This is a genomic window from Actinomycetota bacterium (genome assembly GCA_014360645.1).
Lineage (GTDB): Bacteria > Actinomycetota > Geothermincolia > Geothermincolales > RBG-13-55-18 > Solincola_B.
The window spans coordinates 1-57671 of record JACIXD010000011.1; the positions used below are offsets into that span (position 1 = coordinate 1).

Below are 57671 nucleotides of genomic sequence, written 5' to 3' on the forward strand. Positions count from 1 at the left end.
CTACCGTTCTGCCGGCAGGTTGAAACGTTCAAACCCCGGTTTCCTCCTTTCCCCTCGAAGATCCTTGAAGCCACGGGGTGAAAGATGCCCTCCGGAGCGATATCCGAAGATGCTTGACCGCTCAAGGTGGGCTGCATATGCAGTTACCTTTCCTTTTGAGCGGTTTCAGGTCGGAGCTAAGGCCAGAGACCTGATGTGGGCAAGAACCTCGGCGAAGAGAACACCCGAGATAGCCACCTCCGCCATCTGGAATATGGTCCTTCTGGCATGATTTATGACCCTTGCACCGCGAAATCCCAGCCTAAGATGGGCGTCAAAATCAAGCCTCAAACCCGCGTTTTCCGCTTCACCCGCAAGGTTATCCATGTTTATCCCCCCTGTATTGCTGCTGCCGCTGTATTGATGGCTATTTTAGCAATACAAGCGCAGAATCCTTGCTATTTGATACAAGAAATCCGGGTTCATAGGTCTGGACCCCTTTCCATCGGTTGCTTTGTTTGCGCTTAACAACCGATATGGTAGTCCAGACCGCTATCAATTTACAGACAGTATAAGACGTGACCCGCTATTGAGCCGATGGTGCCGAGTAGGTGAGTAATGAGTTATAAGCATAGCAAGGAAGTAGGGAAAACCCTTGACCGCCTCAGGGAGCTATTGGGGCTCGCCGCCTTCTCTTAGTCGTAGAGACGGGCAATCAGCCAGATGACGATGATGAACTGAGCGGGGCTAACTACGAATCCAGGCCAGACAGATTCCCTATAGAGATCATTCAGAGGATAACCGAAGTGTTTGCTGAGGAATGGATTCTTGAGCGAGAAATCCGACTAAGCGATGAGGATATTCTTGCCTTACAAGAGGGAGTGTTAGGAGAAGACTCTTAGTAGAAAAACCAGGCCGGAGAATGTGCCCTCCGACCTGCGGTTTTACTTGGTGGGCCCAGTAGGACTCGAACCTACGCCACGCGGATTATGAGTCCGTTTATTCGGGTTATTACCAAATATTGCATTCTCCCTGCTAGGGGCCTTAATGGGCCTAAAATCCGCATGAATACAGGGAAATTAGGCCTTTCCCTTCATGTACCTACATATCCCTACGTTTTTCTTCATGCGGCTCAATCTTCCGGCGTATTTCCGGCGCGTTATTTGCGTAATGCAAGGTATATTATAGCAGGACCTGGAGGGGTCCACGGGCGTACTCCCGGGCTTGGATGCGCGGGAGGGGCGGTGGATGAAGGATGGGTAGAAAAGGTCGGAGGGGCAGGGGGGTGGTCGGCCAGGTCCTCTATGTTGGGGACGTGCGAGGACGGATGTTCGCCGTGATGGGGACTACCACGCCTGCTGGAGACAAGGCTGCGGAAGATTTGAAAGGGAAAGATCGTGAGAAGGAGGGGAGTTTTTTGGCAGATATGATATTGATGAGGATTTCGAGCGCAAGAGTTTTGGCTACGTGTTGCCCGGGGACCAAGCCCCGGAGAAGCTCGATACTCTTCGACTAAGATAAGAGGTCATCGCCCCCTGTTCTTCGCGAAAGAGATTTTCGCTTGGGTGAAGGGGACCCCCGAGTACGCCTCCGAAATAACCCACTACGGGTCTTGAGGCCTCCGGGAAGCCGGGAGAGGGGTTCGCTCCTCAAAAAGGTTTCCCGGGCCCCGTCTTCCCAGCGGAGCCTTCTGTTGAAAAAGAAAGGCCCACAGCTTCAGTTGAGGATCACAATTATGGGCACTCTAGTTTTGGGATGCAAGGGGTAGGTTTCATTTACGTATAAGCAATCCTATCCGAATCGAATACGTTAAACGGCACGTCACTCGAGTATCTCAGGATACCACCTACGGAAACCGGAGCCGACACTGGCGCACCCAGCACACACATCAGGCCGTGGATATACAGGTTTCTCCGCCCTTGTTGAAAACATCCCTCAACCAGAGGCCCGGAGGTTGAATCTACGAACTTTTAAAGATCCAGGCTCGGTAGCGGATAATCGGCTGATCTCCGCCAATTTTATCCCTCCAGCTTGGCCTCAAGCTCGGATTTGAAGTCCCTGTAAGTGCCGTTTCCTAGCGCCTCGAAGAAGAGGTCAAAGCTTTTAGGGGAGAGGAATTTGAAATAATACCGCTGCTCTTTCTGCAGGTTGTTGACCCTTTTGAAATGTTCTTTAGCATACCGGAGCTTTGCCCTGTTCTCATCGGAGACGTCGTTGTCCATTTTAATTTCCACTACGATAATATCCTTCCCCACCCTGATAAAGAAATCGGGATTGAAACTTCCCTGCTTAGGATGCTCTCCCTTGCGCCAGGAGTATTCAATGCTGTAGAAGCCGACATCTGGGGACTTGATCCAGGCATCTATCACCTTGGCCGTCTGCTCGGCGGTCAACCCCCGGATGAACTTCCTCTCAGGCTCTGAGCTCGCAAAGACCACGTTAAGGGGGGTCTTGAAGTTGTATACGTTCTCAATTTTGATAATGGCTGATCGCGGAAGGCTCTCATCCTCCTCAAGCTCCTTCAGTATCTTTCTATCCGCCACCGCCCCCTGCTTCATGGAATAGTCATCCCAAAATACCGTGCTGTCACGGCGGAGGGATCCCACCCCTAAGGAGTTCTTCTTTATCTCTTTGGTATTTATCTTGATGAGGTTCTTCGGTTCGATCTTTAAACTGAGGCTCTTTGCTCCCTTTCTTTTTATTACGCCGAATGCAGCCAGGGTCTGATTGCGGTTTGTCTCGCTCACCCTTCCGCTCTTGTCTCCGATTTTCTCAAGAGACTTTCTGATGATATCCTCAATTTTTTCTTTGGTGAAGATTTTGCTGTATTCGGTCCCCGCTTCCTGGTCAAAAATCAGTAGGCGGTTGAAGACGTCGTGCGCCACCTCCTCGACGGAATAAAGCTTGAACTCGATCAGTGTCCTTTTTACATCCTGCTCCCCGGTGACGGCCATGGCATAGGTGGTGCTCTTTTCTACTGTTTCAGCCTGGCTCGAGTAGTTGATATAGCCTTTCTTCAGGAGCTGGTAGGGGTCTTCTTGAGGATACTTAACCTCCTCCTCGATTCGCTCGTAGTCAATGTTATAAAGATCGAAGTTGTAATCCTTTTTCTTTGCCACCGGGTAGGAATGTATGCGCTTTTCGATCTCCAATACCTCATCCACCAAGTGCTTGATGTGGCTTGACCATTTGTCATGGTTAAAAACGATTACCACCGGCTGACTGCCTCTGTAGACCTCCGGTATCCGCAAGCCTCTTCCTAGCACCTGGGCGATGAGAAGTTTGGAGTTAAACGCCCTTTCTTCGTGGGGAACGATCTGAAAGACATTTTTCACGTCCCAGCCCTCGGAGAGCATACTGACGGAGGTAATCCATTCAATCGGATTCTCTTTTTCATCCACACGACGCAGGATGGGGATATTGCTCTTATGCTCGTTGGCAGAGGTTACGATCAAGACCTTCTTCGCCGCCTGCTCTTTGCTGATATTTTCCCTTTTAGCGAGGAAATCGATCAGTCTATCGGTGAGACGTTTGCAGGCGGCGATGTCCTTGGTGACCATGATGGTGAGGGGCTTTACCTCGCGATATTTGACTTTCTTATTCTCAATGTGATTGTCGTAAATCTTTTGAAATTTTTCGTCCTCGCTCCCGGAAGAATCCTCCGCCACGTAACGGATGGTTTTCACGTATTTCTCCTCAATGGCGTCACTCAGGGAAAAGCGGTGAATAACATCTGTAAAATAATCATCTCCTATATAGCAGGTGCCGGAAACGTTCACGATGAATTTGAACCCATATCTGGGGTCAAGTAAAAACTCCTTCCATTTTTTGAGAGCCGTATCGGAGGGGCTCATCAGGTGGTGGGCCTCATCGTTCAACACCAGTGTCCGTTCCCCTTTCCCAACAAGGCTGTCCTCGATAGCGGATCTGGTATTGATGTAGGTAGCGTGGATGTTCTCGATGCAGATGTCCCCTTTTTGGATGGTGTTGGAGGCGTTGATTATGCGGGGATTGGCTATCTTGGCATCCGTGGGCAGAAGGTCTTTGAGGGTCCTATCGGCGGAGAGGGCTCGGAACTTCTCCGTCAAACCAACTTCAATGGTGTTAGAGGGACAGAGGACCAGCACCTGATCCACGGCTCCCTCGGCAAGCATTATGCGGGCGATGCCATACATCACAAAGCTTTTGCCGGTGGCCGTGGCGTGGTCCAGGGAACAGGAGAGCTTATCCGGCAGTTGTAGATGACTCGAGAAATCCTCAAAGGAGGAATATTTCTCCTGGAGTTTGGGGTTGTTGCGGTAGTTTTCCTCCGCCAGTTCCTTGAGGCACTGGTATTCCCCGCCCAAAAAGTAACGCACCGTCACCCTGACGGCCTCTTTCTGATACTCCCTGTCCCCACAGAGGGCGTCCAGGAATGCCTCGTATTTATTCGGATCAAACCTCGTGGGGTCGTAGTTGGGGGATACCTTGAGGACCAAATCCTTATTTTGAAAGGTCTGGCGGTCAAGCATAGCTACTTACCCCTCTTCCCTTCGAAATCGGACAGGGTTTTTATCTCCCGCCTCTCGTTTCCAAAGATGTCCATATAAATCACCATCATCTGCCCCTTGACCTTATCTTTACCAAAACGAACTTCGTAGCCATTCTTTTTGAGCTCTTCGGCGTAGAAGACCTCGTCTAGGTCAAAGACCTCCCCGTCGAAATCGTAGTCCAACATGACCATGGAAAGCGTCTCAAGGTTGGCAAACTCAAGGGGCTTCCGGGATATGACCTTGCTTTCGAACTTCTCAATCTTTATGACGCATTCTTTTGTCCCTTCTCCCAACTTCTGCTGCCCCTTCTTGTCGTCAATGAAGTATTTGCACTCCACCGTCGGCACCTGAATGAAGTCAAAGCCTACGGCGTCCACTGTGTCGTTGATATCCATCTCGCTCACAGGTTGTTTGATCTTGGTAAACCCCCGGTTGTGAATCTCCTCGATAATGGAATAGGGGATTCGGAGGATGAAGTATTTCGTGCTTCCCTTCTCGATGTAGTCCTCCAGGAAGCGCACCGAGGCGGCGGGGGCGATTATGAAGAAGCGTCTGCCGATTCTCTCTTCCAGATGCCTGTGTAGATCGTCGATGAAACCTCGGTCCAACATAACATCCTTGTGTTTCTGGTAATTGAAGACCAAAACACCGTCCGCCCCCAAGTAGCCGTCCAGTTCGATCTTGGAAATCTCGTGCTTCTCATCTCGGCATTGAAATAGTTTTAGGGCAAACTCCCGATACTGCTCCCAAGGTAGATTCTTGAGCATTTGGTAATCGTAAAGACCGGCGTTATAAAGGGTAAATGGCCTGCACGGCTTGCCGTATTTCTTTTTTTTCTGGGGATCCCCCAAATTCTTGCTCTCGGCGATGTTCAAGAGGCGCTTCTGTATAGTGTATATAGCAAGCTTCCCACAATCCACACCAATCCATCTACGGCCTAACCTCTCTGCCACGGCAAGCGTGGTGCCTGAGCCAGCAAAGCAGTCCAGGATAATGTCACCAGGGTTGGAGGACATTTGGATTAAACGGTTTAAAAGTTTCTCAGGTTTCTGAGTAGGATAGCCTGTAAGTTCAGATTTCCCAGCCTGGTCTGCTTTATAAGCTCTTGGATCAGCATAAATTTGTTGAATGTCATACCATACAGTGGAGGCAGGCATACCTTTACTATCATCTAAATATTGTTTCTCCCAAATTATATTTCCGTCTTTATCTCTACCACGTTGCCGTTTTCGATATCTCCTGCCCTGCTCATCTTCATACTTGAACCAGTCATTGATATATTTTTCACTGTATGGAAGGTAGACTTGATTATAGACATGTTTTCCATAATGTTTGGCATACCCAATCAATGTTTCATGTGATCGAACAAGTTTACTTCCTCCTACTCTTCCACCTGACGGGCTACCGTAATTCCAGATTATTTCGGTAATGAAATTGTACTCCCCAAATATCTCATCCATCAGCACTTTGATGTAATGAACCTTTTTCCAGTCCAAATGCACATAAATACTTCCATCCTCACTCAACAATTCACGTAGGAAAACCAACCTTTTTCTCAAAAACTCAAGAAAATTTGCTCCAGCAATCTTATCCTGGTAAGCTTTCTGATTCTGGCTTCCCTGAAATTCCTGCCTTGTAGCAAAAGGCGGATCAATATAAACCAGCCTCACCCCCGGTGTTCCATCAGCGCTCTTTAATTTTCCCTCCTGCTTCATCAGTAGGAGGGTTTTGAGGACCTGGAGGTTGTCCCCGAAGATGAGCATATTCGTCCAACCACTACCATCCTCACCGTTGCGAAAGGTCTTGACCGGCTGTAAGGGAACGGCCATTGTATCGGACAGGATGTCTTCTTCCCGCTCCTTGTTGGCATAGGCGAGCTCGTATTCCTTCTTGGCATCAAAGAGGACCGTCTTGTAGTCCTCCGACAAAGGCTTGCCTTCCTTGAGGAGGCTTGCGATCTGCTCAATCTCCTGATCAGAAAGTTTACGCATTGGCGTTACCCTCGCTCTTCCCTCTTTATCGCCCAGTCCTTCCTCTCCTCTCAATCGGCCTCGGAGGATTGAAACGACATGAACGTTCTGGCTCTTTTTTTCTTAATTTCTAAGTCTTTCTCCTTCAGGAATAAACATTTCTCCCAGGTTAACTCAATGGTCGTCTACTTTTTATAAATTTAAACTTATTTTACGATTAGTCCGTTGATTCAGGAAGGGATGGCCAGCCGCAACATGTGCTTACGTCATGGGCTTAAGCACGCCTACATTTGAATTGTTTTTGGAATAAGGACTTAAGGGGACATCTAAAGAGCTTCCCTTCTTGCCCCTGACAGCTTACGCTTCATTGCTTCAGCACCTAGTGCACCCATCGCCGCTGCCTGGAGGGCGACTGGACGACCAGAGTTTTTTTAAACCCCTTACCCGGACGAGTTCGCGCCTTCTGGGGCTACTCAGTGCGTTAGGGCCTATGTCTGCAGGGCTCCATAAACCTAATCGCGGGAATAGTCCTCACACATGAGGGGCTGTAAGTCCAGGACGTGTGGGTACGCGCAATATACCCGTAACCAAAATATGGGTTAACCCTTTATCCGGAAAAGATCGTATCCCTTATGGCAATGCCGGTAGGGGTTAGGTAAGGCCATGAGGGGCGGACTAGGACTACCTTTGATCGGTCGACCCCCCCTATCCAATTTTGCGGTCGCTTAAAGATGACTTGGCCGCGGTACCCGCTTGTAGCTCACAGAAACTGCCCATGCCTATCCCCTCTTGGCCTGTCGACGCATGGTCGATACGGTCCCGGAGGGCACGTAGTATCGCCACCCTCTCATCGCCGGTCCACAGGTCGGGATCACCGTTTATCTCGGCGAGCAGGCGCCCCCACCTCGCCCGCCACGCCACAAGCTCACGGAGATAGGCGATCGCCTCGGCCTTGTTTTGAGGCCCACCGTTCCGCCAGGCGCGCTCATCTACGGCCGCCTTCGCGGCGTAAGCCGCATCCCACGCGCTCAACAGCTCGGGGTCAAGCGGCCTGGGCATGCCTCGCTCGATCTCGTGGCTTGCGCGGCGACACGCCTCCCGTAACCGGCGGATGCGGGCGTGGGGGTCGGGCCGGAGGTCTTCCCGCCTTGAGTGACGGAGGCGCAAGCGGTCTGCCCAGTAGTCTACGGCGCCCTTGGTGTCCGTGTTGAGCATGAGGGCGGACACGTCCAGCACGTCCCCGCCCTTGTTGCACGCGTAACACCACGCCCGCCCCTCACGGCGATACACGGCCAGGGAGGGGGCCCTGTCCTCATGCCAGGGACAGCGGGCCATCACCGGGTCCCTGGAGCGGGAGGGGACGGATAGGCCGAAGTGGGCCAGGGCCTCCTCGATGGTCACACGGGCTTTTATCTCGTCGATGAGGCCATAATTCATGACGCCACCCTCCCGAGCTCCTGCCAAAGGTGCTCCGGGACAAGCGTCCCATGGGGCCTGGTCTCCGCCTCCCCCAGGGCCTCATGGGGGGTCATCCAGCACCGGTCGCCGGAGACGACCACAAGCCTCCACCCGCCCTCATACAAGGCCTCCTGTAAGGGGATGGCGGCCAGGACGGGGTCGCCGAACAGATACTCCCAGGGATAGATGCCCCCGGCGAGCTCGGCCACCAGGGTTTTACATCTTGGCCGTAGCTCTATGCGGTGGGGTTTTTCGACCAGGACGACGACGCCGGAGTCCTCCCCGGAATCCTCAAGCTGGGGTTGAGGGTTTGTAGGGGGAGTTATATTTAAAATAGGTGTTTTAGGTTGCACGGTTGCACACCCTTCGTATTTTCCCTGTTCAGAGGGGGTGTTTTCGTGTGCAACCTTAAAAACAAGAGGTTGCACACCCTCCGAGGTTGCACACTCGCTCTGTGCAACTTCCTCCTCTGTGCAACCTTGAAAATCGAGGTTGCACAAAGGTTGCACACCATCATTTACCTGCGAAAACGCCCCTGTTTGTGCAACTGTGCAACCTTTCTCCGGATAATAACGTGTAATAAACCGGGTTACCCTTTCCGCCTTCCAAATATAACCCGAGTACTGCTTGCCCTCCCGGCGGAAGCGGACGGGCTCAAGGCCTACTGCCCGCCGGAGTAGGTTCCCCGCCCTGGTGGTGTTGCTCCGGTCCTCCGGGTTCCACCCTAGCGCCTCCACCACCTCGGCCACCGATATACGCCCCTCCGCGTCCGGCTCCAGGCCGGCCAGCGCCTCCGCAAGCTCCGCCTCCATACAGTCCCGCTCATCCGCGGTGTAGCGGTGTATCTGCCCGGCCACCGCCTCCCGAAACTCCTGGTCCCTCGAGGGGTCCAAGAGGAGGAGGAGGGAGTGTAAGGAGCTCACCAGTTCGTCCAGCCGACCATTCGCAAGCCGCGGCGCCTCCGGAAGCGACGCGCCGTAATAGGCAAGACGGAGCGCCGTCAATTTCACCCGGAGAGGGCGCCCATCCTCTGGGCACACCCACCGGGAGAGGGGTTGGGTCGTCGTCGCCATCACGCCGGAGAGGGAACGGGTGACCAGGGCGCGGGGGATGGAAAGGTTGGCCTTCCCATCGCCCGCGATGGCCGTGGGCCCAAAGACATTGAAGGCTTGGATCTCAAAACTCTTCGGCTTGCACCTTATCACGGCGACCCCGCGCTTATAACGATTATTCAGTATCGCCTGAAGGTCCGCCTTATCGTTCCCGCTGATACGGGATTCGTCCACAAGGAAGGTGGGCTTCCAGGCCTCCGCGGTGCGGAAGATCGCCGCGGGAGTCAGGACGGTTGTGAAGAGGGGCCGGAAGGCCACCGCCGCCAAGGTCTCAAGGACCCTTGTCTTCCCGGAACCGTAAGGCCCCGAGAGGTAGAGATATGGCAGGACATTAAAGCTTTCCTGCAAATATCCCTGTATGGTCCATAGGGATAATATCAAGGGCGGAAGTTCTTCCGGTAGCTCGGTATGTTGGCCGACAAACTCTTCCAACTCCCGGATGAGCGCGGGAGGGTCCAGCTCACTCCCCAACACCTCCTCCGCCTCTAGGGGCTCACCGAAGAGTTTGGTAAAATCGGTATGAGGGATGCCCGGTCTCCCCTCATACTCCAACTGGCGATAGACTCCCTTATCCGCCATGAGGAAGGCCGGGGCCCCATTGTCTTTCACGATCTCCACCAGGCCGGGGAGATACGTGATGGGCACGGGTTTAATCTTGCCTGAACGGCGGGCAAGGTCCCCCTCCGCCGCCCCCGTGGGGCCGTGGCCGTTGTCGCCCGCGCCCTTCGGGACGTCCAATATGCTGATCTCCCCGTCCAGGACCCGCTCATAGGGGTTCACCCCCTTAAGGGGGGGATTGTCCAGGTTATCGAGGTTCATCGTCCAGGTCCTTTCTCACGGGCTTCCGGAGGGTGGCGATGACCTCCTCCGGTGCAAACCGGTAATACTTGCCAGCTTTAATCACGGGGATTTCCCCACGGCGGGCCATCCTGCAGACCTGGGCATACGGAACCCCCAAGATCGCCCCTAACTCCTTCGCATTTACGAGTGCCCTTTCCATCATTTTCCTCCTTTGTTTCGCTTTTTATCCCCTCCCTCGAGTTCCGGCCACAGGTCCGCTGGCAGGACGCCCAGGGCCTCCGCGATCTCCCGGCGGATCCGCGGATAAGGGCGTATATGGCCAGCCTCGATCATGGCGATAAGGGCGCGGGATACGCCGCATTTCTCCGCGAGATCGGCCTGCGTCATTCCCCGGTTCTTTCTCAGGGAAGTGCTTGTTATTGACATCTTGTCCACCTCCAGTTATCATGTTTTCAAACGCTGTAAATAACATAACATATTAACTTAACTGTACAGTAAGGGTAACATGAATCGGGAAGCGCTCAAGCGGAGAATCGAGGAGGAGCTCACGCAGGAGATCTCCCTGGACCTGCTTGATTACTGCATCGGCCAATTATTCGATGACTCCTGGAAGGAGAAGTTCACGGAGGAAGACCTCGAGAATATCCTTGATTTTATTTATAACGAGCTACCACATCCCGGAGCAGGAGTGCCGCGAAGGATCCGGAAGAGAAAATCAGCCCCCGGCCCGCCGAGCAATAGGGCGCGATATGAGAACGAGCGCAAGGCCCGACAATGGGATAGGGTCATAAGACAGATCCGCGCTGAGTTCTTAGGCCAGGAGGAGCCGCTCACCCGGGAGAAAGCCGATAAGTGGAGGCGCTCCCATCAGGCGGATGAGTTCGCGTATCGTCTCGAGATTATTGTCTCAAAAGAAACCCTGGAGAAGATCCTCAAAATGGAGGACGTCCTCGTCGCCTCCAGGGAGGAAGAAACTTTTTTTGAGCTCGGTATGCAGTCCGGGGACCGCCACCTTTCGCGCTTTAAACTGAGGTGTCAGGCGTTGGCGGATAAGATAGGCTTCCCACTCGAGGATACGATGCGCCTGGTGCTCTTCGGGGAGGTCCCGGAGACCTTGACCTGGATGACGGTATATGCCGCGTCCTACGGGGCCTTCGGCATATCTTCGGCGGGTTTCACCATCAGCGGAGATCTCCGGGAGAAGCCGCACGAGATCGCACGCCTTTACCGGGAGAGGCGCAAGGCGTTTATGGAGGCCTTCGGGGAGAGGATACACCTGCCGCTCCCAAAGGAAAGAAACTTCAAGACCGAGCTCCTTCTCGCGTTCAAGGAAGAGACGCCGTCGATGTCGTGGAGGGAGCGGCTTGAGGCCTGGAATGAGAGGTTCCCGGAATACGCCTATAAGACGGAAGCATCTATGCGGGTCGCTCACTCGAAGGCCAAAAGGAAGGGGGTTTAGGTGGCAACGATGGCAGTGACATACAGCTGTCACCTTTGCGGGATATAATCCCCTTGAGGAGGGAGGAGATGGCCTACATCCGAAGACGCGAGTACCCTTCCGGCAAGGTCAGCTACTACGTCGGCTTCAAGGACCAACACGGACGCTGGAGGGAGAAGGTGGCCGGCCCCAGGCGCAAGGACGCCGAGGCGCTCCTCCGGCGCGTCCTGGAGGAGGTGACACGGGGGACCTTCGGGGAGGAGAGGGAGGACCCCACCTTTGCCGAGTTCGCGGCTCGGTTCCTTGAGGCCAAAAAAGGCGAGATCAAGGCCTCCAACTACGCCGATTACGAGCAGGTCCTGCGAAACCACCTGGTACCCTTCTTCGGCAAGACGAGACTTTCCGCGATAACCCCCGCCAGGGTTCAGGATTTCCTCTCCTGGGAGGGGGAGCGGGGGACCTCCCCCGCCACCACCGGGAAGGTCTATCGCGTCCTCAAGGTCGTTCTCCGCCACGCCCTGGCCTTGGAGCTTATAAACCGGGACCCCACCGTGGCCATAAGGCCGCCGCGGGTCGAAAGGAAAGAGATGGACTACCTGACGCCGGAGGAGGTCGAGGCCCTCCTGGACAATCGTCACCATGGACACCTACGCCCATCTCTTTCCGGGCTCTTACGACCGCGCCCTGAAGCGGATGGAGGCCATGTTCTCCCGAGACCTCAAGGTCGTGGACATCACCGGGAGGAGGAGATGAGGGACGGCCTCGCGGCGCAAACTTCCGGCGTATTTCGGGCGCGCCCACAAGCGACCCCTCCCGTAAAAGGAAACCAGGCCGGAGAATATGCCCTCCGACCTGCGGTTTTACTTGGTGGGCCCAGTAGGACTCGAACCTACGACACGCGGATTATGAGTCCGCTGCTCTGCCGACTGAGCTATGGGCCCTCGCTCGTTTCCAGAGCACTATTATAACCCATGGGGTCCGGCGGACAACAAGGATGACTTAGAAGGGGCGTCCCTTCCTCGCCTCGATGCTCCTTTTCACCGCTCGCCCTCTGGTCCCTCCTCGACGACTTGCATGCCGGGTGCCGTGCCGGGCGGCATCAGGCCTCCCGCCTCATGTGGCATGCCGCCCGTTGGGCCTGATGGACCTGGGGGCGGGGGTACCCGGGTCTGCGGCATGGCGGGCGTGCCGGGGGGCGGCGGGACGTTCAGGGGTGGTTGCGGGGGCGGGGGGTAGAAATACGGCCCGCGCGGAGCGCCGGTGGGCGTGGCCGGAGACCCGGGCAGCCTGCGGTTGACGACCAGCATAGCCACCACCAAGGCCAGGCCCAGCACCAGCATGCCCACCACCACCGTCACCACCAGCCAGGTGAGGTCGGTCTCGGCGCCTGTGGTCTCCTCGCCTTCCTCCAGCGCCCCTTCCGTTATAGCCTCTCCCTCCTCGCCCAGGAAGGAGAGAGTCTTGCGGAAGGGCATCTCCTCCGTTGACTGCGCCAGCCAGGTCCTGTCGCCGTCGATCTTTATGCCGAGGTGGTAGTCCTGGGTCTTCCAGGTCTTCCAGGCCCCTGTCGCCCTGCCCTCCACGGCCTCCTTCCCGAAACGTCCTTTCACGTACTCCAGGTAGGCTGACACGAACTCCTGCGCATCCTTCGCGCTGTCCCATACGTATTCCTGCACCAGCACCTTCGCGCCGGCGTCGTTGCTGTAGTAATGGTAATAATTGCCACCCCATCCTTCCGCAGCGCGCTCGGCGGCGCTCTTGCGCATATAGGGTTTCAGGAGCTCGAAGACGTCGAACTCCCCCAGCACGTTGTCGTAGTCCAGCTTGAACCCCTCACCCAGGATGGGAGAGAGGTCCTCCAGGCTCACCTTCAATGCCCCCTCGCCTCCGAGGTATTTCTCGGGATGGTAGATCTGCTCCGTGGTGGTGGGGGGGTTGGCGAAGGCCGCATCCACCGCTGCGAAACCTCCCCTCTTGTGGATGTAACGCACGAAGTCGGCGCCCTCTGTGTAGGGGAAGAGCAAGCCGTCCCGTATGTATTCGGGGGCGCTGTCCAGCACCTGGCTGGAATAGTCGCCGCTCTCCAGCTGCATCTTCAGCATATCGGAGACGTCGACGTACTCCGTGAGCCAGAACTCGGAGGCGATCATGGCGTCCCCCTCCACCAGGCAGGTGGCCGCGAAGGAGGCGTCGTCGTCGGTCTTGACCTCGGCGTCCTCCGGGTCATGGAAAGGGGGACGCATGAGGTCGAAGTTCGCATCCTGTAGGTAATGCACGAACTCGTGCGACAGGGTGTAGCGGTCCGTGACGCTCATGGATTCCTGCTCCTCGGAGATGAGGTAGAGTCCATCGTCCTCGGGATCGTAAAAGCCCGCTATCTGCTCGGTGAGGAGGGCGATGTAGAACTGCTTGAGGTCGAGGTCCGGGTCTATGAACCCCAGCATCTCCATGATCTCCTCGGCGTCATTCATCTCCTCCTCGGGGTTGTCCTTCTCGAAGTCCTCGAGCATGCGCTCCTCGAGCTGTTCCCGGGAGAGGAAGTTGACCTTGATGTCGGGGCTTGCCTGGAGCCTCCGGATGGCTTTTGTCTGCTCGAAGACCTCCTCTATCTGCGTTCGCGTCCCCTGCGCGAAAGCCAGGGGGACGGAAAAGATGAGCACGAGCACGACGGGGATCATCGCCAGTCTGGGTCTCAGCATCTTCCGTTCCTTTCCATCGCAGGTCTGGCCTCCCGACCCCGCCCCCGGACGGCTTCTTGCGCCTCGCCGCACTCTCCGCCCACGCCGACACGAGGGCATATTTCCTTCAGACAGCATACAGGGCAGAGAGGTTTCCTCGCCCCGCATACCTTTCTGCCGTGCTCGATCAGATTGAGGTGCAGCCTGAACTTTATATCGTCAGGGACCGCCGCGTCCATGATATCGTGCGCCTTATCCGCCGAGGCGCCGGCAGGTATGAGCCCCAGCCGCTTGCCGACTCTCAGGATATGGGTGTCCACGGGGAAAAAGGGGTGTCCGAGCTGGAAGAGGAGCAGCACCGCCGCGGTCTTCCTCCCCACTCCCGGCAGTCCCAAAAGGTACGCGAGGGCCTCCTCCGGCCCCATGGCGCCCAGGAACTCCAGGGAATACGAGCCCGAGCGAAGGCGTGCCGTCTCCAGGATGTCCTTGATGCGTGCCGCTTTGATGTGGGATATGCCCCCGCTCCTGATGGCTTCCTCGATCTCCGAGACGGTCGCCGCCGCCGCCTCCTCCCAGTCGGGAAAGCGCCTCTTGAGGTCGCCGAAGGCTCGGTGGGAGTTCACGTCGCTGGTGTTCTGGGAGAGGACGGTGTGCACCAGGCCGTCGAGGAGAGTGGGAAACCTCGGGCTCCAGGGGCGGTCTCCGTAACAGCCTTCGAGTAGGCGGTCCACCTCACCGACCTTTGCGGTCGCGCCAGGGAGCGGCGCGGAATAAGTCCCGCGTGATTCCGCCCGCCGTTTTTTCTCTCCTTCCTTCAACCCTTGCATTCCTCCCTGATCTCACCATCCCTTTCCGGCGTACGGGGTCTTCTCGTTACCCCATGAGGGGATGCGGCTCCATTCCCGCTCATGACGTTTCCCGCGTGAAGACGCGTCGGGCCGGGTGAGATCCTCTCCGTGCCCTGCACGGGCATCTCAATACGGAGGCGCCATACCCCGGGGTAGATGGCTGCCCGCCTCTCCCTCGCAGCCGGAAAGCTTCCTGCCGCGACCAGCCGGCCAAGTCCTCATCTCCGGGCCTGCGATCTCACGCCCGCCCTCCCATCATTATCGCCGCAATCCGCGACGTTCTCCAAACCCTCCGCGCGGCTCGCTCATCGGGAGGCGCCCTGCCGCGCGGTAACGGTCCCGGCACGATGCCGGCCTCTCTCCTCCTGGTCCGGCCATGTCGGCCCATATACGCCACGGCTGCTCTCCCGTCCCCGCCTTTCACGCATGATCAAGCGAGCCGTCAACACCGGCGTGTGTCGTTTTCATCCGAAACCCCCCGCAACATCCGCCACAGACCGGCGGCGCCTCCTGACACCTTTACTCCTGGTGAATGGAGATGGAGACCTCTTTATCCTGCATAACGCCCATCTGTTCACCCCCGTATTTGTTGACAAATCAATTTATAAGTGACAAAAATATATAAACCGTATGCACTCGTTCAGTTGGACGCGAAAAGGAGGACGCAAGTTGCCCAGACGCGACAAGAGAGCGGACATCGTCAACGCCGGAATACGCATCTTCTCCCGCAAGGGTTTCAACCGCTGTTCTGTCGAGGACATCCTGCAGGAGGCCCACGTCGCCAGGGCCACCTTCTACAGCTACTTCGACAGTAAGAAGGACCTCTTCGTGGAGCTAATCGACACCATCCTCAACAACATGTTCGAGATCGTCCTGCGGGAGTTCAACGAACTGCCCAACACCCTGGACGAGCTCAAGGAAAAGACCAAGAATGCCATCATCCAGCTCTACAACTTCTTCGCCGAGAACCTGGACTTTTCCGCCATCTACATCCAGGAGGTCATGGGCCTGAACAAGGAGATAGACTTCCGCATCGTGGAATGGCAGCAGCGTGTCTCCGAGCTGGTGAAGCTGATCCTCAACCGCGGCATCGAGATGGGCGTCTTCCGGCCGCTGGACGTGGATGTGGTCGCGGATATCGTCGCGGGGGCACCCCAACACCTCGGGCTCCATCTCTTCCTTTACAGGAAGGAAGTGGACATCCCGCGCGTGGCGGAGGCGATGGCCGACTACCTCATCTACGGGCTTGCCGCCCGAAGGTAACGGGGCTGCGTTTGTCCCGGTCCCAGGCTTGTCCCGCCAGAAGCAGGGACCGGTCATGTCCGAAGTCGCCTGAAGGTAACGGGCACGCGTTTATCCCAGTCCCTGTCCCAACCGCCCCAAGCCCGCGCGCCTGTGCCCACGCTAGCGTCACGGCGAAAGTGATGATGCCCTCTTCGGTCGTGATGGATCAGGGCATTCTATCCGGGCATGGCGGCGGAACCGTTGACGGAGAAACCTGGCCTCCTGTCTGCCCTTGACTTTGCTGCGCTTTCGTCCACTGTCGCAAATATGTGGACCCTTCCTGGGCCCACATATCCTGTCTGCCCTTGACTTTGCAGCGCTTTCGTCCACACTAAAACGGAGTAGTAGCGTGTTCTTTCACGGGTCGTTTCACGCGCCGGCTGCGAGCGGCTGCGGGGGAAAGGCGGCGGGGCCCGGGGGGAGAGGAGACCGGGAACCCCCTCCTCATCGTTGAGTCGGGACTGCTCAAAGGAAACGGCGACGGCGTTCACGGGAGGAAGCCATGGAGGAGGAGAGCGCTTTTCGTATCGCCTGCGTGCGGGAGGAGGATGGAACGGAGGTCGCGATCTACCTCGAGGAGTGGGAGGGCGAGGTCAGGGTCGCCGAGGCGCACGCCCCGGCCATCTCGGCATGGAGCGCCGTCTCGCGCCTGACCGGGGCTTCCGTATCCGACCTCATCGCCTGCGAGACGGGCGTCGAGGAGCTGGAAAAGGGGTGCTTCAGGGTCGCGCACACATTGCGCGCGCATCGTTCACTGCGGCTATCGTCCTGCACGGTCTCCTACCGCCTTGCCGGGGGCGCCAGGGAGGGTGGGTACCGTTTCGTCCCCCACCTCCATCCCGAGCCCGGCATGGTCGCCCCGGACCAGGTCTTCCGGTCTCCCTGTGCCATCCTGGAGGGCGAGACGGTCACCCTGGCCCTGGTTCCGGACCTGGAGGCGCTCGCAGCCCTGGGCGCGTCGGGGCTGCGCACCGCCATGGCTATGGAGGGCGACTCCCTTATCTTCGGGATAGCGGACCACCGCGTCAAGGGGCACGTATATTTCACCGCCCGTCGTTTACCATGCTTTTCCATACAGAAGGGTCAGGAGATAAGGCTGGTCTACCACCTCTTCGCCACCACGGGCAGCGGCGCCGACCTGCACCGCCGCGTCAACTCCTTCCTCTGGGAGAGGTACGGTCGCCCCCGTTCCCTGCGGCCCGGCCCCCAGGTCCTGCCCCTGGCGGAGCTGGCGGGACGCGCGGGGGAATGGGCGTTTCTCAACGACGAGAATTGGGTGGAGATGGAAATGGGAGGAAGGAGATGCGGCGGGGCTTATGCCTACAACATGAACTCGAAACATCCTCCCCTGAGAAAGGACCGCATTACCAACGCCGCCTTCATCTTCCTCCCGGATCTTTATGCCTGGATCCTTCGCTTCGGGGCCGCGCACGTCACCAGCCGGCCCTTCCTCTACCGCCTGCTGCGCAGGGTCCTGGGGTCAAACCCCGGAGCATCCCCGTCGGTGATCGAGTTCCAGAGCTGGTTCTGCAACCTGCGCACCGCCTACGGGGCTGCCTGGCTGGCGCGAGAGCGCGGGGACGGCGAGCTGGAACGCCGCTCCGCCCTGGTGCGTGAGCTGGCGCTGGCCTCTCCCCGCCCCCACGGCCTCTTCCCGGCCGTGCTCTACCTGGTGGGAGAGAGACAGGTATGGCGCGAGGGGACGCGCGGCTTCACCGTCCTCGACCGTTATCACCTCGCCGACAGCTGCACCACCGCTTTTCACCTCCTGGAGTGGCTTCGAGACCTGGAGGGCTGCCCTGGAAACGCGGCCCCCGCGGAAGCCGCCCGGGGTAGCGCCGCGAACAGCTCGGAGGCACTGGAAGCCTGCCGCGAGCAGGCGCGCGCCGTCATGGACCTGCAGCTCCCCAGCGGGGCCTTTCCCGCCTGGGTATCCTACAGGAAGGGGAAAGCGGCGGTCGATCCCTGTCTCGCGGAGAGCGCGGAGTCGGCGCCGGCAGTGATGTTCCTGGCCTTGCTGGCCTCCCTCACGGGTGAGGAGGAATATCTTGCCAGCGCACGATCCGGGGGCGATTTCCTCCTCCGCGAGGTGGTGAATCCCAATATATGGTACGATTACGAGGCCTTCTTCTCATGTTCGCCGAAGCGGGTGGGATGGGTGGACCCGCGCAGCGGCTGCCGCCCCGAGAACACCATGTGTATGTACTGGACGGCGGCGGCGTTCCTACACCTTTACCGCGCCGCAGGCGAGGAGCGCTACCTGGAGGCCGGCCGACGCGCCCTCGACCGCCTCCTCGCCTACCACCAGGTATGGAGCCCCCCCTTCCTCTCCATCGACGCCTTCGGGGGCTTCGCCTCCCAGAACACCGACGCGGAGTGGAACGACGCCCGCCAGGGTCTCATCGCCCCCCTGCTCATCGACTATTATCATGCTACCAGGGAGCGCGAGCTCTTCGAGCGCGGGGTCGCGACCCTACGCGCCTGCTTCACCACCATGTACCTGGGGAAGGAGCCTTATGTGCCCCTGCGCCCCTCGGTCAGGGGAGCCATCGAGGAGAACTACGCCCACTTCGGCTATGATGTCCCCACCCCCGGGTATCTCATGCTGGACTGGGGGGCGGGGTCCTCCCTGTATGCGGCGGCCCGCATCCTGCCCTCCCACGGGGACGTATTCGTGGACCTTCCCGCGGGGTGCGCCTTCGGCATCGACGGCTGCGCGGTGCGCAATTTCAGGCGAGAGGGCGACGGGGTGAGCCTGGACATCGAGGACCTGCTCGCCTCGCCCCGCGAGGTCCTGCTGAGGTTCAGGCTGGAGGATGACCGGCCCCTGGGCCTGGCGGTCAACGGGCGGGAGGTGCGCAAGTATGCTGCCGACGAGCTCGCCCGCGGCGTACGCGTCATGCTGGCCCCCTGATCACAAGGATGCAACAGGGGCTGCTGTTCGGCCGCATATCTCACACGCCATATCGGTCGGGACCGATAGCGTCAAGAGATCTGTGTCCACAGACTTGCCTTCCTCTCCTAACACCAAGCCACTGAATCCCCTGAGCCTCCTCTGCCGTAGCCTCTCGTTCTCGGTCTTAAAGATAAGATAGAGAACGGATATGAGGCTTTCCTCCGAGGAGAAGGCCTCTATGGTCTTGGCCCGCCGCTTTATCTCCTTGTTGATCCTTTCCAGTCGGCTGGTGGTGTAGATGCAGGGGCGCACCTGCTCCGGATACTTTACAGGAACAGTCAGCGGGAAGGCCACGCCTCCACCGCCGCCCCCCCGACTACTACCTGGCCGAGGGCTGCACCGGCTTCGGCTTCACCGCCTACATCCTCATCCAGAACCCCCAGGAAACGGAGACCGAGGTCAGCGTCTCCTACCAGGCCGCCTCGGGCCCGGTGAAGGTTCCCTCCTTCTGGGTGCCCCCAAGTCCAGGAGGACCATCTGCGTCAACGGGACCACCCCCATCCTCAGCCCCGACCCCACCTTTTCCACCTACGTGCACGGCTCGGCTCCCACCATCGCCGAGCGGGCTATGTGCTGGAACGCCAGGGGCACCGACACCATGGGGGGCTACGCGGACGAAGGCGATCACCTCGGAGGCGGGGGGGCACGCATGGCCGCGCCTCGCCCCTCCTGGCCCATGCGCAGGCGGAAATTGCATATCCACTCACCCGGTCCTCGGTTAGCTCCCACTCCCCGGTGTCGGGGTCATAGCGCTATACGCCGTGCCCGTTGGTGCCGACGTGGACGCGCCTTCCCATGCTGGCTGACTCTCCACAGGGCTCAGCCTTTTTACGGCGGATGGCTTGGAAGAGCTTCATGGTCTCCCGTACGTCGCCCATGCGCCCGCCCAGGAGGTGATAGCTATTCGTTCCCGCCGTTCTCGCCATTATCTTCCTCGAACCAGCCGATGACGGCGTCGGGAACGGAATCTATCCTCGCGCTGTAGGGCTTGATGTCCACGATGGCGCTCCCATCCACGGCGTCCAGCCCGCGCACCACCAGGCGATTCCCCTCGCGCCGCACCAGCTCCACCACGCAGAACTCCACCGGGTTGGGCCGCGAAGGCGAGCGGCAGGCGAACACTCCGCGTAGCTCCGGCCCCCAGGGGGTGACGGTCTGGAGCGCGTCGCGGTCGGCAAGATGTCCCCAGTAGAGGAGGATAAGATAACGCGACGCTTCCACATCCTTGAGCCCGGCGGCGTATCGATCGAAGACGCAGAGCTCCGCCTCCCGGTTCGAAAAACGTCCCTGGAAGGGAGCCTCATCCATGGAACGAAAGGGCGACCTTATCACCCCGATGGGCTTGAGCTCCATGTCGCCCCGATCCCCGTTTACCTTACCTGTCTCGCCCGCCATCTCCGTTTCTCCTTTTCTCATCCATGCCCGCAGCAGGCCGAGGAAGGCATTGCCTGTCTCGCCCGCCATCATCGGCCCCCCTCCCCCCCAGCCGCCTTTTCAGGCTCCAGCGACCCAGAGCGACCATGGCCCTGGAAGCGGTCTCTCTCCTCCCCCCCGCAAGTCTTTCCGTCACGGCAGCAAGCGCCCAGCGGCACCACCATCTTTACGCCTTCACACGTCTCCAAAGCCACCTTTACGCCGTAGACCGTTTCCATGCTCTCCTCGTCGACGACCTCCGGCCCGCCGCAGGCGACCACGGAGCCCTCTTTCAGGAGGATGAACTTGTGGGAAAAACGCAGGGCGAGGTTGACGTCATGGATGGCCATCAAAGCCGCGATTCCCCTCTCCGCTACCTCCCTCTCCAGCGTCTCCATGACCTCGAGCTGATTCCCGAGGTCGAGGTTGCTGGTGGGCTCGTCCAGCAGCAGGAAGACCGGCTCCTGGGCCAGCGCCCTGGCGATCACCACCTTCTGCAGCTCTCCCCCGCTGAGCTCGTCCAGGTGACGCAGGGCGAGGTGCTCAAGCTTGAGCCGAGTTATCACCTCCTCCACCACCCTGAGGTCACCGGTACCCGCCGCCCAGGCGATATGCGGCCTGCGGCCCATGAGCACGGCGTCGAAGACGGTGAGCCTGCCGCCGGCGCCGTCCCTCTGGGCCACGTATCCCATGCGGCGCGCGACCTCCATGCGGCCAAGGCGCAATGCGTCCTCGCCCGAAAGGAACACCGCCCCATCACTTGGACGCAAGGCACCCAGGATGCATTTGAGCAGAGTGCTCTTACCCGCCCCGTTGTTTCCCAGAATGGAGCATATCTCGCCCCTTGCGATATCAAGAGAGACCGATTCCAACACCGTCCTCGCGCCGTAGCTGAAGGTAACGCCCTCGACCGCGAGCATCAGGCCCTCCTGTATCCCTTGGCCAGCAGGTAGAGGAAAAGTGGAGCCCCCATGAAGGAGGTGATCGCTCCCACCGGGAGCACCACCGGGGCGACCACCGTCCTGCTCAAGGTATCCGATGCCAGGAGCAGCAATGCCCCCATGGCGCACGCGCCGGGTAGGAGGAAGCGGTAGTCGCTCCCGATGGCACGCCGCACGAGGTGCGGGCTCACCAGCCCCACGAAGGCGATGATTCCCAGGAAAGACACCGCTACCGCGGTTATCAGCGAGGCAAGGAACATCCCGGCCATGCGCGTGCGCGCCACGTCCACCCCCAAGCTCCTGGCGGTATCGTCTCCGCTCACCAGGGCATTGTAGTTCCAGCGGTTGAGGATGAAATAGGCGGCGGCGGGAAGGGTGATTGCGGACATGATTCCCAGTTCCTGCCATGATGCCCTCCCTATGTCTCCGAAGGTCCAGAAGACGATGGAGGCCACCTGTACGTCGCTGGCGAAGTACTGCGTGATCACCGTGCCGGCGGAGAAAAGCGACCCGAAGGCTATACCCGCCAGGACCATGGCCTCTGGCGATATTCCCTTGTACCTCGCCAGCAGGAGCACGGCCAGGGTGGCGGAGATGGCGCCGGCGAAGGCGGCAACGGTGACCAGGTAGGGGTTCCTGATGAGCACCGCGTCGGCGCCGGTGCTCTGCACGCTCCCCGCTCCCATGGCCACGATGGCAAGGGCTGCGCCGAAGGCGGCCCCCTGGGACACGCCTAGGGTGTAGTCGGAGGCAAGGGGGTTGAGGAGCACGCCCTGCATGACGCAGCCCGCCACCGAAAGACCGATGCCGGCCACCACGGCCGCCAGCACGCGTACCAGCCTTATGTGGATGACGATCTGCGCGGTTCTTTGGTCCGCCTGTCCGGTGAGTGCCCGCAGCACCTGCAGGGGAGAGACGTCGGCTGAACCCAGGGTCATGGCGAACACGCCCAGCGCGAGGGTCGCCGCGACCAGCGCGGCCATGAAAAGAGTCCTGCGCCTTGTGTAGGAAAGGTAGGCGCTCTTCACCGACTCCGCGGTCGCCGTATCCACCGATCTTCACCCTGCCCTATCCGCGCTCACGCCGTCTTTCTCCGTTCCATCCACCGCCGTGTTCCTCTCTCTAGAGGGAACCCAGGTCGATCTTCTTGAAGCCCCCGAAATCGGCGGCCATGCGTTCGTATAAAGGCTTGCCGAGCAGGAATGCGAATATCTCGTCCGCCTTTTTCGCGGGGTCGATGTCCTCGAAGGCCTGCGGGAACATGGTCTTGCCCATGAAGTAAGCGTCGGCGATGGCGGTGTCGATGTTGGTGGTGTAAAAGTTGTACGGCAGATAGCCGAAGAGCCTGCCCTCCTTCACCGCCCTGAGGGTGTTGTAGAAGCCGGGGTTGCCTGAATAATCCTCCATAACCATCTGCAGTCCGGACTCGTCGATGAAGATAATGTCGGGATCCCAGGCTATCAACTGCTCCTTGTCGATCATCACGCTGCCCTTGCTGCCCGTCTCGTCCACCACGTTGACGGCTCCGACGGAGGCCAGGGGCGGGAAATTACCCTGGGTGCTCTCGATGCCGTGGGTCCCCTTCATGCCTATGCCGCCAACATAAACACGCGGTTTCTCCCCTTCCGGGATATCCGCGGTGCGCTTCCTGAGGTCGTCGCGGCAGCCCTTGATATACTCGATCGCCTCGTCAGCCCTTTTCTCCTCCCCGGTGATCTCCCCGATCAGGGAGAGGGAATCGAAAACCTCCTGGTCGAAGGTGCCGAGCTGACCGTAGCTCAGCACCACCACGGGGATGCCCGTTTTCGACTGCAACTCGTCAGCCTTGGCCGCGTCCACCAGGTAGGCCACGAATATGACGTCCGGATCCACGTTTAACAGCATCTCGGGGTCTGGGGTGGAATCCGGCCCTCCCTGTCCGATCACCGGGAGGTCGAGCAGTTCGGGATGGGCGATGATGTACGGCCTGCCAGTGGACCACTGCTTCTCCATGTTCTCGATGCCCACCACCTTGTCTGCGCAACCCGTATAACAGACCAGGCGCAGGGCACCGGGACCGATGGCCGCGACTCTCTGCGCAGGCGCGGTCACCTCGACTTCGCGACCCGCAAGGTCGTTTATCACCTTGATCTCCGTCCCTGAAGCCTTTTTTTCTCCACCCTCGCAGCCGCAGCTGAAGAGCGCCAGTGCGGCGAGAACGGCCGCCGTCAGAAAGACGAGGGTCGTGGCATGTCTCTTCTTCATCTCTTCCTCTCCTTTCCCGTCAGTCTCGCTCCTGTTCCCTTTACCGCTCACGACTGCCATGAGCGCTATGTCTTCTCTCCCGTGTCTTCCGCCGCTCGTGCTCACTTTCGGCATTTGCCGACCCTTTGGTGGGATCCATCCCGCTCTTCCGGTCCCGGGGATGGATCATGCGGGTATCGAAAATGCCGCGTCTTCCCGTTCCTGGCGCGGGCGGATAAATATTGCCTCCGCCCTCCACGGCGTTTCGCCTCCCCAGCCTGCGCCTCTGGCCGGTGTTCTTCCCGCTATCGCGTTTCTTCCCCCTTTCCCGCACGGAGAGATGACGTCACGCCCCCACACCAAGACTTTGGGCATCCGTCTCACCTCCGCTCTTTACGCCCTGAATAAAGGTGAGGGCCGTCCATGGACAGCCCACGCACGGCCCCCGTCATGCATGAGAAAGGCTCCAGGCCTTATCTCCGTTTCTTCCACCTCAGACCCCGGGCTTCCGCGCCCGCAGCAAGAACATGTCCTCGCCGTCATGGACGGAGACCTCCGCGAAACCGGCGGCCTCGAAAAGCTCCTCCATCTCGCCTATGCCGGGGATCAAGTCCAGGCCCACCTCGCCGCCGATGAAGCGGTGCAGGGCGTTGACCTCCTCGCGGCTCTCGTTGTGGCAGACCGTGACCCTGCCGCCCGGTTTGAGCACCCGGAAGATCTCCTCCGCCGCGCCCCGCTTGTCGGCCACGTGGGGAAAGCAGTTGTGGCACACCACCTCGTCGAAGGAGCCGTCGAGGAAAGGAGTATCGACGATATCGGCGTGAATGTATTCCAGATTGGGACCGCGATGCTTTTCGCGGGCGATGACCAGCATGCGCTCGGCGATGTCCAAAGCGGTGACGTGCCCATCCTCGCCGACGGCTTCCAGCAGCCAGGGGATGATGAGGCCGGTGCCGCACCCCGCGTCGAGCACCCTGCTGCCCGGCCTGATGCCCAGTCCGCGGACGATGCGTTCACTCACCTCTTTCCTCCGGGCGTCGCCGTGCTCGTCCCAGCTATCGGCCCTGCGGTTGAAGAACTCGCGAACCGCCGTCATCATCTTCCGTTCTCCCCGTTTTCCTGCCTCCGGACCGCTCCCGTGGAGCGTCGCTCTTCCGGCAAAACAAAAACCACGAAGGCCGCAGCCTTCGTGGCCACAATCGCTACCGCTTATCGTCTTACTTACCGGTGGCGGTTTCTTGCCGCCCTTCATGCGTTCCAGGCGATTTTCATTATAGGGCAACGCCGTTTGCTGCCGCAACCCGATTTGTCACCTCGCTACGTAGCGCATATATACGTCCCGCCCTCGCCTCCCTCACCCCGCCTGCCGGGAATTCCATCGGTGCCGGGTGACCTGATGCCTGGCGGCACCTCGCGCAATGGGGAAGGGAGTTCGATCGGCCGGTCAATCGCTGCGCACACTTGCGTCCCGCCCTCGCCTCCCTCACCCCGCCTGCCGGTCATCCGTGCGCAGCGCAGCGCCGCTAGGGGGTTCGCCCTGCCGCCATGCCGCGCTCGCGGTATTCAAGCGCCGCGCGGCGAAGCCACGCGCTTCAAGCCGCCCATTCCTGGGAATAATCCATATAGGAGGGGGATGGGTGAAGCGGACGAAAAGAGGGGGTGACGACATGGACCGCAGGGAACTTCTCACCAAAGTGAAGGAGGAGGCGGGCCTCGCCAGCCTCAGGCAGGCCGACGGAGCGGTACGGGTGGTCGTGGGCATCCTCAAGACCCTGCTGCCGGAGGAGACGGCCGCCGCGGTGGAGGGAAGCCTCCCCGACGACCTGCGTGAGGGCTGGAGGATGGTGCAGCCGTATCCCGCGGACATCCTGGAGCGGGAGGACATGTACTTCGAGGGCTCGGCGGGCGAGGAGACCAGCGAGACGCCCACCATCACCCACGGTTGAAAAGCGGAAAGCGCCGGCGGGAAACGCATCAGAAGATCTCCCCGTTCCTCTCGTACCACGGGCGGCGGCGCGGCCTCCGGGGGAGGGGGCGGTGAAGCCCGCCGTCATCCACGGCTGAGGGAAGGTCCCGGCGGATGAAGCATGTCACGCGGCATCTTCTTTCCTGTTGCGCCACGGGCGGCGGCGTGAGAGCCACCAGGACAGGGGAACGAGGAGCGCGACCGCGGCGGCCGCGGCCAGAAGCAGGACCGGGACCCCACCCTTCTCCTCCTCGGCCTTTCTGCCGGCCGCTTCGACTTCCCCTTTTTCCCCCTCCCCGCCTCCGCTCCCTTCCTCCGCCGGGAGTTCTTCTTCCGGGACGGTGCCCTCGGCCGCCTCCGCCCCCTCTCCGGCCCGGCCTTCTTCCCCCGCGGCTGCTTCTCCCGCCTCCCCCCTGCCGCCGCCCGCCGAATCGGCGTTGCTCCTTCCGCCATTGCCCGGCGCGGACTGCTCGCCTCCCCCGGAGGGCGAAGAAGGCCGGAAGGCGGCCACGGGAAAAGGTTTGCCGGCGAGGGCGCAGACCGCGTAAGAGGTGGTCCACACCGGGTTCATATCCCTGCCCCTCATCCAAGAGAAGCTCCCGTCCGCTCCCTGCATGGACCGCAGGAAAGAGAGGGGGGTGTTGCCTCCTTTTGACCACGCGCTCCCTCCGGGATCCTGCCCCACCGCGATGATGGCCTGCACGCACCAGGAGGTGGCGGCGCTGTCCGATGCGCCGGACTGGAAGGAAAAACCTCCGTCCTGGTTCTGGACGGCGTGCAGGTGGGAGAGCGCGGAGGTGATGGCGGGGTCGCCGGCGTCCACCCCCGCCGCCCTCAGGGCCATGATGGACGCGGCGGTCATATCCGGGTTGCTCGCCGCCCCCGGGCTGTTGCCCCAACCCCCGTCCGGATTCTGCGCCCCGCGGTGCCACTGCACCGCCCCCGCCGGCACGGCCATCCCCGCCGCGCGGTACGCCAGGATCCCGAAGGCGTTGGAGTTCACCGCGTCGCCGATGTTTCCCGCCGCGCCCTGAAAGGACTGCACCCTGGCCACCAGGTCCATCCCCGCGAAGGAGCGCGGGTCCTCTCCCGCGGCGGCCACCGCGAGCAGGGTGCGCTGGTAATCGGTCACGCTGCGCCAGTTTCCGGACTGCGTGGCCAGAAAATCGAGGGGAGATTTTCCGTTTTTGCTGACCCCGCGCACGTCCACTCCCGCGGCGGCCAGAGCCATGATGCACCAGGCGGTGGTGGCGTCCTGCCCCGTATCGCCCCGTCCGGGCTCGCGGAAGCCGCCGTCTGCGGCCTGGTTGGAGAGTATATAGGAGATTCCCTCGGAGGTGCCCGCGCGCGCGTCGTTCCCCGCCCCCCAAACGGCAAGCAAGAGCAGCGGCGCCACGAGAGTTGCTGTCACTATTTTCCATCTACACGCCAACTTCACCACCTCCAAACGGCCGCCATACGGTCATCATGTCCTCGAAAAGAGCACGTTCCCGGCGGCCCCGGCGTCGACCCGTCCCGGTTCCTTCCGTGAGGGCCCTCTCCCTTTTTCGCGTCCGCGGGACGGGTCATGCCATCTCCGCTCTCGACGACACACGGCGCCATTCCTTCCTCCTCTGTTTTTTTTCACCTCGGTTTTCCCTTTTTCGCGTCCGCGGGACTGACCTCTTCGCCGCCCTCCGCCTCCACCCGTGCGTCGCTCCTTTTTCCCTCTGCCCCTTCAAGGACGAGGAGGTCCGCGGCGCGCGGGACATCCGCGCCCTCCGCCTCCACCTCGAAGGTCACGGAGAAACGCGCGTGGAAACGCGAGAGCATGGTGATCACCGGCCGCGCCAGCACCGTGGAAAAGAGGAGATTCCCGGCGGCGTGGAAGAAGTCGAACCAGAAGCTGGAAACGCACGCCGCCACGTAGCTGCGCAGGGTGAGGGGATGGACGAAGGAGAGCCAGAACCAGAGGTTCATGAACCAACCGAAGATAAAGCCCCAGACCGTGCATGTCGCCCGCACCGCCCGCAGACGGGCCCTCTCGCTCCGCGGCCATGCGGTGAGCGCTCCCGCGGCTCCCGCCCCTCCCCATGCCAGCATCTGCCATGGGGTCCAGGGGCCGTGGCCGAGAAAGAGGTTGCTCAGGAGAGCGATGAGCGCGCCGGTCATGAAGCCCGTCTCCGCGCCGAATACGTGTCCGGCGGCCAGGGCGATGAAGGTGGCCGGCTGCACGCCGGGGACGGCCGCGAAGAGCACCCTTCCCGCCGCGCCCGCCGCCGCAAGCGCGCCCACCACGGCAACCTCTCGCGCGCCGTACCCCCCCTCCTCGAAACGGATGAAGAGCACGGCGAGCAGGATCGCAGCGAGCAGCAGCGAGTCCAACGACCACCCGTCGAAGGGCGGGACTCCCTTCACGCCCAGGAACACCAGGGCAGCGGCCAGGCACAGCAGGGCATACCTCGCGTATCTCGCGAGAACATGCCGCCCACCGCGTCCCGGCGCCGCGGCATCATTCCCTGCGCGCCTCATGCCTGCCGTTCTTATCCTGCCCATAAGCGGCTCAACTTCTTCAGGGCGGTGACCGCCTCATCTTCCCGCAGCGCCTGCACGCCGAAGCCGTTCAGCAGACGGTTGACCTGAGGAGAAAAAAAGAGGGATTCCCCCAGGACATCGGGGGTGGATCCCGCGGCGACGATGGTGCCGTTGCCCATGATCGCGGCCTTTTCCGCCAGCGAGGCCGCGAACTCCACGTCGTGCGTCACCACCAGCGCCGTGCCGCCCGATGCGCGATAGGCGCGCAGTGCCTCCACCACCTCGCGCTTGTTGCGGTGGTCCAAGCCGCGCGTGGGCTCGTCCATCACCAGCAGCTCCGGCAGGGGCGGGAGCATGGCCGAGGCCAGGAGCACCTTCTCCCGTTCCCCGGTGCTGAGGTCGAAGGGATTCCTCCGTGCCAGGTGCGCGACCTCCATGCGCTCCAACTGCTCGTCCACGGCCTTCTCGGCCTCCCCGGAGGCGTACCCTCTCAGGCGCATGGTGCGCAGCAGCTCCTCGCGCACCGTGGGACACACGAAATAGGAACCGGGGTTCTGGGGGCAGTACCCCAGGCGCGAGGAGAGGGTCGGAAGGCGTTCCCGGGAAGGGGACTCCCCGAACAGCGCAACCCTGCCGCGCGAGGGGTCCAGGAGGCCGAGGAGGCAGCGCAGGAGCGTGCTCTTCCCGGCCCCGTTCTCTCCCAGGAGGGCCATGGCGTCGCCCGTACGCAGGGAGAGGTCCAGGCCCTTCAGGGCCTCGAGTCCCCCCGGATAGATCAGCCAGAGACCGCGGGCGAGCAGCAGCTCCGCCGCCCCGCGGCCGTTCACGGCTTCCTCCATGCTCCTCGGACGTCGGCGCCTCGCGCGGTCTCCCGCGGCATCCCCCGGGGCGCTCGCCCCTCCGCGGAGCACGTCCTTGAAATGATCGGGCGGGAGAAGCCGCGGCGAGCTACCGGAGCCGGCGGGTGAAGGTGTGCGCTCTCCTCCTCCGCCTCCCGCCGCCCACGGCACCCCGGAGGCAGAGGAGCAGGCGTAACCGCTCACACCCGCATGCAGCGCGCCGCTTTCCAGCATCCGGGCCAGGGCCCTTCTCCCCTCCACCACCGTCAACGGCACTTCCCTCCATCCCGCGCGCGCGAACACCCTGGACACGGGAGGGATGAAGTCGTCGTCGTGTGCGGCGCACCACGCCGCCGCCTCGCGGGGTCCGCCGTCGAAGAGCACGCGGCCCCCCTCCATGTACAGCACGCGCGTGGCGTGGTGGTAGCAGCGCTCCAGGCGGTGCTCGCACATCACCACCGTGGTCCCCGCCTCCTCGTGCAGGCGCCGCACCAGCGTCAACAGGTCCTCGGCGCTGACGGGATCGAGCTGTGATGTGGGCTCGTCGAGGGCCAGCACCAGGGGATGCATGGCCATCACCGAGGCCAGCACCGTCTTCTGCTTTTCTCCCCCCGAGAGCTCAGGGATGAAGGAGCGGCGCAGGCGCGACAGCCCCAGCCCCACCAGCATCTCCTCCGTCCTCTTACTGATGACCGCGGGCGGCAGTCCCGCGTTCCGCATGCCGAAGGCGATCTCTCCCTCCACGCTGGTGCTGACCAGCTGCCCCTCCGCGTCCTGGAACACCATGCCCACCACCGCGGCGAGCTCACGGGTCTCGCACCTGAAGGCATCGCGGCCGGCCACGGTGACCCTGCCTTTTATCCTCCCTCCGTGGAAATGCGGGACCAACCCGTTGAGCAGACGCAAGAGGGTGGTCTTTCCGCAACCCGTGGGACCGGTGAGGAGGATGAACTCCCCTCGCTCCACCTCGAGGTTGACCTCCCTGAGGGCGGGGTCCTCCTCCCCCGGGTACCAGTAGCTCAGATCCGCGATCTCCACCAGTGCCATTTTTTCCAGCTCCCACAGACGGCGAGTATGGCGGCGAATGCGGCGGTCAGCAGAGCCCATGACGCGAGGTCGGCCTCCGTGAACGGATTGGCAGGGGATGGAAAGAAACGGTACCCGCCCCCACCCCGCAGAGAGGCCAGGACCACGGAGCCCGTGACGGTAAGCGAGACACCCGCGGCCACGAGGTCCCGGGGGCGGAGGCGGCGGCCCCCTGCGCGCGTCCGCCCCCGGGACCCGAAGCCCCTGGCGCTCATGGACTCCGCGATGGAGGCGGCGCGGTCGAGAGCGCCCTGAAAGAGCGAGAGCAGCAAAGGTAGGTGCGCCCTGGCCCTCGCCAGCCGCCCGCCGCCCCGCAGAAGGTCGCCGCGCGCAAGCTGTGCGTCCCTCATCTCCCCCGCCTCCACCACCATGCTCGGGTAAAGGCGCACCGCTAGCGCCGCGGAGAGGGAAGAGCGGAATGAGAGCCTGGAAAGCAGTTCCAGGAGGTCATCCGGGTTCACCGCCAGGGTCACGAGGGAAAACCCCGCCACCACCGTGAAGAGGCGGACGCCGGCGGCCAGGCCGTAGAGCAATGCCTCCAGGGTCAGGTTCAGCTTCCCCCAGAGGGGGAAGGAGGGTCCGTAAACGAGCACGTGCTCGCCCGCGCTGTTCACCAGGGGGTTTATCAGGGCCACCAGCAGTCCCATGTACGCGGCGGCGCGCAGGAGAGCCCTACCCTCCCTCAACACCTCCGCCTGCCAGAGCAGGGCGAGCACCGAAACGCACAAGGTGGCGGTGTAGAGGGGGTTTTCCAGCACCAGCGCAGCGGTCACCGCCGAGGCGGCCAGCGCCAGCGCCGCCAGGGGGTGCAGGCCGTGGAGGAGGGTGTCCTTGTAACGGTAAACTGGCAGCATCCCTTCAACTCCCTTCCGCCGGCAGGAGCATAGTATTGCCTCCCGCGAACACCACCACCGCGGGGACCGGTCGGGGCTCGCGCAGGTCTTCATCCAGGAAATGGTCGAGGAGGGCACGCAGCCCCGCCGCGTCCGAGCCGGCGAGCACGAGCGCCGACGCCCCCTCACCGAGCCTCAACCCCAGGCACTGGGCCAGGCCCACCGATCCCACCGCGCTTCCGGCCGCTTTTCCATCCCCGTCCAGGATGCGTATCTCCCCGCCATCCCAGTAGGCGAACATACCCGCGAGGGCGCGGCTTTCACATGCTTCCCTGGCCATGTCGTTTACCGCCAGTTCCTCCCACGTGCCCGCCAGCACGGCATATTCCCCCCTTCCGGGCCTCCACTCCGCGTCCAGCTCCACGACGCCGCAGGGAGCCCGCGTGCGCGAGGCCAGAAATCCCGCCACCCGCTCCCCCTCCTCCCATGACCCGCGGGCGCAGGCCACCGTAACCCTCTCCGGGGCCCCGGCATAGCCGTGCACGAAGGGCTCGGGGAAACATCCCGCCAGCGCGGGCGTGAACATGGCATACTCCCAGGAATGGAAGTCGAAGACCAGCCAGTCGCCCTCGCGCACCTCGTAAGCGCCAGCGCCCACCTCAGCCATCTGGCCGTTGACGTAGAAGAACCAGTCCTTCTTTCTGCCCGCTCCGCCCTCGTACTGCGAGGCGATGCCGTCCACGGCCTGGATGAAGCCTCCTCCGTAGGCCGTCTCCACCTCCGCCACCGCCCGCAGCGCCTCCATGGCGCTGGAGCCCTCCCTCACCCCCAGGCTTACGTCCTTCAGGGTCTCTTTCCCGAAATCCGCGCACACCGTGATTCTTATCGCGGTCTTTCCTTCCCGCGCGTTCCACGGCATGAAGGCACAGCCCCGCACCAGGAAGAAAGCGGTCAGGATGACCAGCGCCGCCGCGGCGCCGCGCCATGCCGCTCGCGCCGGCCTTTCCCTCTTGTTCATGCTATGCCTCCCGCAAAGGCCTCGACGACCAGGAAAGGCGAGTCCTTCGCCGATCCCGGCCCGCTTTACGTCTCTTTCCGGCGGCGGCAGGGTACCGCCGTCTCCGGTCCGCGGCGCCCGCCGGCGCCTTCCCCGCTGCGCGTCCCGCTCCATCTGGCAAAAAATACCTTGTACGGGAAAACCGGGAAGGCGGCATCCGTCCTCATACGCCTTCCCGCTCGGCCGCCGCCCTTTACCGGCGCGCTTCCCCGTCTCCCGCTTCTTGCCCTCCGGACAAGCGGTCGGGCGGGGAGGCTCTATGCCTCCCCGCCCCGCCGGCCGGGGCCGGCTTGGTCGACCGCGAGGTCAAGTGGGACCGCTGACCCGGAAGATCCCGGCGGCCCGCCTCGCATCGGGGCATGCGAGGACTCCGTCTCCCGCCCTCAGATCCCGTCCCGCATGTCCTGAGGCGAGCCGCACGAACTCGTTGTCGTCTGCCTGTTCTCCTCCTAATAGATATCGCTCAGGGTGGCGGCCCTGGTGCAGTGACCGCCGGTCCAGTTGTGGGCGCCCAGTCCCTGGTAGTCGAAATACATGGCTCTCTCCACCACTACCCCCCGGTCGGAGGTGACGGCATAGGCACGCTCCACCGGCTCAGAGCTGGAAAGCGGGATGGTGAAGCGGCGGCCGGCCGGGACCGTGTATTCCTCCGCCTTGCCGTCCCCGAAGAGCGGGGTCACCTTTACCGCCGCATCCTCCTTGCCGGGGTTGGATATGCATATGTACTGGTCGAAATGGGCGTCGGTGTATCCCTCCGCGAGACACCAGTAATTGCTGGGAATGGATGCCCCCACGACGCAGGAGCCTCCGTCCCGGGCGCCGCGGTAGTTGAAATACACGGGCCTTTCCGCCAGCACCGGCCGCGCCGACCTCACCGTCATCCCCAGCTCCCTGTTCTCCCCGGCCTCGAGGTTGACGCTCAAGGTACGCCGGGTGTGCGCCTCCACCCTGTACCTCTCCGTCCGGGGCTGCCCGTCCTGGTAGAGATAGGTGACGTCGACATCCGCGTCCTCGTCGCCGGGGTTGGCCAGGCACAGCCACTCCTCGAAGCCCTCGCCGGTGTAGCCCTCGGCGAAATACCAGCTCGTGCTGGGACTCGGCGCCCCCGGCACGCAATGACCTCCCGTCCATCCATGGGCTCCCATTCCCTGGTAGGAGAAGTACATGGGGCGCTCCGCCACCACGGGGCGGTCGCTCTCCACGGCAATGGAGACGTCCCTGCCCTCCCCCGCCTCGCGGTTGACGCTGAAGGTGACGCGGCGGTTTCCGGGCACGTAGTATTCCTTCTGCAGCGGCTCTCCCTGGGGGTAGATGTAGGAGACCCTGACGGTGGCCAGGCGGTCGCCGAAGTTGGCCAGGCACAGCCACTCCTCGAAGCCCTCGCCGGTGTAGCCCTCGGCGAAATACCACCTGGTGAGGGGCTCGTCAGCGCCCACCACGCAGTGGCCTCCCGTCCAGCCGTGGGACCCCATTCCCTGGTAGGAGAAGTACACGGGGCGCTCCGCCACCACGGGGCGGTCGGAGACCACCTTTATGGACACCTCCACGTCCGATCCCACCGCGCCCTTGACGTCCACGGTGGTGCGGGTGCCCGCCGTCACCTCGTAGTCCACCGTCTTGGGGTCCCTCTCCCCGTTGAAGAGGTAGGTGACCCTCACGGTGGCGTCGTCCTCCGGGTCCGTTCCGGGATTGGCCAGGCACAGCCACTCCTCGAAGCCCTCGCCGGTGTAGCCCTCGGCGAAATACCAGTCGTAGGAGGAGGGCCTGTATTCCTCGTAGGCGTAGAGGCGGCCGTCGGCGGTGGTATAGACCAGGCCGTTGGCCACCACGGGATCGCCGCCGCCCTTCTCCTGCACGTACCACAGCTCGCTGCCCGTATAGGCGTCCACGGCCCCCACGCCTTTGTTGTGCGCCCAGGCCGTGGTATCGAAACTCCCCGCGTAGAGGTAACCCGTGGCGGAGGATAGCACGCAGTTGCCGTTGTAGGCGCCCCAGTTGGGGTTGTCCCACACCAGCTCGCCCGTGTCCCGGTCGAAGGCATAGAAGTGGTTGCCCCCCACGGAGTAATCGTTGCCGCACACGAAAAGGGTGCCGCTGTTGGCGTCGATGAGGGGGGTGCCCGAGGAGCCCCAGATGGACTGCTTCCACACCTGAACGGCCTCGTCGCCTTTATCCTCCACCCGGTAGAGGCTGCTCATGGGACCGCCATATGCGAAGTCGCTGAAGTAGAGATCGCCGTCCTCGAGGGCGATGGAGCCGGCGACGTCGAAGTCCGCCTTGAACTCCCATTTCTTTACAGGAGACGCCCCGGACACGTCCAGGCAGTGCACCTTGCCGTTCACCGGGCTTCCGAAGGCGGCGTGCTGGGGCAGATACAGTCTGTTCCCGGCATCGTCCACCCCCGGAGCGCCGATGGCCGAGGAGCCGGGGTCGAGGTCGTAGCCCCAAAGCACGGCGCCGCTGGCGGCGTCCAGCCCCAAGTACCTACCGTAGATGTAATCGCCCAGCACCACCACCCTGGTGCCCGCCGCGTTGGAGTACATCACCGGGTCGCTGATGATCACGGAGTCGCCCATGGGAGCGCCGGCGGGGGTGATGTCGGCAGCCCAGAGCACGTTCCCGCCGTTCTGGGCGTCCAGGCAATAGACCCTCTTGCCGCAGCCGATATACACGCGTCCCCGGTCATAGAGGGGCCGCGCCTTGGAGCCCATGCCGCCCGCCCACTCCAGGTCCTTCTGCCAGAGAAGGGAGCCGTCCGCGGCATCCAGGGCCACCACGCTGCTGTCCTCCCCCGGGGGCATCCAGGGATCGTTCCCGGCGAAGAGGTAGGCCACGCCGTCCACGATACAAGGTCCGGTGCCGTCCTTGATGCGGTAATCGGCGCTCTCGAAGACCGGCGCCGCGCTCTGAGCCGCCGCGACCTCTCCCAGGGAAGCTCGCGGCGCGAAAGGCGCGCCCGGGAGCGCCAGCGCCAGGGCCACCGCCAGCGTCGCCGCGCCCAACAGCCACGATCTTCCTGCCCCGCAGAAAATCCTTCCGCTTCCGTTTCCCGCGACCATTCCTTACCTCCTTCGGCTCCTTTCCTCCCCGCCGCCCGCCGTCGATCGCCGCCGCGGGAAACAAAAATCTCCACTCTCGTCGCGAGAGAGGAGATCTTATTTCCCGTCAGGTTCCCTCTGATGCGGAGAGCTTGCTGACTCCCGCCGGATAGGTCTTCTGACTCCCGGATCTTCGTTCCGCCCCTCCTTCCCGGCCTGAGCCAGTGGATCACTGGGGCTTCGCTCCCCGGTCACAGCGGCGCTACCGTGTCGGATTCACACCGACTTCCCTTTTATCCCTTTCGGGATCCGGCAGGCATGTTCTTCTCTTTTCAAATGTCCCGAACGTCACCATGCTAGCACGCCTGTCAAGGGGGGGTCAAAATCACGCCTTTCGCTTCGTATGCCAGACGTAATTTCATGGGTCGCTGATCGAGCATTCTGGAGATCGCCCCTTTCCTCTTGTCGAACTTGCCTGGCTTGTCCGGATGACGGGGTGGTCCCTCGGTCCATCCCTCAACTCGAGAGCGCCTACCGGGACGATGCGGCTTACCCTTGCGGAAAAAGAGATCTCGGGGTCTCTTGAAGATGAGCGCCTTCAACCATACGAGAAGCACCGACGCACGGCCGGCAGCCGGGCCGGTTCGACCGCCCTGGCCGAGGGATGGCGGTGCTGGCGGAGGGCTATGTAAGATGAAGGCGTCCGCTTTGCATTCAGGTCAAAGGAGGACGAGCAGATGGAGGTGGGCATGGAGCGGGAGGAGGCACTCGAACTGTTGCACGCGAACCTAGCGTCCGACAGCCTGCGCAAGCACTGCTACGCCACCGAGGCGGTGATGCGCCGGCTGGCGCGCGAGCTGGGGGAGGATGAAGAGCTCTGGGGTCTGACAGGGCTGCTGCACGACCTGGACCTGGAGATCACGGACAACGACATGCGCAGGCACGGCGAGGTCGCCGCCCGCATACTCGAGGAAAGGGGCGCGCCGCCGGAGATGGTGGAGGCGGTGCGCATGCACAACGCGGAGGGATTGGGGCTGGGAGAACGCACGTCGGTCCTGCAGAACGCCCTCGCCGCCGGGGAGACGGTCACGGGCTTCATCGTGGCCGCCGCGCTGGTGAGGCCGGACAGGAGACTGGCTGGCGTCAAGGTGAGTTCGCTGCGCAAGCGCATGAGGGAGAAAGCCTTCGCGCGTGGTGCGAGGAGGGAAGTGATCATGGAATGCGAACCCGCGGGGCTCGATCTGGACCGCTTTCTGGCGCTGGCGCTGGAGGCCATGCAGGAGACGGCGGATCGCCTGGGATTGTGAGTCCGGATGCGGGAAACCCCGAGCCGAGATGAGAGCCCCGTGACGGAGAACCGGCTCAGGTCGCCGGCTTCTGCAGCAGCACCGTGGCCATGGCGGCGATGCCCTCGCCGCGCCCCGGAAAGCCCAGACCCTCGGTGGTGGTCGCCTTCACCCCTACCCGCTCTAGTTCCACCCCCATGGTGAAGGCAAGGGCCTCCCGCATGCCCTGGATATAGGGAGCCAGGCGCGGCTCCTGCGCCACCACCACACAGTCCGCGTTCACCACGCGGTACCCCTTCTCGCGCACCATCCCCACCACCTCTTCCAGGAGCACCAGGCTGGATATGCCCTCGTAGGCGGGGTCGTGGTCCGGGAAGTGCTCCCCTATGTCCCTCTCTCCGCACGCGCCCAGGAGGGCGTCCATGAGGGCATGGGTAAGGACATCCGCGTCGGAGTGGCCCGCCAGGCCCCGGGAATGCGGGACCACCACCCCTCCCAGCACCAGCCTTCTACCCTCCTGAAAGGCGTGGGCATCAAATCCCAGGCCCGTCCGGAACGACAACCTCCAAACCCCCTTCCTCGAGCAGCGCCTCCGCCAGGACAAGGTCGCGGGGATAGGTGATCTTCAGGTTGGTCAGCTCCCCCTCGACCACCCGCACGCGGTACCGGTATCTCTCCAGGAGCGCGGCGTCATCGGTGGCCCAGACCCCCTCGCGGAAGGCACGCTCGTGCGCGTCCTGCAGTGCTGCGGAGCGGAAACACTGCGGGGTCTGCACCGCCCACAGCCGCCTGCGTTCCGGGGTCCTGATCACCCAGCCCCCCTCCACCTCCTTTATGGTGTCCACCACCGGGATCGCGGTTATCACCCCCTCGCACTCCCAGTCGGTCAGGGCTCTGATGGCGCGACTGAACAGCCCCGGGGTGGCGAGGGGCCTGGCGCCGTCGTGCACCACGATGATCTCCGCGCGTGAACGCAGCGCGCGCAGGGCGTGGAAGACCGACTCCTGTCTCCACTCCCCGCCCTCCACCACCGCCTTCACCTTTCCCAGGGCGTAACGGCTCACGATCTCTCTCTCCGCCCTCGCGACGTCCTCGGCGTTGACCACCAGGACGATCTCCTCAACCTCGGGCACCGCCGCCAGGTTGAGCAGGGAGCGGGCGAGCACCGGGATCCCGCCCAGGGACAGGAACTGCTTCCCCTCCTTGTGCCCTATCCTCTCGCCGCGACCCGCCCCGGCCACCACGGCCACCGCTCCGGCCATGATCTATCCCTCCTTGAGCGAGGAGAAGATCATCCTCCCCGCCGGCGTCTGCAGGATACTGGTCACCACCACGTCGACCTTGCGCCCGATGTGCTTCTTTCCCCTTTCCACCACCACCATGGTCCCGTCGTCGAGGTATCCCACTCCCTGGCCCTGCTCCTTCCCCTCCTTGATGAGGGTGAGGGAGACGGATTCCCCGGGAAGCACCACCGGCTTGAGAGAGTTGGCGAGCTCGTTGATGTTCAGCACCCTCACCCCCTGCAGCTCGGCGATGCGGTTAAGGTTGAAATCGGTGGTCATCACCGGCAGGTCGAGGCCCCTGGCCAGGGTGATGAGCTTGGCGTCCACGCCGGAGAGGTCGGGGAAGTCGCGCTCCTCTATGCGCACCTCCACACGCTCCTGCCTCTGCAGGGCGTTGAGCACGTCCAGGCCGCGCCTGCCGCGGTTGCGCCGCAGGGGCTCCTCGGAATCGGCGATGGACTGGAGCTCCTCGAGGACGAAGCGCGGCACCAACAGCTCCCCCTCCAAAAAGCCGGAACGGCAGATGTCGGTGATGCGGCCGTCGATGATCACGCTGGTGTCCAGGATGAGCGCGGGCCGCGGTCTTTCCGCCTCCTCCGGCCTTGCCTGGGGCTGGCGAGAGCCGCGGAACAGGCTGAGGATGTCGTCTTTCTTCTGCACCGCGATGATGTATCCGATCACCCCGCAGAAGGTATAGAGCACCAGGGCGAAGACCCACCCCGGATAGGAGCGGAAGAGTATGATCGAGGGCAGGAAGGCGATGAGGAAACCGGCTATGATACCGACCGCTCCCATGAGGATGTCGATGCCGGGAACATCCTGGATGGCGACCTCGAAACGGTTGAGAAGTCTCGCCAGGTATCTCCCGGCGGCTCCCCCGAGCACGAATCCCAACCCCACGCAGACGATGATGGATACGATGAGGCCGACAAGATAATAGGTCGAGTCGAGATCGTGCAGGTATTGCCTCTCCAGCAGCTGCCCCAGCTCATAGCCCCCTATCCCTCCGACGAACATGAAGATCAGCCGGACGACGAGGACTACCATGGATCAACCCTGCTTCCGCTTCGGCGGCGCAACCCTCCCTTCTCCGTTATTCCCCCGGGCGGATGATGAAAGATGATGGAACCCGGGGGTCCCTCTCGATTATAGCGCAAGGCGGGCGCTCAGGAAGAGGATGAGGAGAAAGCCTCCTCGATCATGCGCAGCGCCTCCTCGGCCTCCACCCTCACCGCAAAAGCCAGCTCGCTGGCGAGGATCTCCCGCGCCTGGACGAGCATGCGCTTCTCGCCGCTGGAGAGACCCTTCTCTCTGTCCCTGAGGGTGAGGTTGCGTACCACCTCCGCCACCTGGAATATGTCTCCACTGCGCAGCTTGTCCCGGTTCTTCTTGTAGCGGTGGTTCCAGTTGCTGGGCATGGGGCTCTGCTCATCGCCCAGGATCCCGAAGACCTTCTCCACCTCTTCTTGGCCGATCACGCTGCGCAGGCCTATCTCCTGCGAGTTCTCCGCGGGAACCATCACCTTGAGGTTGCCCTGGCACATCCTGAGGACGAAATAGGTCTTTTTCTCTCCCTCCACGTCCCGCTCGGAAATGCCCTCGATGACCCCCGCTCCATGGTGAGGATAGACTACCACATCTCCGACGCGAAACATCCTCATCACCTCACAGGCCTCTCGGGCTTCCCGGCATAACCCTGACGCACGAAAAGCAGCCCTTGCGTTTCGTCATCTGCGGGGGTTGCTGATGCGCGGTCCAGGCTTTCCGGGCAACAACCATCCTTCGCTGTCAGATCTCATAACCAAACGGACGCCAACGCCCGCCGCCCGGGCCTGGAGTCACATCTCTTAGGTGAGGCTGTAGACTCCGAGGGTGCTAATGCGGTCGTTCTCCCTCTCCAGCACGCTCTTGAGGTCCAGGTCGAGCAGGCAGCAGGTAGCCGCGAGATAGAACATGGCGTTGCCCAGCTCCATCTCGATGACGTCGGCGCAATTGGGGCAGAGCTTACCCTCGATGTGGCTCTTGACGTAGTTGGCCACCTGGGAAAAAGTCGCTTCTTCCGGCAGTTCCTGTTTCCTTGCCTCTATGCTCAAGCAACCGCAGCTGGTGACGGTCTTCGCCAGGGCGCGGTTTATCCTGGTCGCGGCATCCTGGAGCTTGGTCATGACGTCGAGGATACTGCGGTTGCGGACCAGTTGCTCCGATACAGTTTTCTGAAACTCCGCGCAATCCGCTTCGCGCATGTTCTCCTCCCCAACTTCCGGCTAGGATAATTATAGGTTTGGCTCTTCCGGGGTGTCAAATCAGCGAAGCGAGCCGTGCCGCCGGTTGATTATTATCCATATAATGGCAGAACGGACGCGCGTTTCAACGAGTCCTGTCGCCGGAGACGGTCACCGCACGGGATAGGCCTGTATGGAAGCGAAAAAGAAGCCTTCGGCGCGGACGATCGACCCGGGAGGCGGCTCTTGCCCGTATCGCCCCCGGCGAAGGATCCTCAACAGGGCCGCAGACCGTACGGCAGCATCGGTCGTTCCGTCGAGCAAGGGCCTTGTGTGAGGGCTCGCTCATCCTCCCACCCGGGATCCGCACGCGAGACGTGAGGCAGGATGCCTCCTTTTCCGCATGGATGAAGCGCTGTGGCGACCCGGCCGGGGGACCCCTTCACTCGACGGGAAGGATGTGGGCATGCAGGAGCATGCCTTTTCTCAGGTGTAGCGCTCCAGCAGCGAGGACTCGGCGATGCGCCGCAGCCCCTCCTTGATGGCGCGGGCTCGCACCTTCCCCACGCCCTCCACCTCGTCCAGCATCTTCTCCGAGGCCTGCATGATGTTGTGCATGGTCTTGAAGTTCCTCACCAGCTTCTCCACCACCGAGGAGGGAAGGCGGGGTATGCGCTCCAGCATGCGGTATCCGCGGGGGGAAAGGGGGCGGTCCATCTCGTCGTGGGCCCCGGAATATCCCAGGGCCTGCGCCACGCTGGTCAGCTGCAGGAGCTCCTCGTCGCTGAGGTTGGCGAGGCTCCTCTCCACCGCCTCCACCGTCTTCCCGCGCTCCTCCACGCGGTAATCGCGGATCACGTTCCTCTTCTCCCTCTCCACCCCGAACATCAGCTCTTCCATCTGCAGCTCCACGAGACGGCCTTCCACCCCCAGCTCGGCCAGGTAGGCCTTTATCTCCTCCGCCAGCCTGCGCATCATCTCCGCCCGCTGCAGGACGCTCGCCACGTCTTGCAGGCTCACCAGGTCCTCGAACTCCAGCGCGCTCAGGGTTGCGGATACCTGGTCCAGGCGGGTCTTGTATTTCTCCAGGGTCTGAAGCGCTTGACTTGCCTTGCTGATGAGCACGCGCACAGAGAGGATGACGTGGCTCCAGTCGTCCTTGTACATGGTGACTCTTTCCATGCGCTCGGAGACCGCGATGACCAGTTTGCCAGTCTGCTTGGCCACCCTTTCCGCCGTGCGGTGGCGCGTGCCGCTCTCCCTGGTGGGGATGGACGGGTCGGGCACCAGGTGCACATTGGCGAAGCGGATTCGCGACAGTTCCTCGTCCAGTACCACGGCGCCGTCCATCTTGGATACCTGGAAGAGGTTGGCAGCCGAAAAGGTCCAGTTGAGCTCGACCCCTCCGTCCACCACCTTGAGGACCTCCTCGCTGTCGCCCACCACTATAAGCGCCCCGAGGTGCGAGGACATGAGCCGCGCCAGAGCCTCGCGCAGCTCCGTCCCGGGCGCGATCAGCCGCAGGTATTCCAGGTAGGCCCTGTCCTTGCGATAGTCGTCCATGTGCCTTCCGTCCACGGCGGGCGCGTGCCCGCTGCCTCCCGCGTTAAGCTGCCTATATCATAATCAATGCGGGGGAAATGCGCATCCGCGGCACGCGGCGCCGCGGCGGCAGCGAAGGGTCGGGGCCCGGGCCCGCCGCTCCCTCTCCTCAGGCGTCGGGCGCGCCGCGGCGCGCCTGCGAGCGGCGCACGGCAAAGACCTCCAGGGCACGGCTCACGTCCGCCACCCCCATCACCTCCAGTCCGCGGGGTAGCCCCCGCGCTCTCTCCTTGTCGGAGATCACCAGGGTGCGGAAACCGAGGCGTGCCGCCTCCCTGGCCCGCTCTCCGGTGCGGGACACCGGACGCACCTCACCCGTCAGGCTGACCTCCCCCACGAAAACGGCGTCCGGGGGCAGGGTACGGTCGTAGCGCGCGGAGGCGATGGCCATGCATACCCCCAGATCGAGGGCGGGCTCGGAAACCTGGAGTCCCCCGCATATGCCCACGTAGACGTCATGCTCAGACAGCGCCACCCTCGCCCTGCGCTCCAGCACCGCCACGTTGATGGCCAGGCGCCTCCCGTCCATGCCCGTGGAGACGCGCTTGGGGGCGGGGGGACGCGAGGGGGCCACCAGGGCCTGCACCTCCACCAGCAGGGGACGCCTGCCCTCCATGACCACCGTCACCGCCGTTCCGGGAACCGGACTCTCCCGCGCATCCAGGAAGAGCCGCGAGGGGTCCTCCACCTCCCGCAATCCCGTATCGGTCATCTCGAAAAGGCCCACCTCGCTCACGGACCCGAAGCGGTTCTTCGCCGCGCGCAGGACGCGCAGGGAGTCGAAACGCTCGCCCTCGAAATAGAGGACGCAGTCCACCATGTGCTCCACCAGCCTCGGCCCAGCCAGCACCCCTTCCTTGGTGACGTGGCCCACCAGGAAGCCCACGGCGCCCGTCTCCTTGGCCAGCGCCTGCATGCGCGATACGCACTCGCGCAGCTGGTTGACCCCTCCCGGGGAGGAGTCCAGGTGGGGGCAGCGCATGGTCTGGATGGAATCCACCACCATCACCTGGGGAGCTACCTCCCGGGCCGCGCTCTCCACTGCCTCCATGTCCGTCTCGCAGAGGAGGTAGAGCTCGGGGTCGAGGGTGCCCGTACGCCGGGCACGGGAGGTTATCTGGGCGGCCGACTCCTCCCCGCTCACCAGCAACACCCTCGCTCCCCTCCCCGCAAGGGACGAGGCGGCCTGCAGGAGGAGGGTGGACTTGCCTATCCCCGGCTCCCCTCCCAGCAGCACCAGCGATTCGGGCACCGCTCCTCCCCCCAGCACCCGGTCCAGCTCGCCCATGCCCGTGAGCAGGCGTGGGCGCTCCGCCTCCACCGCCTCCATGCGCAGGAGCGCGTTCCCCCTCACCCCCGCGCCGGGCCGGAAAGAGTCCTGCCTCTCCTCCTGCATGGTGCCGAAGCTCCCGCAGGCGGGGCATCGCCCCAGCCACTGCAGCGAGCCCTCTCCGCACTCCTGACATATGAAATAGGAGCGTTCCGCTTTCACCGCGCCTCCGCCTCGTCCTCCCCGGCGGCCTCCGCCACGCTGACATTATATCCCCGCCCGGTGTCATCTCCGGAATGAGCCGGTGGGGAGCGGGTGGGGGCAAGGCGAGGGGCCTCCGCGGAGAAGCCCATGTTTTTCCGGGAAGGGAGGATCGTATGGCCGGCAAGCGGGCGCGGGGCGGGAAAGGGGACCCGGCCGATCCCGAGGACGAAGGCGTCGCTTGAACCCCCGGCATCCCGTGGAGGGAAAAACAACGGGGAGAAGGGCAGGAACCCCTCCTCCCCGTACGATCGGTCCTAGGTGGTCTGGAGCAGGTCGGCGCCGCTCTCGGGGGCCTCCACCTTCTCGAAGGTGATGCGGCCCTCCTCGTCGGTGGCGATGAGGATGGTAGATCCCGGGTTGAACTCCTTGGCCAGCACCTTCTCGGAAAGCGGATCCTCGATGAGCTTCTGGATCGCCCGCCGCAGGGGCCTCGCCCCGTAAACGGGGTCGTAGCCCTCCTTCACCAGCAGCTCCTTGGCGTCGTTGGAGAGGATGATCTCAATATCCTGTTCCGCGAGCTGGTCCTTGACCCTCTTCATGAGCAGGTCCACGATCTGCTTGATCTCCTCGTGGGTCAGCTCGTGGAATACGATGACGTCGTCGATGCGGTTGAGCAGCTCCGGTCGGAAGGTCCTCTTTAACTCCGAGAGCACGCGGTCCTTCATCTTCTCGTAGTCCAGTCCACCCTCTTTCTGGGCTGTGAACCCGAGGGAGGTCCCCTTGCTGATGTCCCTGGCTCCCAGGTTGGAGGTCATGATGACGATGGTGTTGCGGAAATCCACCTTGTGGCCCTGAGAGTCCGTCAACCTGCCGTCCTCCAGTATCTGCAGGAGCATGTTGAAGGCGTCGGGGTGGGCCTTCTCGATCTCGTCCAACAGGACCACGCTGAAGGGCTTGCGGCGTACCGCCTCCGTGAGCTGTCCGCCCTCCTCGTAGCCTACATAGCCGGGCGGCGAACCCACCAGGCGCGATACCGCGTGTTTCTCCATGTACTCGGACATGTCGATCTGGATGAGGGCCGACTCGTCCCCGAAGAGGAACTCCGCCAGGGTGCGCGCCAGCTCCGTCTTGCCCACCCCGGAAGGCCCCAGGAAGATGAATGAGCCGCCCGGGCGCTTGGGGTCCTTGAGACCGGCGCGGGTGCGGCGGATGGAGCGCGACACCGCCACCACCGCCTCGTGCTGTCCCACCACCCTCTTGTGCAGCTCCTCCTCCATGCGCAGGAGCTTGCTCGACTCCTCCTCGGTGAGCTGGCTCACGGGGATGCCCGTCCAGGAGGAGAGGATATCGGCGATGTCGGCCTCGGTCACCTGGAGCTGGTGCGAGCCGAGGGGCATCTTCCAGTCCTCCTCGAGCTGCGCCATCTCCTCCACTATCTCCTTTTCGCGGTCCCGCAGGGCCGCGGCCTTCTCGAACTCCTGAGCCGCGATGGCCGCCTGCTTTTCCTGGCGCACCTTCTGCAGCCTTTCCTCCGTCTCCCGGAAATCGGGGGGCGCGGTCATGGCGTTTATGCGCAGCCGGGACGCGGCCTCGTCGATGAGGTCGATGGCCTTATCGGGAAGGAAGCGGTCGGATATGTACCTGCTGGCCAGCCTGGCCGCCGCCACCAAGGCGTCGTCGGTGATGGCCACGCGGTGGTGGGCCTCGTAACGGTCCCGCAGGCCTTTGAGGATCTCGATGGTGTGCTCCACCGTCGGCTCCTCTACCATGATGGGCTGAAAACGCCTCTCCAGGGCGGCGTCCTTCTCCAGGTGCTTGCGGTACTCGTCCAGGGTGGTGGCGCCGATGGTCTGTAGCTCGCCGCGGGCCAGCGCCGGCTTGAGAATGGAGGCGGCGTCGATGGCCCCCTCCGCCGCTCCCGCCCCCACTAGGTTGTGCAGCTCGTCGATGAAGAGGATGATGTCCCCGCGGCTGCGGATCTCCTTCACCACCTTCTTCAGGCGCTCCTCGAAATCGCCGCGGTAGCGCGAGCCGGCCACCAGGGCGCCCAGGTCCAGGGTGTAGAGCTGCTTCCCCGCCAGGATGTGGGGCACCTCGTTGTTCACGATGCGCTGGGCGAACCCCTCCACCACCGCGGTCTTGCCCACCCCGGGCTCCCCGATGAGCACGGGATTGTTCTTGGTGCGCCGGGAGAGCACCTGCATCACCCGCTCGATCTCCTTTTCGCGCCCGATCACCGGGTCGAGCTTGTTCTGCATGGCGAGCTGGGTGAGGTTGCGGCCGAACTGGTCCAGGAGCAGGTTCCCCTGGGCGGCCGGCTCCCCCGTCTGCCCCGTCTCCTTGGTGGCGCCGGAGGCCCCCGTGAGCAGCTGCACCACCTGGTTGCGCACCCGGTCCAGGTCCGCGCCCAGCTTGGTGAGCACCTGGGCGGCGACGCCCTCCCCCTCGCGGATGAGCCCGAGGAGGATATGTTCCGTGCCGATGTAGTTGTGCCCCAGCTGCAGGGCCTCGCGCAGGGACAGCTCCAGCACCTTTTTGGCCCTCGGCGTAAAGGGGATGTGCCCGGTGGGCGCTGTGCTGCCGCGGCCGATTATCTCCTCCACCTGGCTGCGCACCGCCTCCAGGCTGATGCCCATAGACTCCAGGGCCTTGGCCGCGACCCCTTCGCCCTCCTGGATCAGCCCCAGGAGCAGGTGCTCGGTGCCGATATAATTATGGTTGAGCATGCGGGCTTCTTCCTGCGCCAGGACCACCACCCGTCGCGCCCGGTCTGAAAACCTCTGAAACACTTCATCTACCTCCGTTTATGGTTCGCGCCTTTCGTTTCGCGCGGTATATTCTTCACTCACCACTGTTTATTATCACACTTACTGCGTCCTTCTATCACCCGTCTTTCAATGGTCCTCGTCCACACCTCTATCATAAGGTCTTGTCATCCTAATTAGTATCCCTTTAGACGAACCTTCGCCATGCGTTCCGTCATCTCCTTCGCCGTCGCCCTCGCAGGCCGCTACCCGGAGCGCGGCGACCGGCGTTTCAGGCTGCCCACCTTCCGGCTCAACCCTGTTCTCTCTATCCCTCTATACGCTTTTCGATGATATCCGTTTCCATATATCAGTCGTCATCACCCATAGGCATCTTGACCAACCCCCCAAGCGGGGTCTTTCCGGGCCTTGAGCGGCGCTTTTCGGCCGCCGGCGGCTCGCTCCCCTCGGGCTTCCAGGCATAAGCGGGGGAAGAGCTCGTTGCGCCTGCATGGGGCCGCGCATCCTCCATCCTCGGGCCTACGGGCACAGGTGGGAAGAAAAGCCCCCATAGCTCACCCGGCGCTTGAGCACCCTCAGGTCTCCGGGCGCAGGTGGGGGAAGAGGATGACCTCCCGGATGGAATGGGAGTCGGTGAGGAGCATGACCAGGCGGTCGATGCCCAGGCCGAGGCCGCCCGTGGGGGGCATGCCGTATTCCAGGGCGCGCAGGTAATCGTAGTCCACGACGTGGGCCTCTTCGTCTCCACGCTCCCTCTGCCGCGCCTGCTCCTCGAAGCGTTCGCGCTGGTCAAGCGGGTCGATGAGCTCGGAAAAGGCATTGGCGATCTCCCGCCCCGCCACGATGAGCTCGAACCTCTCGGTGAGATGGGGGTCGTCGCGGTGGGCGCGCGCCAGGGGCGATACCTCGCGCGGGTAGTCCATGACCAGGGTGGGCTCCCAGATCTCGGGCTCCACCAGCTTCTCGAAGAGCTCGGTGGCGATCTTCCCCGGACCCCATCCCTCCTCCAGCGGCACCTCGTGCGCCGCGGCGAGGGCCCTCAGCTCCTCCACCGCCGTCGCGGAGGTGATCTCCCTCCCCACCGCCTCGCTCACCGCCTGCAGGAGGGTCACCCTGCGCCAGGGAGGGGTGAGATCGAGGTCTCTACCCTGGTAGGGGAAGACGAGGGTACCCCTGACCTCGCCCACCACCGTGGACAGCATCTCCTCCAGGAAGTCCATGAGCGCCAGGTAATCCACGTAGGCCCAGTAGAACTCGAGCATGGTGAACTCGGGATTGTGCTTGTAGGAGATGCCCTCGTTACGGAAGTTGCGGTTTATCTCATAGACCCTCTCCAGCCCCCCCACCACGCAGCGCTTGAGGTAGAGCTCGGGCGCGATGCGCAGGTAGAGGTTCTGACCCAGGGCCTGGTGATAGGTGACGAAGGGGCGCGCGGTGGCGCCGCCCGGGATGGGCTGGAGCATGGGCGTCTCCACCTCGATGAAGCCCCGCCCGTCGAGGAAACGCCGCAGAGCCTGGACGGTCCTCACCCTCACCAGCAGGTTTTGCCTGACCCGGGGGTTGACCAGCATGTCCAGGTAACGTTGGCGGTAGCGCAGCTCCACATCCTTGAGGCCGTGCCATTTCTCGGGCAGGGGTCGCAGGCTCTTGGAGAGCAGGATGAAACGCGTGACCCGCAGGGTGAGCTCGCCGCGCCTTGAGCGGAAGACCTCGCCCTCCACCCCCACGATGTCGCCTATATCCAGCTCCTGGAAAAGGACGTACCCCTCCTCCCCCAGCGAGTCCAGGGAGGCCAGGAGCTGAAGCCTTCCGGCGCCGTCCTCGAGATCCGCGAAGCACGCCTTGCCGTGCCTCCTCAACGCCATGAGCCTCCCCGCCAGGGCGGCACGGTACCCGCTCTCTTCGCCGTCGGCTAGAGCCGGGAAGCGTTCCCTGATCTCCGAGGTGAGGTCGCTGCGCTCGAAACCCAGGGCGTAGGGCTCCACGCCGCGTTCCCGCCACGCCACCAGCTTCTCCAGGCGTCCCTTAACCAGGTCGCTTTCCCCCGCGAAGGCGGAAAGGGCATCCTCGTCTCGCATCGAGCTCATGTTCCTCTGTTTTTCCTTCACGGCGCTGCGCCAACGGACCGACCATGTGCGCCGGGGAGAGCGCCCACTGCATGCGGGGAGAGCGGCGCTGCCGGGGCCCGTCCCGCCGCTCAGCGTTCGATCTGCAGGATACGGTACTTGAGCACTCCCGAGGGGACCTGCACGTCCACGATCTCGCCCGCCCTGCGGCCCAGGATGGCCTTGCCCACGGGGGACTGGTCGGAGATGCATCCCCGGTCTCCACGCGCCTCGGCCGCGCTCACCAGGCGCAGGCGCATCTCCTCTTTTCTCTCCACGTCCTCCAGGAGCACCGATGACCCTATGGTCACCTCGTTGAGGTCGATCTCCTCGTCCTTGATCACCCGGGCGTTGTCGAGGATGTTCTCGATCTCCATGATGCGGCCGTGCACGAAGGCCTGCTCGTGCTTGGCGTCATCGTACTCGGAGTTCTCCATGATGTCCCCGAACGCCCTCGCCTGCTCGATGCGCTTCGCGACCTCCCAGCGCTTGACGTTCTTGAGGTAATCCAGCTCCTCCTGGAGCTTGCGGTAGCCCTGCTCGGTGAGCACCACGTCGTCTGCCCTCTCCTCGCGGTACTCACCTATGGTCGGCTGGTAGTCGTAATCGTCCATGTCCGCCATCTTCACTTCCTCGTATCGGCCTCGCGCGCGTACACCTGTTCGCGTTTCCCGGGGTTACAAAGAGCTATTATATGCCAGCCCTCACCCTGCGTCAAAGACGGTGGGGGACGGGTAGGGTCTCGGCGTGCAGGCCTCCCATCTCCCGCCAACCGAGGATGGGGAAGGAACGTGACGAGGAGCCGGGGTCGCCGATTCCCCGCGCCGGAGACCGGGGACCGGGTCCGAAGGCGTCCGCTCGCAGATGGACTTCCCGCTACCGCCCCACCCGGCAGACATGGGATACGCGCCGCATCCGCACCCGCGCCTGCCACGGCCAGCCATTTCTTACCATCCCTTCGGGGTATCGCTCCAATCCCCGTCGCACGGGTGCGCTTGCGGCCATCGGGTCCGAGCTAATAACTTCGAGTCCGCCAAGACCGCGCAAGAGAACGACGGGAGGTCGCCCATGATCGAGATCGACAGGGAAAGGTGCAGCGGGTGCAACCTCTGCGCTTCCGTGTGCATCGGTGGCCCCATATACGACGGCCCGGAGATCAGGAGCGGCGGCCGTACCCTGTGCGTGGAATGCGGCCACTGTTATGCGATCTGTCCCGAAGAGGCCGTAAGACTCACCGGCTTTGGGGATCTCCTGCCCCACGCGCTCCCGGAGAAACCTCCCGTGGACGGGCCTGCCATGATGTCTCTGCTGCGGGGCAGGCGCAGCGGAAGGATGTACCGGGAGGAGCCCGTCTCGCGCGAGCACGTCCGGGAGATGATCGAGGCGGCATCGCTGGCGCCCTCGGCGCACAACAGCCACCTGACCAGAGCATACGTATGTTATGACGAGGAGGTCATGGCGCGTATCCGCGACCGCGCCATCCGTTATTACCGCAGGTTGGTACGTTTCTTCGAGCTGCCGGGTTTCCCTTTTGTCTGGAAGCTCCTGGGCCTGGATCCCGAGGAGTTGGAGGTGCTCGAGCATGCGTTCAGGTCCCTGTGGCAATCGGACAAGAACGACGATATCCTTCTTTACGGCACCAGGACCCTGCTGACCTTCACCGCCCCCAGGCGCAACGCCATGGCCCTCGGCGATGCCTGGATCGCAGCCCAGAACGCCGTGATCTATGCCGAAGCGATCGGGGTGGCCACGTGTTACAACGGCTTCCTGATCCACGCCGCAAACCACGATAGGGAGCTGCGCATGCTTCTGGGCGCGGGTAAGGGGGAGAAGGTGGTCGCGGTGCTCAACCTGGGATACCCGCGACGCCGCTTCCGGCGAGCGGCGCCGCGAAGGATCATGGACACCGCCTGGAGGTAGGGGAGCTCGCAGCACCCTGGGCGAGGGCCGGATCTGGTGCGGCCCCGACCCCGTAAGACCGCCCCCCACGTCCCCTGTCGCGCGCCGCGGCCGGAGGAGTCCTATCCCCGGGCGGAAACGCCCGGCGCCGGCAAGGAGCAGCCTTCCCCCGCGGCCCGCCGGGGACGCGTACGACCGCTTGAAGGCCGTGGTCCGGCTGCGGATCTCTCGAGCCCATGGCCGCTCTCGGCGATACCCCGCCCCGCTTTCCGAACAGGCAGCAGGAGGTGTGGGTATAATGGAACGCGACGGGATTCCGCGGCAAACGGAGAAGGGAGGTCCAAGCTGCTCGAGTATCTCTTCAAGCCGTCCGCGGTGGCGGTGATCGGGGCCTCGGAAAAGCCGGGCAAGGTGGGCCGGGTGGTGCTGGAGAACATCCTCCGTTCCGGCTACGCGGGCAAGGTCTTCCCCGTCAACCCGGGAAGTGAAAAGATCATGGGTCTCCCCTGTTATCCCTCGGTTTCCGAGCTCCCGGAGACGCCGGAGCTGGCGGTCATCATCGTGCCCGCTCCGGCGGTAACGGCGGTGGTGGAGGAATGCGGAGCGCGGGGGGTCAGGGGCACGGTGATCATCTCCGCGGGCTTCAAGGAATCCGGGCGCGAGGGATACCGGAGAGAGAAGGAGCTGCGCGAGACCGCGTCCCGGTACGGCATCCGCGTCCTGGGACCCAACTGCCTGGGGCTGGCCGATACCTTCACCCCCCTCAACGCCACCTTTGCCGCCCGCGCTCCCCGACCCGGAAAGGTGGCCTTCATGTCCCAGTCCGGCGCCCTGTGCACCGCGGTGCTGGGATGGTCGGAGGAAAACCACCTCGGCTTCTCGCGTTTCATCAGCCTGGGCAACAAGATGGACCTGGACGAGAGCGATATGCTGGAGGTCCTGGAAAATGATGGCAATACCACGGTCATCGCCGCCTACCTGGAGGGGATTGCGGACGGAAAGCGCTTCCTTGAGGTAGCCTCCCGCGTGACCCGTTCCAAGCCGGTGGTGGTCTTCAAGGCGGGCGTGACCCAGGCGGGGGCCAAGGCGGTGTCCTCGCATACCGGGACCCTTGCGGGTTCGGATAACGCCTACGCCGCCGCCTTCCGCCGCTGCGGCGTGCTGCGCGCCGGCACGGTGGAGGAGCTCTTCGGGCTGGCGCGCGGGCTCTCCACCCAACCCTGCCCGCGCGGGGCGCGTGTGGCGGTGGTCACCAACGCCGGCGGTCCCGGCATCATCACCTCCGATGCCCTGGAGCGCGGGGGACTCGCCCTGGCCAGCCTGGAGGAAAAGACCGCCAGCAGGTTGCGGGAAGGCCTTCCCGAGGCGGCCAGCGTCCATAACCCCGTGGACGTGTTGGGCGACGCGGGAGAGGACCGCTACCGCCTGGCGGTCGAGAGCGTGCTCGCGGACCCCGGGGTCGACGCCCTGCTGGTGATCCTCACCCCCCAGGCCATGACCAGACCCGCCGAGACCGCGGCGGCGGTGGCGCAGTGCGCCCGCGGGAGCGAGAAGACGGTGCTGGCGGTGTTCATGGGCGGCGACGAGGTAGGGGAGGCGGAGAGGATCCTCCGGGAAGCGGGGATACCTAATTACCAGTTTCCGGAAGATGCCGTACAGACCATGCTCCGCATGAAGGAATACGCCGACCACCTCTCGCGCCGGGCCGATACGCAGGTGCGTTTCGAGGTCGACCGGGGCCGCGTCATGGAGGTGTTCGAAGCCGTGCGCCGCCAGGGGCGCAACGAGCTCATCGAGGTGGAGGCGCGGGAGGCGCTGGCCGCCTACGGCCTCCCCGTGGCACGCACCGCCCTCGCCACCAACCTCGAGGAATGCATCAGGGCGGCGCGGGAGATGGGTTACCCGGTGGTGGTGAAGATCGCCTCCCCCCAGATCCTGCACAAGACCGACGTGGGCGGCGTGGTGGTGGGGATAGCCAACACCGACGACCTGGTGAGCGCCTACGAGAAGGTCACCTCCAACGCGCGCAAGTTCTTCCCCGGCGCGGAGATCTGGGGGGTGCTGGTGCAGGAGATGCTGCCCCCCTCGCACGAGCTCATCCTGGGCATGAACCGCGACGCCCAGTTCGGCCCCCTGCTCATGGTGGGCCTGGGAGGGATCTACGTGGAGGTGCTGAAGGACGTCAGTTTTCGCCTCGCTCCCGTGAGCGAGCGTGAGGCGGGAGAGATGCTGCGCGAGCTGAAGAGCTACTGGCTGCTGCGCGGGGCGCGCGGCGAGCCCCCGGCGGACATCGAGGCCGCCGAGGAATGCATCCTGCGTGTCTCGCAGCTGGTCACCGATTTCGAGGATATCGCAGAGCTGGATATCAACCCCCTGCGGGTACTGAAGAGCGGAAAGGGCTGCCTGGCAGCCGATGCCAGGATCGTCTTAAGGGAGTGAGGAGCATGGTAAGCCTTTATCTCATCTCGGCCGCCGGGCTTTCGGGCATGCATACCGTGTGCATCGGCCTGGCGATGCGCATGCGCGAAGAGGGGCTCAGGGTGGGGTACATGAAGCCGCTGGGCTACCGCTATTTCCAGCAGGAGGGAAAGGTCACCGACGAGGACGCCGCCTTCATGCGCCGGACCCTCGAGCTCGAGGACGACCTCGACGACCTCTGCCCGGTCCTGCTGTCCCCGGAACTGGTGAGGTCCGCCCTGAAGGGCGAGCGCGAGACGGAAGCGCTGCGCTCGCGCATCCTGGAGGCCCACGGGCGCGTGAGCGCCGGCAGGGACGTGGTCATCATCCAGGGCGCCTTTACCTCCGTGCAGGGCAGGTTCCTGGACCTCTCCGCCTATCAGATCGCCCCTCTCCTGGGGGCAAAGGTGCTGCTGGTGGAGCGCTTCGACGACGCCCTCATGGGCGATAACGTCATGGCGGTGCGCGACGACTTCGGCTCCGGTCTCATCGGGGTGGTCTTCAACATGGTCGCTCCCAACCGCGAGAGCTTCGTCAGGGAGCTGCTGGCGCCTCGCCTGGAGGCGGAGGGGATCGCCGTCCTGGGCTCGCTGCCCCGCGACCGCCTGCTGCGTTCCATCAACGTGGGGGACCTGGCGCAGCAACTGGGAGGGCGCGTGCTCACCGGCGAGCAGGGCCTGGACGAGCTGGTGGAGGACGTGGTGGTGGGCGCCATGGGGACGGAGCACGCGCTCTCCATCTTCCGCCGGCATCACAACTTCTGCGTGGTGACGGGCGGGGACCGCAGCGACATCCAGCTCGCGGCCATGGAGGCCGGGGCGCGCTGCGTGGTGCTGTCCGGGAACCTCTACCCCACCAGCATCATCCTGAGCAGGGCGGAAGAGCTGAGCGTACCCGTGGTGCTGGTGGGCGAGGACACCTTCACCGCCGCCGACCGTGTGGAGGCGATCATCCGCAGTGCCCGCACCCACGAGCCGGCCAAGCTCGAACGCCTGCGCGGACTGATCGAGGAGCACGTGGACCTCGCTCGGCTCTATGAGCTGGCCGGCATCGCCGCCGGATAGGACGACGGGTCGATAGCAGGGGGTGCCGCAACCCCGCCGGCGCCACACATCGATCACCGGCGGCTTTGACCGGAAGGGCGATGGTAAGGGACGATCTCCGCGACCCCCGGGGTATCGGAAGGGCGCTCTTTCTCGTCGATCCCGGCGGATGCTCCCTCAGCGGTCGATGGCCACCAGGAGGGGGTAGGGGTTCACCGCGGCGCCGCCGTTGGGGTGCCACTCGAAGTGCAGGTGGGGACAACCGCGGGCGTTGCCGGTGTCGCCTACGTAACCTATCACCTGCCCCGCGCTCACCCTTCCCGATGCTCCGTAGCTCTGGAGATGCATGTAGTAGTACAGGTGCCCGTTGTCGCCGTAGAGGAAGACATAGAGCCCGGCGTTGCCTCCCCTGCGCTGCACCACCGTGCCGCTGGTGATGGCCACGCAGGGTGTGCCGTAATCGGCCATGATGTCGCACCCCTTGTGGGTGCGCCCCACGGAGCGCGGCGCGCCCCAGTCGTTGACGTAGCTGTGAGGCCCGGCGACGGGGAAATAGAGGCCGTTGACGGGGCCGATGTTCCAGCCCGTGCCGCCTCCTCCGCCCCCTCCCCCGCCACCACCGTAGCGCCTGCTGAGAAGGGAGGCCACCTCCGCGTCGATGCCGGCGAGGAGGGCCTTCTGCTCGTTGAGCTTGCTCTGCACCGCGCTCCTCTGGCTCTGGAGGCTGTTGGAATAGGCCTGGTACTCGGCCCTGGCTCCCTCCAGCTCCGCCCTCCTCGCCTTTATCTCCGCCATGAGGTCGCGGGTGGCCTGGATGGTCTCGGCGTCGTGGCTGCCGATGCGCATCATGTAGGAATAGGAGTTGACGAAGGTCTCGAAGTCGTCGCATTCGAGGAGGACGTCCAGGGCGGAGGTGTTGCCCTCCTTGTACATGGCCACCAGGCGGTCCGAGAGTATGCCCTGCCAGCGCCGGTATTCCGCCTCCGCCTGCTGCAGCCGCACCTGATTCGCCTCTATCTTCGCCTCCACCGAAGCCAAGCGCGACTGGGTCTGGTTGAGCTCGGAGGTCAGCCGGTTCAGCTCCGCCTGCAGGGATCTGAGCTGCTGCTCCACCTGGCGCGCCTGTTCCTTCTTCTCGCTGACGGAATCCGCCCCCGCGGGAGGGGCGGACGGCATCACCATCAGGGACAGGAGCACCATCACGAGGGTGAACTCGAGCAAGGCCCCTGGTATTTTTATCCTCTTTCTCTCCACCCGGTTTCCCACGCAAAACCGCCTTGCTCTACGATACTACGATAGTATTTTAGGTAACTCTTTCATGGAGGGTCAAATCCACGCCCAGAGCGCCGGAGCGGGACGCGGTCCCGAGAGTGAACGATTTTGCCACATTCTTGCAGGCACATGCACCATGCTGCATCTCCGTGATCCGTTCGTGAGAAGAAGACGCCCCCGGTCGCCTGCCGCCGCTTTCTCTGCCGGCCGGCCTCACGGCATCCCGCCGCCAGGGCCCTTGCGCGCCCCTCGCGCCGCCCGGCTCGGGTCAGGGGCACGCAGAAACCCGTCCCCTGCGGCCCCGCTCATTCCACCTCTCGGAAAGCGCCGTAGATGGCGGGATCTTCCACCACCTCCGGTCCGCGGTATATGCCGTAATGCATCCTCGCCATGTCCGGCGTCAACCCGCCCACCGCTTTCACCGTCGCCGCACCCATGGCACAGAAGGAGCAGAAGAAGCACTACGGCGATAAGGAGGATGGCGCTTCTCATCGCCTCTTTAACCCTCCCTGGAAAAGGTAGCATTAACATATATTGCTACATGGACATCGCCTGAACTGATCCCTCGAATATTCTATCTCGGATCCCCGCAAGGGGATCTCGTGCCCGTGATCAGTGCGTGTATGCGAAGAGAACCGGGCGCAGTCCTCTATCCTAGGCATCAACGCGGACCCGATGATCGGAGCGTGCGTGTATTGAGGGTCTTTTTTTGGCTCGATGGCTCGCGTAGCAGGTCCTTTTGTCCGCAGCGCCTGGCTCTAAGCCCGCGGAACGCGAGATCCCGCGTTTTCCCGTGTCCGGCAGCGCCTTCTTCTCTCTTCGGAAGCTCGGCCCATCAGATCCTGCATTCCACCACACGCGGGAGGCCGTTGAGGTCCCGGTGGGTACGCGCCTCCACGTAACCCTTGCGCACCGCCCGCACGGCAAGTCCTTCCACCTGGTCCGCGCCTCCCTCCATGAGGAGGCAGCCGCGTGGCGCCAGCCAGGACAGCGCCTGCTCCATGAGGCGCAGGTGTACTTCCGTGCCCGCGGGTCCCGCCACCAGCGCCGTGCGGGGCTCGTGTTCCCTGACCTCGGGAGGGAGGGTCGGGAACTCGTTCTCCTTTATATAAGGGGGATTGCTAACCACCAGGTCCAGCTTTCCTCGCAGCCCCTCCTCCAGCGCCTCCAGCAGGTCGCCGCGACGAAAGTCGATCATGCCGTCCAGGCCCTCGCGGACGGCGTTGGAGCGCGCCACCTCCAGGGCGTCCGGGCTGATGTCGGTGGCGAAGACCGCCGCGGAGGGACATTCGCGGGCCACGGAGAGGGCCACGCAACCCGAGCCCGTTCCCACGTCCACCACCACTGGACGGCCTCCCGCGGCCGACGCCAGTTCCACCGCCCTCTGGGCCAGTAGCTCCGTCTCGGGACGCGGGATGAGCACCCTGGGATCCACCTCCAGCTCCAGGTAGCGGAAGCCTTTTCTGCCCGTGATGTACTGCAGGGGCTCCCGGGCCGCCCTCCTCGCCACCGCCGCCTCGAACTCCTCTTTTTGCGCCCGAGAAAGCGGCCTCTCCGGATAGGCGTAGAGGTCCACCCTCGACCTGCCGGTGCAGTGCGCGAGGAGCAGCTCCGCGTTGAGGCGGGGCCTCTCCACCCCCTGACGCGAGAGGACGCCGGCCGCCCAGGCGATGAGGCCGAGGGCGTCATCCTTTTCCAGGTCACCCGCCAGTGCCATCCCCGTCCCTTCTTCCGCAATCCGTTCCGCTATCGACCGATCCCGGAGCGAAAAGGTCCCCTCGCCCGCGGCGAAACCCGTCGCGCTCCCAGCGGCAACTCTCGGGCCATCCCCAGGCGGATGACCGATCCCCGCTCAAGAGGGCGGCATGAAAACGGCCGCGGCGGGATGCTCCCCGTGCCGTTTCCGCTGGTACCTCCACTTTCCTGTTGCCCTTTGATGCCATAAGAAGGCCCGAGCCCGCCCCGGTTTCCCGTGCCGCCTGTTTCTGTCCGTGAGGTTCAGTCCTGGCCCATGCGCGCCAGCCTCTCGGCGCGGTCGGCGGCGGCCAGCGCCTCGATGACCTCGTCCAGGTCGCCGTCCAGCACCTCCTCGAGCCGGTAGAGGGTGAGGCCTATGCGGTGGTCTGATACGCGGCCTTGGGGGAAGTTGTAGGTACGTATGCGCTCCGAGCGGTCGCCGGTGCCCACCTGGGAGCGCCTCTCCTCCGCTAGCTCCTTCTGCTGCCTCTCCTGCTCCATGCGCAGCAGGCGTGCCCTGAGGATGCGCAAGGCCTTCTCGCGGTTCTGGAGCTGGCTCTTCTCGTCCTGGCAGGAGACCACGATGCCGGTGGGCAGATGGGTGACGCGCACGGCGGAGTCGGTGGTGTTCACCGACTGCCCGCCCGGTCCGGTGGAGCGGAAGACGTCCACCTTCAGCTCGGCGGGGTTGATGGTCACCTCCACCTCCTCCGCCTCCGGCAGCACGGCCACGGTGGCGGTGGAGGTGTGTATGCGGCCTCCCGACTCGGTGACCGGGATGCGCTGTACGCGGTGCACCCCTGACTCGTATTTCAGCTTGCTGTAAGCCCCCTTGCCCCGCACGGAGAAGATGATCTCCTTGAAGCCCCCCAGCTCCGAGGGGCTGGATGAGAGGGCCTCCGTCTTCCAGCCCCTGCGGTCGGCGTAACGGGTGTACATGCGGTAGAGGTCGCTCGCGAAAAGGCCCGCTTCCTCGCCGCCTGCCCCGGCTCGGATCTCCATGATCACGTCCTTCTCGTCGCGCGGGTCGGAGGGCAGGAGCTTCAACCTTATCTCCTTCTCCAGCTCCCCGGCGCGTTCCTCGGCGGCGTGCAGCGACTCGCGCAGGAACTCCGCCATCTCCGGGTCCCGCTCTCCAGCGAGCATCTCCTCCGCCTCGCGCGCCTCCCGCAGCGCCTCGCGGTAGGCGCGCAGGGCGGGCATGACCTCCGAGAGTTCGGCGTGGGCGCGCGCGAGCTCGGCGTACCGCTGGCGGTCCTGGTACACCTCGGGCTGGGAGAGCTGGCGCTCCAGCTCCCCGTAGTTCCTCTCTATCTCGTCCAGCCTGTCCGCGAAAGCCATGCCTCTGCCTCTCGTCACCTCCCGGCGGAGCCGCTCTCCCGTGTGCGGCCTACCCGTTTCCCTTCGCCCACGCGGGCGCCCGCGGGCTCAAGCCTTTTCGCGCTCCCGGCTTTCCCCGTCCTCGCCGCCGACCGCCGCCGGCTCCAGCGCACGCGGGTCCTCGCGCTCAAGGAGCGCCCGCAGGGCGGAGATGGCGACCTCGGCCTGCTCGCGGTCCGG

Annotated in this window: 43 protein-coding genes, 2 tRNA genes, 1 pseudogene and 1 riboswitch (1 of these 47 running past the window's edge); of the genes and pseudogenes, 9 read left to right on the forward strand and 37 right to left on the reverse strand. The window is 63.4% G+C overall.

All coding sequences use genetic code 11. The features are described 5' to 3' along the window. Positions 1 to 165 precede the first annotated feature (165 nt). The 8 genes from H5T74_10385 to H5T74_10420 form a co-directional block, all read right to left on the reverse strand. Positions 166 to 366 carry a hypothetical protein gene (locus tag H5T74_10385; GenBank protein ID MBC7230783.1) on the reverse strand — a complete coding sequence of 67 codons (201 nt, stop codon included), beginning with the start codon at positions 364 to 366 and terminating at the stop codon, positions 166 to 168. Between the two features lie 562 nt (positions 367 to 928). After that, positions 929 to 1012, reverse strand: a tRNA-Ser gene (locus H5T74_10390). A 985-nt stretch (positions 1013 to 1997) separates the two neighbouring features. Next, positions 1998 to 4490 carry a DEAD/DEAH box helicase family protein gene (locus tag H5T74_10395; GenBank protein MBC7230784.1) on the reverse strand — a complete coding sequence of 831 codons (2493 nt, stop codon included), beginning with the start codon at positions 4488 to 4490 and terminating at the stop codon, positions 1998 to 2000. 2 nt (positions 4491 to 4492) lie between these two features. Further along, positions 4493 to 6502: a site-specific DNA-methyltransferase gene (locus H5T74_10400; protein ID MBC7230785.1), complete on the reverse strand. Its 2010-nt coding sequence runs from the start codon at positions 6500 to 6502 to the stop codon at positions 4493 to 4495. Positions 6503 to 7186: 684 nt separating this feature from the next. Next, on the reverse strand, positions 7187 to 7918 hold the full coding sequence (locus H5T74_10405; protein MBC7230786.1) for a hypothetical protein: 732 nt from the start codon (positions 7916 to 7918) through the stop codon (positions 7187 to 7189). Next, positions 7915 to 9870, reverse strand: coding sequence for a hypothetical protein (locus tag H5T74_10410; protein MBC7230787.1), 1956 nt, complete (start codon positions 9868 to 9870; stop codon positions 7915 to 7917). The genes H5T74_10405 and H5T74_10410 overlap by 4 nt, the downstream gene beginning before the upstream one ends. Next, positions 9857 to 10054, reverse strand: coding sequence for a helix-turn-helix domain-containing protein (locus H5T74_10415; protein ID MBC7230788.1), 198 nt, complete (start codon positions 10052 to 10054; stop codon positions 9857 to 9859). The genes H5T74_10410 and H5T74_10415 overlap by 14 nt, the downstream gene beginning before the upstream one ends. Next, positions 10051 to 10278, reverse strand: coding sequence for a helix-turn-helix transcriptional regulator (locus H5T74_10420; protein ID MBC7230789.1), 228 nt, complete (start codon positions 10276 to 10278; stop codon positions 10051 to 10053). The genes H5T74_10415 and H5T74_10420 overlap by 4 nt, the downstream gene beginning before the upstream one ends. Positions 10279 to 10357: 79 nt before the next feature. On the opposite strand from H5T74_10420, the gene H5T74_10425 reads away from it, so the two are divergent. Together H5T74_10425 and H5T74_10430 are read left to right on the forward strand one after the other, a co-directional pair. Then, the gene (locus H5T74_10425; protein MBC7230790.1) at positions 10358 to 11311 is read left to right on the forward strand and encodes a hypothetical protein; all 954 of its coding nucleotides are present in this window, start codon (positions 10358 to 10360) and stop codon (positions 11309 to 11311) included. 68 nt (positions 11312 to 11379) lie between these two features. Further along, positions 11380 to 11838 (forward strand): annotated as a pseudogene (locus H5T74_10430) (phage integrase SAM-like domain-containing protein). Between the two features lie 317 nt (positions 11839 to 12155). Here H5T74_10430 and H5T74_10435 read toward each other — a convergent pair. The 3 genes from H5T74_10435 to H5T74_10445 form a co-directional block, all read right to left on the reverse strand. Beyond that, positions 12156 to 12231, reverse strand: a tRNA-Ile gene (locus tag H5T74_10435). Positions 12232 to 12327: 96 nt separating this feature from the next. Next, entirely contained in the window at positions 12328 to 13989 is a 1662-nt protein-coding gene (locus H5T74_10440; protein MBC7230791.1) for a hypothetical protein, read from the reverse strand. Further along, a complete protein-coding gene (locus tag H5T74_10445) occupies positions 13983 to 14699 on the reverse strand; it encodes an endonuclease III (GenBank protein ID MBC7230792.1) in 717 nt (238 codons plus the stop codon). The genes H5T74_10440 and H5T74_10445 overlap by 7 nt, the downstream gene beginning before the upstream one ends. Positions 14700 to 15485: 786 nt before the next feature. On the opposite strand from H5T74_10445, the gene H5T74_10450 reads away from it, so the two are divergent. Then, positions 15486 to 16079 (forward strand): TetR/AcrR family transcriptional regulator, encoded by a 594-nt coding sequence (locus tag H5T74_10450; protein MBC7230793.1) that lies wholly within the window; start codon positions 15486 to 15488, stop codon positions 16077 to 16079. Between the two features lie 523 nt (positions 16080 to 16602). Beyond that, entirely contained in the window at positions 16603 to 19014 is a 2412-nt protein-coding gene (locus tag H5T74_10455; GenBank protein MBC7230794.1) for a hypothetical protein, read from the forward strand. On the opposite strand, the gene H5T74_10460 is transcribed toward H5T74_10455, so the two are convergent. From H5T74_10460 to H5T74_10485, 6 genes are all read right to left on the reverse strand, one after another. Continuing rightward, a complete protein-coding gene (locus tag H5T74_10460; GenBank protein ID MBC7230795.1) occupies positions 19015 to 19350 on the reverse strand; it encodes a transposase in 336 nt (111 codons plus the stop codon). A gap of 606 nt (positions 19351 to 19956) precedes the next feature. Beyond that, positions 19957 to 20409 (reverse strand): tRNA (N6-threonylcarbamoyladenosine(37)-N6)-methyltransferase TrmO, encoded by a 453-nt coding sequence (gene tsaA, locus H5T74_10465; protein ID MBC7230796.1) that lies wholly within the window; start codon positions 20407 to 20409, stop codon positions 19957 to 19959. A gap of 110 nt (positions 20410 to 20519) precedes the next feature. Further along, positions 20520 to 21392, reverse strand: coding sequence for an ABC transporter ATP-binding protein (locus H5T74_10470; protein MBC7230797.1), 873 nt, complete (start codon positions 21390 to 21392; stop codon positions 20520 to 20522). After that, the gene (locus H5T74_10475; protein MBC7230798.1) at positions 21389 to 22393 is read right to left on the reverse strand and encodes an iron ABC transporter permease; all 1005 of its coding nucleotides are present in this window, start codon (positions 22391 to 22393) and stop codon (positions 21389 to 21391) included. Before H5T74_10475 ends, H5T74_10470 begins: the two co-directional genes overlap by 4 nt. Positions 22394 to 22532: 139 nt before the next feature. Next, the gene (locus H5T74_10480) at positions 22533 to 23654 is read right to left on the reverse strand and encodes an iron ABC transporter substrate-binding protein (GenBank protein ID MBC7230799.1); all 1122 of its coding nucleotides are present in this window, start codon (positions 23652 to 23654) and stop codon (positions 22533 to 22535) included. 472 nt (positions 23655 to 24126) lie between these two features. Further along, positions 24127 to 24732: a methyltransferase domain-containing protein gene (locus H5T74_10485; protein MBC7230800.1), complete on the reverse strand. Its 606-nt coding sequence runs from the start codon at positions 24730 to 24732 to the stop codon at positions 24127 to 24129. A 538-nt stretch (positions 24733 to 25270) separates the two neighbouring features. Here H5T74_10485 and H5T74_10490 point away from each other — a divergent pair. After that, positions 25271 to 25579, forward strand: coding sequence for a DUF2267 domain-containing protein (locus H5T74_10490; GenBank protein MBC7230801.1), 309 nt, complete (start codon positions 25271 to 25273; stop codon positions 25577 to 25579). A 144-nt stretch (positions 25580 to 25723) separates the two neighbouring features. On the opposite strand, the gene H5T74_10495 is transcribed toward H5T74_10490, so the two are convergent. The 6 genes from H5T74_10495 to H5T74_10520 all read right to left on the reverse strand — a co-directional run bounded on the left by H5T74_10495 (position 25724) and on the right by H5T74_10520 (position 34987). Next, positions 25724 to 27010 (reverse strand): terpene cyclase/mutase family protein, encoded by a 1287-nt coding sequence (locus H5T74_10495; GenBank protein ID MBC7230802.1) that lies wholly within the window; start codon positions 27008 to 27010, stop codon positions 25724 to 25726. Between the two features lie 212 nt (positions 27011 to 27222). Continuing rightward, positions 27223 to 28134 (reverse strand): ECF transporter S component, encoded by a 912-nt coding sequence (locus H5T74_10500; GenBank protein MBC7230803.1) that lies wholly within the window; start codon positions 28132 to 28134, stop codon positions 27223 to 27225. Continuing rightward, on the reverse strand, positions 28122 to 29999 hold the full coding sequence (locus H5T74_10505) for an ATP-binding cassette domain-containing protein (GenBank protein MBC7230804.1): 1878 nt from the start codon (positions 29997 to 29999) through the stop codon (positions 28122 to 28124). Before H5T74_10505 ends, H5T74_10500 begins: the two co-directional genes overlap by 13 nt. Beyond that, on the reverse strand, positions 29972 to 30892 hold the full coding sequence (locus H5T74_10510; GenBank protein ID MBC7230805.1) for an energy-coupling factor transporter transmembrane protein EcfT: 921 nt from the start codon (positions 30890 to 30892) through the stop codon (positions 29972 to 29974). The genes H5T74_10505 and H5T74_10510 overlap by 28 nt, the downstream gene beginning before the upstream one ends. 4 nt (positions 30893 to 30896) lie before the next feature. After that, on the reverse strand, positions 30897 to 31889 hold the full coding sequence (locus H5T74_10515; GenBank protein ID MBC7230806.1) for a DUF4430 domain-containing protein: 993 nt from the start codon (positions 31887 to 31889) through the stop codon (positions 30897 to 30899). Between the two features lie 488 nt (positions 31890 to 32377). Further along, entirely contained in the window at positions 32378 to 34987 is a 2610-nt protein-coding gene (locus H5T74_10520; protein MBC7230807.1) for a PQQ-binding-like beta-propeller repeat protein, read from the reverse strand. A 129-nt stretch (positions 34988 to 35116) separates the two neighbouring features. Continuing rightward, positions 35117 to 35294: riboswitch (cobalamin riboswitch) on the reverse strand. Positions 35295 to 35715: 421 nt separating this feature from the next. On the opposite strand from H5T74_10520, the gene H5T74_10525 reads away from it, so the two are divergent. Next, positions 35716 to 36273: an HDIG domain-containing protein gene (locus tag H5T74_10525; GenBank protein ID MBC7230808.1), complete on the forward strand. Its 558-nt coding sequence runs from the start codon at positions 35716 to 35718 to the stop codon at positions 36271 to 36273. Between the two features lie 55 nt (positions 36274 to 36328). Here the strand turns inward: H5T74_10525 and H5T74_10530 are convergent, their stop codons facing one another. The 10 genes from H5T74_10530 to greA form a co-directional block, all read right to left on the reverse strand. Further along, a complete protein-coding gene (locus H5T74_10530; protein ID MBC7230809.1) occupies positions 36329 to 36814 on the reverse strand; it encodes a 2-C-methyl-D-erythritol 2,4-cyclodiphosphate synthase in 486 nt (161 codons plus the stop codon). Next, the gene (locus H5T74_10535; GenBank protein MBC7230810.1) at positions 36786 to 37514 is read right to left on the reverse strand and encodes a 2-C-methyl-D-erythritol 4-phosphate cytidylyltransferase; all 729 of its coding nucleotides are present in this window, start codon (positions 37512 to 37514) and stop codon (positions 36786 to 36788) included. Before H5T74_10535 ends, H5T74_10530 begins: the two co-directional genes overlap by 29 nt. A 3-nt stretch (positions 37515 to 37517) precedes the next feature. Beyond that, positions 37518 to 38582: a TRAM domain-containing protein gene (locus H5T74_10540; GenBank protein MBC7230811.1), complete on the reverse strand. Its 1065-nt coding sequence runs from the start codon at positions 38580 to 38582 to the stop codon at positions 37518 to 37520. A 119-nt stretch (positions 38583 to 38701) separates the two neighbouring features. Further along, complete coding sequence (locus H5T74_10545) at positions 38702 to 39190, reverse strand: CarD family transcriptional regulator (GenBank protein MBC7230812.1); 489 nt, start codon at positions 39188 to 39190, stop codon at positions 38702 to 38704. Between the two features lie 192 nt (positions 39191 to 39382). After that, positions 39383 to 39778, reverse strand: coding sequence for a DUF1573 domain-containing protein (locus H5T74_10550; GenBank protein ID MBC7230813.1), 396 nt, complete (start codon positions 39776 to 39778; stop codon positions 39383 to 39385). Positions 39779 to 40243: 465 nt separating this feature from the next. Then, complete coding sequence (disA, locus tag H5T74_10555; protein MBC7230814.1) at positions 40244 to 41320, reverse strand: DNA integrity scanning protein DisA; 1077 nt, start codon at positions 41318 to 41320, stop codon at positions 40244 to 40246. 148 nt (positions 41321 to 41468) lie between these two features. Further along, positions 41469 to 42851 carry a DNA repair protein RadA gene (gene radA / locus H5T74_10560; protein ID MBC7230815.1) on the reverse strand — a complete coding sequence of 461 codons (1383 nt, stop codon included), beginning with the start codon at positions 42849 to 42851 and terminating at the stop codon, positions 41469 to 41471. Between the two features lie 296 nt (positions 42852 to 43147). Further along, positions 43148 to 45622 (reverse strand): ATP-dependent Clp protease ATP-binding subunit, encoded by a 2475-nt coding sequence (locus H5T74_10565; GenBank protein ID MBC7230816.1) that lies wholly within the window; start codon positions 45620 to 45622, stop codon positions 43148 to 43150. Between the two features lie 551 nt (positions 45623 to 46173). Next, the gene (lysS, locus tag H5T74_10570; GenBank protein MBC7230817.1) at positions 46174 to 47676 is read right to left on the reverse strand and encodes a lysine--tRNA ligase; all 1503 of its coding nucleotides are present in this window, start codon (positions 47674 to 47676) and stop codon (positions 46174 to 46176) included. Positions 47677 to 47795: 119 nt separating this feature from the next. Beyond that, the gene (gene greA, locus H5T74_10575) at positions 47796 to 48317 is read right to left on the reverse strand and encodes a transcription elongation factor GreA (GenBank protein ID MBC7230818.1); all 522 of its coding nucleotides are present in this window, start codon (positions 48315 to 48317) and stop codon (positions 47796 to 47798) included. Between the two features lie 454 nt (positions 48318 to 48771). Between greA and H5T74_10580 the strand changes: the two genes are divergently transcribed. The 3 genes from H5T74_10580 (at position 48772) to H5T74_10590 (ending at position 53123) form a co-directional block, all read left to right on the forward strand. After that, positions 48772 to 49623: a nitroreductase family protein gene (locus H5T74_10580; protein MBC7230819.1), complete on the forward strand. Its 852-nt coding sequence runs from the start codon at positions 48772 to 48774 to the stop codon at positions 49621 to 49623. A 324-nt stretch (positions 49624 to 49947) separates the two neighbouring features. Next, on the forward strand, positions 49948 to 52041 hold the full coding sequence (locus H5T74_10585) for an acetate--CoA ligase family protein (protein MBC7230820.1): 2094 nt from the start codon (positions 49948 to 49950) through the stop codon (positions 52039 to 52041). A gap of 5 nt (positions 52042 to 52046) precedes the next feature. Next, complete coding sequence (locus H5T74_10590; GenBank protein MBC7230821.1) at positions 52047 to 53123, forward strand: phosphotransacetylase family protein; 1077 nt, start codon at positions 52047 to 52049, stop codon at positions 53121 to 53123. 156 nt (positions 53124 to 53279) lie between these two features. On the opposite strand, the gene H5T74_10595 is transcribed toward H5T74_10590, so the two are convergent. The 4 genes from H5T74_10595 to H5T74_10610 form a co-directional block, all read right to left on the reverse strand. Continuing rightward, positions 53280 to 54368 (reverse strand): peptidoglycan DD-metalloendopeptidase family protein, encoded by a 1089-nt coding sequence (locus H5T74_10595; GenBank protein MBC7230822.1) that lies wholly within the window; start codon positions 54366 to 54368, stop codon positions 53280 to 53282. An 841-nt stretch (positions 54369 to 55209) separates the two neighbouring features. Beyond that, positions 55210 to 56091, reverse strand: coding sequence for a peptide chain release factor N(5)-glutamine methyltransferase (prmC, locus tag H5T74_10600; GenBank protein ID MBC7230823.1), 882 nt, complete (start codon positions 56089 to 56091; stop codon positions 55210 to 55212). 281 nt (positions 56092 to 56372) lie between these two features. Continuing rightward, positions 56373 to 57452 (reverse strand): peptide chain release factor 1, encoded by a 1080-nt coding sequence (gene prfA, locus H5T74_10605; protein ID MBC7230824.1) that lies wholly within the window; start codon positions 57450 to 57452, stop codon positions 56373 to 56375. Positions 57453 to 57539: 87 nt separating this feature from the next. After that, on the reverse strand, positions 57540 to 57671 hold the final stretch of the coding sequence (locus tag H5T74_10610) for a DUF1385 domain-containing protein (GenBank protein MBC7230825.1). It continues 891 nt past the right edge of the window; 132 of the gene's 1023 nt are visible here — the last part of the coding sequence; its start codon lies beyond the right edge, outside the window; the stop codon is at positions 57540 to 57542.

What these genes read in the sequence shown, in the direction of transcription:
- H5T74_10385 (MBC7230783.1), bottom strand. Translation starts at nt 366, where the DNA reads ATGGATAACCTTGCGGGTGAAGCGGAAAACGCGGGTTTGAGGCTTGAT.
- H5T74_10395 (MBC7230784.1), bottom strand. Translation starts at nt 4,490, where the DNA reads ATGCTTGACCGCCAGACCTTTCAAAATAAGGATTTGGTCCTCAAGGTA.
- H5T74_10400 (MBC7230785.1), bottom strand. Translation starts at nt 6,502, where the DNA reads ATGCGTAAACTTTCTGATCAGGAGATTGAGCAGATCGCAAGCCTCCTC.
- H5T74_10405 (MBC7230786.1), bottom strand. Translation starts at nt 7,918, where the DNA reads ATGAATTATGGCCTCATCGACGAGATAAAAGCCCGTGTGACCATCGAG.
- H5T74_10410 (MBC7230787.1), bottom strand. Translation starts at nt 9,870, where the DNA reads ATGAACCTCGATAACCTGGACAATCCCCCCCTTAAGGGGGTGAACCCC.
- H5T74_10415 (MBC7230788.1), bottom strand. Translation starts at nt 10,054, where the DNA reads ATGATGGAAAGGGCACTCGTAAATGCGAAGGAGTTAGGGGCGATCTTG.
- H5T74_10420 (MBC7230789.1), bottom strand. Translation starts at nt 10,278, where the DNA reads ATGTCAATAACAAGCACTTCCCTGAGAAAGAACCGGGGAATGACGCAG.
- H5T74_10425 (MBC7230790.1), top strand. Translation starts at nt 10,358, where the DNA reads ATGAATCGGGAAGCGCTCAAGCGGAGAATCGAGGAGGAGCTCACGCAG.
- H5T74_10440 (MBC7230791.1), bottom strand. Translation starts at nt 13,989, where the DNA reads ATGCTGAGACCCAGACTGGCGATGATCCCCGTCGTGCTCGTGCTCATC.
- H5T74_10455 (MBC7230794.1), top strand. Translation starts at nt 16,603, where the DNA reads ATGGAGGAGGAGAGCGCTTTTCGTATCGCCTGCGTGCGGGAGGAGGAT.
- tsaA (MBC7230796.1), bottom strand. Translation starts at nt 20,409, where the DNA reads ATGGAGCTCAAGCCCATCGGGGTGATAAGGTCGCCCTTTCGTTCCATG.
- H5T74_10475 (MBC7230798.1), bottom strand. Translation starts at nt 22,393, where the DNA reads ATGGCCGCGCTGGTCGCGGCGACCCTCGCGCTGGGCGTGTTCGCCATG.
- H5T74_10480 (MBC7230799.1), bottom strand. Translation starts at nt 23,654, where the DNA reads ATGAAGAAGAGACATGCCACGACCCTCGTCTTTCTGACGGCGGCCGTT.
- H5T74_10485 (MBC7230800.1), bottom strand. Translation starts at nt 24,732, where the DNA reads ATGATGACGGCGGTTCGCGAGTTCTTCAACCGCAGGGCCGATAGCTGG.
- H5T74_10500 (MBC7230803.1), bottom strand. Translation starts at nt 28,134, where the DNA reads ATGGGCAGGATAAGAACGGCAGGCATGAGGCGCGCAGGGAATGATGCC.
- H5T74_10505 (MBC7230804.1), bottom strand. Translation starts at nt 29,999, where the DNA reads ATGGCACTGGTGGAGATCGCGGATCTGAGCTACTGGTACCCGGGGGAG.
- H5T74_10510 (MBC7230805.1), bottom strand. Translation starts at nt 30,892, where the DNA reads ATGCTGCCAGTTTACCGTTACAAGGACACCCTCCTCCACGGCCTGCAC.
- H5T74_10515 (MBC7230806.1), bottom strand. Translation starts at nt 31,889, where the DNA reads ATGAACAAGAGGGAAAGGCCGGCGCGAGCGGCATGGCGCGGCGCCGCG.
- H5T74_10520 (MBC7230807.1), bottom strand. Translation starts at nt 34,987, where the DNA reads ATGGTCGCGGGAAACGGAAGCGGAAGGATTTTCTGCGGGGCAGGAAGA.
- H5T74_10525 (MBC7230808.1), top strand. Translation starts at nt 35,716, where the DNA reads ATGGAGCGGGAGGAGGCACTCGAACTGTTGCACGCGAACCTAGCGTCC.
- H5T74_10535 (MBC7230810.1), bottom strand. Translation starts at nt 37,514, where the DNA reads ATGGCCGGAGCGGTGGCCGTGGTGGCCGGGGCGGGTCGCGGCGAGAGG.
- H5T74_10540 (MBC7230811.1), bottom strand. Translation starts at nt 38,582, where the DNA reads ATGGTAGTCCTCGTCGTCCGGCTGATCTTCATGTTCGTCGGAGGGATA.
- H5T74_10545 (MBC7230812.1), bottom strand. Translation starts at nt 39,190, where the DNA reads ATGTTTCGCGTCGGAGATGTGGTAGTCTATCCTCACCATGGAGCGGGG.
- H5T74_10550 (MBC7230813.1), bottom strand. Translation starts at nt 39,778, where the DNA reads ATGCGCGAAGCGGATTGCGCGGAGTTTCAGAAAACTGTATCGGAGCAA.
- disA (MBC7230814.1), bottom strand. Translation starts at nt 41,320, where the DNA reads ATGGACGACTATCGCAAGGACAGGGCCTACCTGGAATACCTGCGGCTG.
- lysS (MBC7230817.1), bottom strand. Translation starts at nt 47,676, where the DNA reads ATGCGAGACGAGGATGCCCTTTCCGCCTTCGCGGGGGAAAGCGACCTG.
- greA (MBC7230818.1), bottom strand. Translation starts at nt 48,317, where the DNA reads ATGGACGATTACGACTACCAGCCGACCATAGGTGAGTACCGCGAGGAG.
- H5T74_10580 (MBC7230819.1), top strand. Translation starts at nt 48,772, where the DNA reads ATGATCGAGATCGACAGGGAAAGGTGCAGCGGGTGCAACCTCTGCGCT.
- H5T74_10590 (MBC7230821.1), top strand. Translation starts at nt 52,047, where the DNA reads ATGGTAAGCCTTTATCTCATCTCGGCCGCCGGGCTTTCGGGCATGCAT.
- prmC (MBC7230823.1), bottom strand. Translation starts at nt 56,091, where the DNA reads ATGGCACTGGCGGGTGACCTGGAAAAGGATGACGCCCTCGGCCTCATC.
- prfA (MBC7230824.1), bottom strand. Translation starts at nt 57,452, where the DNA reads ATGGCTTTCGCGGACAGGCTGGACGAGATAGAGAGGAACTACGGGGAG.